Raw genomic sequence first — 57,671 nt, 5'->3', positions numbered from 1 at the left:
AGTAAAACGCGAATAGCGGTGCGCTGAGTAATGACGCGACAATGGAAGCTCCTCGGCCGTAACGGCTGGCGACCATAAATACGCCGAGCAGATAGGTCATCAAGATACTGGCCGGTCCCAACCAATGCCGTAGCGGCCAATCTAGCACGGTGCAGATTAAGGGTGTCACGACGCCCCAGGCATAGCCAAGCAGTCGCTGCTTGCCGGTGAGTGGGGCTGAAGCGTCCGGGTTTATCGGGTTTTCACGGTGTTCACTTTGCACTTTTAGCTCCCCGTGGTATGGCTTGCCGCCAGTTCAGAAAGATCCGGAATTGACCAAAAAATGCACGCCGATGCTGGCGAAATAACCCAGCAAGATGACCGGACACCACTTCATGTGAGTACGGAAGGTGTATAAGCCCTTGGCTTGTCCTAAGAGGCCAATACCGGGCGCGGACCCGATGGCGAGCAAACTGCCGCCGACGCCCAGCGTCAAGGTCAACAGCAGCCATTGGCCTTGGGGAATGTCCGGATGCATGGTCAGCACCGCGAACATCAAGGTTCCATTATCGACGAAGGCAGACGACAAACCGATCATGATATTCGCCAGGGTCGGGCTGAATTGTCCATATAGCACTTCTGAGACCGCGTCCAGATAGCCAATGAAGCCCAGTCCGCCAATGCCCATCATCGCGCCGTAGAAAAACAGCAAGGTATCCCAATCCAGCCGGCCGACTTTCTTGAAAATATCGAAGTGATTTTTTTCGGTACGGGAATTTGGCTCCGCCGCATCGCCGAAGAATAGCGCCAGCTCCAGGTTATGTCGAGTGCTCAATTTATAGGACTTTTCCAGAAAGTAATAAAAAAACTGCAATAACGATAAACCGGCCATCATGCCGGCCGCCGCCGGCAAGCCCAGCGCCATATCGAAGCTGACCGCCAGCGCGATCGTGACGCCAAACAAAATCATGATCCGTTTCGCGCCGCGCGGCAAATGTATCGCTTCACTTTCCACCAAGGGTTTATCTTTTGGCAGGGCGAAATGCATCGCCGCTGCCGGCAGTAAAAAATTCACCAGGCAAGGGATGAACAACTTGAAAAATTGGGTAAAGCCGAGCATGCCGTGCTGCCAGACAAAGAGCGTCGATATGCCGCCTAAGGGGCTGAACGAACCGCCGGCGTTGGTAGCAACGACGATGTTTAAGCAAGCCAGCGAGACGAAACGCGGATTGTCTTTACCCACTGCCACCACCACGGAGCCCATTAGCAAACCGGTCGTCAGGCCATTGACGACACTGGATAGCAGAAATACCAAGCTTCCCGTTATCCAGAACAGTTGCCGATAACTCAAGTTTTTACCGACCAGCCAGACCTTCAGTGCGTGGAAAATGCCCATGTCTTCCATCGCATTCAGATAGGCCATCGAGACCATGATGAACAGCATCAACTCCATATAAGCCAGTAAGTTGCTCTTGAATGCGGCAATAGCCGGCAGGCTGCTGCCTTGTTGTTGATAAGCCAGTGCGATGGCAAACCAGATGATGGAGGCCGCCAACAGCATCGGTTTGGATTTGCTTAATTGGATTGTCTCTTCTAACATCGCAGTAACATAAGCCACCACCATGATGACCAAGGAAAAATAGCCGATCCAGTGATGGGTCAAGTCGATATGCAAGGGTTGCGACGCTTCCGCGGTAGACTCGGCAAAGCCAAGTCCAGGAATTACCAACGACGCCAAGCCAAGAAGGCGCACAACAAAAGGCAACATACTCTCTCCGGTTGAATGATGAAAAGCCCGCGAAATCGCTTTATTCCTCGGCTATTCAAAGGGGCGAGTAAATTGTATTTATAGACGTGTAAAAAAGGTGTAAAGAGCTGCGATTAAATTGTCCCATTAACTCATGGATTTTCGGACAAAAAAAAAGCCCAACCGACCGGTTGGGCTGGGTTTATAGAGACTAAACAGGGTAGGGCTGTCAGCCGCTAACCACTGCCTCACACATCCAAATTCGCCACATCCAGCGCATTCTTCACGATAAAGTCCCGGCGCGGCTCGACCACATCGCCCATCAAGGTGGTGAAGATTTCATCGGCCGCAATCACGTCTTCGATTCTGACTTGCAGTAAGCGGCGGTTGTTCGCATCGAGCGTGGTCTCCCAGAGTTGTTCCGGGTTCATCTCGCCGAGGCCTTTGTAGCGTTGGATGTGCTGGCCTTTTTTGATCTCCCGCATCATCCAGTCGAAGGCTTGCTTGAAGTTCGCGACCGGCTGCTGTTTTTCGCCCATCTGCATGTACGATGCGGCGTTGAACATGCCGGCGGTCAATTGCGCATAGTGCGCGATCCTTTGGTAGTCCTTGCCGTTGAAAAAGCTGGCCGGCAGCACGAATTGCTTGTTGTTGCCGTGCCGGCGTTTGTCGACCGTAATGATGAAATCCTGTTCGTGCCGGTATTCCAATTCGACCGCATAGAGGGTTTTGGCGTCTGCGGCGGAAAGATTGCTTTGCAATCTCATCAGCCAGGCGTGCAAGGCTTCCTTGTCTTGGAGCAGCGGCTCGTTCACTACGTCCATCAGCGTCAATTGTTCCAGGAAGCCGCTGTCGTAGCGTCGGGCCAGGCGGTCGATCGTGCGCGTGACTTCGGTGAATTCCTGCGCCAGTTTTTCGAGGCCCTGGCCCTGAATCGGCGGCACATCTTCGCTGGTGAACAGTTGCGCCTTGTCCAAGGCCTGCTGGATCAGATATTCGTTCAGCGCCGCATCGTCCTTCACATAATGTTCCTGCTTGCCTTTTTTGACCTTGTACAGCGGCGGCTGGGCGATGTAGATGTAGCCCTTTTCGACGATCTCGGGCAGTTGCCGGTAGAAAAAGGTCAGCAGCAGGGTGCGGATGTGCGAGCCGTCGACGTCCGCATCGGTCATGATGATGATGCGGTGGTAGCGCAGCTTGGCCAGATTGTATTCTTCCTTGCCGATGCCGCAGCCGAGCGCGGTGATCAGCGTGCCGACTTCCTCGGAGGAGATCATCTTGTCGAAGCGGGCCTTTTCGACGTTCAAAATCTTGCCTTTCAACGGCAGGATGGCCTGGGTGCGGCGGTCGCGGCCCTGTTTGGCGGAGCCGCCCGCGGAGTCCCCTTCGACGAGGAAGAGTTCGGACAGGGCGGGGTCCTTTTCCTGGCAATCGGCCAGTTTTCCGGGCAGACCCGCGATGTCGAGCGTGGTTTTCCGGCGCGTCATTTCGCGGGCCTTGCGCGCCGCTTCGCGCGCCCGCGCGGCATCGACGATCTTCATCGTGATCGTTTTTGCGATTTGCGGGTGTTCGAGCAGGAACTCCTGCAATTTCTCGTTCATCGCCGATTCGACGATCGGTTTGACTTCGGAGGAGACCAGTTTGTCCTTTGTTTGCGAGGAAAACTTCGGGTCCGGTACCTTGACCGACAATACCGCCGTCAAGCCTTCGCGGGCATCGTCGCCGGTCGTTGCGACCTTTTCCTTCTTTGCGAGTCCGCTGGTTTCGATGTATTGATTGACCGTGCGGGTCAGGGCGCCGCGAAATCCGGCCAGATGGCTGCCGCCGTCGCGCTGCGGGATGTTATTCGTGTAGCAGAATACGTTCTCCTGATACGAATCGTTCCATTGCATCGCCACTTCCACCACGACGCCGTCTTTTTCGGTCACGAAATGAAAGACTTCCGGGAACAGCGGGGTTTTGTTCTTGTTCAGATGCTCGACGAAGGCCGAAATGCCGCCTTCGAATTCGAAAACGTCGCGTTTGTCGGTGCGTTCGTCTTCGAGGATGATGCGCACGCCGGAATTCAGGAACGACAGTTCGCGCAGGCGCTTGGCCAGGATGTCGTAATGAAACTCGACATCGGCAAAGGTCAGGGTGCTCGGCTTGAACTTGATCTTGGTGCCGGTGCCTTCGGCAGGGCCTGCCTCCGCCAACGGGGCGACCGGTTCGCCCATCTTATAGGTTTGTTTATGCAGCTTGCCGTTTTTGCGGACTTCGAGTTCCAGCTCTTCGGACAAGGCATTCACGACCGAGACGCCGACGCCGTGCAGGCCGCCCGAGACTTTATACGCGTTGTCGTCGAATTTGCCGCCCGCGTGCAGCACGGTCATGATCACTTCCGCGGCCGAGCGGCCTTCTTCTTCGTGGATATCGACCGGAATGCCGCGGCCGTCATCCTTGACCGACACGAAGCCGTTGTTGTGAATGATCACATGCACTTCCTTGCAATGGCCCGCCAGCGCCTCGTCGATCGAGTTGTCCACGACCTCGAAAACCATGTGATGCAGGCCGGTGCCGTCATCGGTGTCGCCGATGTACATGCCGGGGCGTTTCCTGACCGCGTCGAGTCCCTTCAGCACCTGAATATTGGTGCTATCGTACTGATCCTTAATGTTTTCCTGACCGTTTTCTTGACTCATTTGTGTACCTGCTTCTGGTTTTTTCGTATGTTTCACATGGAACAATCGACCGGATTGATCCTGCCATGTTCCACATGGAACATTTTATGGTTGTGACTGTTGGACAAATCGCCAAAATCGGTTGGCGAGGTGGCGGTAATGAATGCCTGACACTGCATGCTGCTTAAATAACCCAATACCTTCGCGCGATTCGCCAGATCGAGTTCGGCGGCGAAATCATCGAAGAGGATGCAGGCCGCGTCTTGTTCATTTGAGTTTAATAGTTGAACCTGCGCGAGCTTCAGGCTGATGACCAAGAGTTTCAACTGACCGCGTGAAACAATGTCCCGGGCGGGCAGGCGATCCAAGGTCAACAATAAATCGGCGCGGTGGGGGCCGTTCTGCGTGAAGCCGTAGCGCAAATCTTTTTCGGCGTCTGCGGACAAGACTTGCAGCAAGGATTCGGTGCTGTCCCAGCCTGGCGACAAAGACAGCGTCATCGACGGCAGGCCCAGCAACTGGCCGGCGATGCTTTGAAAAACAGGGGTAAAAGTCTCCAGATAGCGACGCCGGCAATCGGTGACTATTGTACCGTAATACGATAACTCCTGGTTCCATACTTTAAGATGCTCGGGCTGCCGGTTTTTCAACAAGGCATTGCGCTGCGCGAGGGCTTTTTTATAATTGCGCCAGGCCGGCAAAAAGGCCGGATCGTGATGAAAAACGCCCCAGTCCAGAAACTCCCGGCGCGCCTGCGGGGCGCCATCCAGCAGCTCGTAGCTTTTCGGATAGATCAACTGCAACGGCAAGGCATAGGCGAGGCTCGACTTGTTCGGCATGGTCTGCTGATTGATTCTAATCTCGCAAGTCTTGGTGTCGAGCCTGACGCCGACGTATTGGTGCGCGCCGCCCGTGAAGACGGTTTGCGCGGTGACCAGCACATGATCGTGGGAGAAATGGATGACGGGCTTGATCGAGGAAGAGCGGAACGAGCGGGCGCGGCCGAGCAGGAAAATGGCCTCCAGCAGGGCGCTTTTGCCGGAGGCATTGGCGCCGTAGATGAAATTCAGCGTCGGCGCGGGATACAGGGTGGCGTGTTGGATATTTCTGACCGAAGCAATATCCAGTCTTGATACAGTCATTGCGCGCGCATCATAACCGCATCGGCATCACGATGAATTTGTAAGTCTGCTGTTCGGGTTCGTTGATGAAGCAGCTGCTCAGGTTTGACGCGATCGTCAATTCGGCGGTATCCGCATCGAGATTCGACACCGCATCGAGCATGTATTGCGCATTGAACGAGATGCTGAATTCATCGCCGCTGTAAGCAATCGGCAGTTCTTCGTCGGCTTCCTCGTGCTCGGGGTTGTGTGCGTTGATATGGAGCAAGTCGGCGGCAAAGCGGAAGGTCACGCCGCGAAATTTTTCATTGGCCAGAATCGAGGCGCGGGTCAGCGCTTCACGCAGCAGCGGTTTTTGAATCGCCAGCGGGGGCAGGAAGCCTTGCTGGAAAACCTTGCCGAAATCGGGATATTTGGAATCGACCAATTTCGCCGAAAACACGCTGTGATGCACCTCGACCTTGATATGGTTGCTCGAAAAACTGACCTGGAGCTGTGCGTCGCTGTCGTCGAGCAGGCGCGACAATTCCTGTACGCCTTTGCGCGGCACGATGATGCGCGCTTCGAGGCCTGTGGGCGTTTCTAGGGCGTCCTCGTAGATCGCCAGGCGGTGGCCGTCGGAGGCGACCAGTTTGAGCGCATTATTCGAGATATGCAGCAGCAGGCCGTTCAGGTAGTAGCGAACATCCTGGTTGGCCATGCAGAACATCGTTTTTTCGAGCGCTTTTTTGAGCTTGCCCGCGCCGATCTGAAAACTATTCTCCATCTGCGATTCGGCGAATTCGGGATAGTTTTCGGCCGGCAGGCAGGACAGCGAAAAGCGGCTGCGCGGGGAGGCCAGTTTGACCATGTCGTCATGTTGTTCGATGCGGATCTCGGTATTCGGCGGCAACAAGCGGCAAATATCGAGAAATTTACGGGCGGGCAGGGTGATCGCGCCGGGCTGGGCGCCGATCACGGGCAGGCGGGAAACGATCTGGATTTCAAGATCGGTGCCGGTCATGGTCAGCGTGTCCGCGTCGATCACCATCAGCACGTTCGAAAGAATCGGCATCGTTTGCTTTTTTTCGATCACGCTGACGATTTGTTGCAAAGGGGGGAGCAGGGTGTCTCGATTGATACTGAATTTCATAGGCGAAGGCAAATAAAAGGGCAGTGGTAGATGTTACAGACTTTATTATATCTATTAGGAGCGGATATCGAGTATCAACGGTGGCAATCGCGGCTCACATCCTGATTAAGCATTGTCCACAAAAAACACGAAAGGCACGAAAAATTTCATGGCGCAATCCGTTCATCTGCTGCTTTCGGATAGTGGCTAACGTTGAGCGGCAAACTCAGGTGCATTCCCGTCGCTTCCAGGTAATTCAGCGGCGCTCCCGTTGTAGCGAAAAGCGCTTTTATTTCAACAGGGATGGAGGCGTAACAAATTTTGTAACGGCCTTGTTTGCACCCAATTTCCTTATTCATGTTTTCGTGCTTTTTGCGTTTTTCGTGGATATTTAATCGTGCATAACATCCGTTACATCATTTTGGTCGTGTCCCCGGCCCCGACCCGCAAAGATCAATGCGACAGTGACCGCAATAGGTTCGCATAATCCTCCGCGACCTTGACGTCCGATTCTTTCAGTTCGACGATGCGCTTGCAGGCATTGATCACGGTCGTATGGTCGCGGCCGCCGAACGCGTCGCCGATCTCCGGCAGGCTGTGCGAAGTCAGCTCGCGCGCGAGACTCATCGCAATTTGCCGGGGGCGGGTAACCGATTGGCGGCGGTTTTTCGAGGACAAATCCGCGATGCGGATCTTGTAATAGTCAGCGACCGTTTTCTGGATATTGTCGATATTGACCAGTTTGTCCTGCAGCGAAATCAGGTCGTGCAGAGCCTCCTTGGTAAACTCGACCGTGATCTTCTGGCCGGTGAATTGCGCATTCGCAATCACCCGTCGTAGCGCGCCTTCCAGGTCGCGCACATTGGACGGAATCCTTTTCGCGATGAAAAACGCGACTTCCTGCGGCAGTTCGACATGCGCGATGTCCGCCTTTTTCATCAGGATCGCGGCGCGGGTTTCCATGTCGGGCGGCTCGATCGACACCGGCAGGCCCCAGCCGAAACGCGATTTCAGGCGGTCTTCGAGGCCGTCGATTTCTTTCGGATATTTGTCGCAGGTCAATACGACCTGGTGTTTCTTTTCGAGCAGGGTATTGAAAGTATGGAAGAATTCTTCCTGCGAACGCTCCTTGCCGGCAAAAAACTGAATGTCGTCGATCAGCAGCACGTCGAGGCTGCGGTAATATTCTTTAAAACTGTTGATCTGGTTTTGCTGCAAGGCCTTGACCATGTCCTGCACGAATTTTTCCGAATGCAGATAGACGATCGAGGCGGTCGGATTTTTTTTCAGCACCGCATTGCCGATCGCGTGCATCATGTGCGTCTTGCCGAGGCCCGAGCTGCCGTAGATCAACAACGGATTGTAGGCCTTGCCGATATTTTCGGAAACCTGGATCGAGGCCGCGCGTGCGAGCTGATTCGATTTGCCTTCGACAAAATTATCGAAGGTAAACGCCTTGTTCAGAAAATTGGGGTGCTGTTTTTTGGTTTCCGCAGGTTGCAGGGTTTTAACCGCCGCCGGCGCTTCCGGTTTTTTCGAGCCGATTTCAAGAACCAGCGTTATTGAGCCTTCCGCGAACTGATGGATCGTTTCCTCGATCTTTGCGAAATGATGTTCCTTGATCCAGTCGAGTACAAAACGGTTAGGCGCCAACAATCTGATCCGTCCTTCGCTCTCGACGGCCTGCAACGGCCGAATCCAGGTGCTGAAATCTGAGCTGGAAATTTCGTTTTCAAGCTTGGCGAGACAGTTGCTCCAAATCGAACTCATGAGGTTTTTAAAATAATAATGGTAAAACAATAAGACAGGGAGCCTGTCATTTTGCTGACGCAATAAAGGCTAAAGCGTAATAAAATTGACAGGTTAAGCAGATTATTCTATCATCCTAAGGCTTTTTTATCTGTTTTTCTTAATTTATTTCTATCGGGCAAAGCCAATGAAAAGAACATACCAACCTAGTAAGATTAAACGCGCAAGAACTCATGGTTTCCGCGCCAGAATGGCAACCGTCGGTGGCCGCAAGGTCCTCAGCGCGCGCAGAGCGAAAGGCCGCGCCAAATTGACAGTGTAGTCGGCAATCGGGTGACTGAGAACAGTTTAAGTTTTCCTTCAGCGTTGCGTCTGAACAAGCCGGATGATTACAAAAAAGTTTTTGCCAAACCGGTAAAGTCCGGCGACCAATATTTTACCTTATTAGCCATCAGGAATGACCTCGATCATCCTCGGCTGGGCTTGGCAATCGCGAAGAAACAAATTAAAAAGGCCGTGCATCGGAACGCAATCAAACGGGCTGTCAGGGAAAATTTCAGAATGAGGCAGCATAATTTGGGCAGTATGGATATTGTGGTGTTGGCGCGCAGGGAAGCGATCGACGCACCCGAGGAGGCGTTAAGCCATTCCCTGGAAAAGCATTGGTCAAGACTGGTATCCCGATGCGCTTCGTGCTCATAGCGATCATCAAGTTTTACAAATACTTCATAAGTCCCCTGCTTGGAAACCGTTGTCGGTTTTATCCAAGCTGTTCAACTTATGCCATCGAAGCGCTTCGGCTCCACGGTTTCATGGCTGGTTCCTACCTCACCCTGCGCAGACTATTGAAATGCCACCCTTTCCACGAGGGCGGCATTGATGCCGTCCCGGAAAAATTTGGTAATAATAAGAATGGATAATATAAGATTTCTTCTCATCTTTAGCTTTGGCCTGCTGGTCTTCATGCTGTACCAGCAATGGCAGATCGATTACGGCCCGAAGCCGGCCGTGCCTCAGGCGGTAGAAAGCGTCGCGGCGAACCTCAAGGAAGGCTTGCCGACCGTAAGCGGCGAGACGGCTCCAGCGGCCGCCAATGCACCGGCGCAGGCCAGTATGGCCGCTGTCGCGAGCGCGCCTGCTTCCAAGACCGTCAAGATCAAAACCGACGTGCTGGCGCTCGAAATCGACCTTTTAGGTGGCACGATCCAGAACCTGGACCTGCTCGCTTACCCGGTTCAGCAAAGCAATACGATCGTCGATGCCGCGCGCCGTTTGATCGGTTTCGAAGCGGAAACGATCGACAGCAATCCGGTGCGCCTCTTCAATGCCGCCCAGGATAAATACTTTATCGCGCAAAGCGGTCTGATCTCGAGTCAAGGCTCCGTTTCGGCGGCGAACCATCTTACGGTCTTTGCCAGCAGCCAGGACAGCTATACGCTGCAAGACGGCCAGGACAGCCTGACCGTGCCGTTGACCTGGACCGACAGCAACGGCCTGACCGTGACCAAGGCGTTTACCTTTACGCGCGGCAGCTACGAAATCAAACTCGCGCAAAAGATCGACAACGCGTCCGCCCAACCCTGGAGCGGCAGACAGTACAGCCAATTGCTCAGAACGCCGCTCAAGGAAAACAGCGGCAGTGCGCTGGCAGGCGGCATGCGCGCCTATAACGGCGGCGTGGTCTATACCGAAAAAGATAAATATAAAAAGATCGACTTCGACGACATGCGCGAAGAAGTGCTCGACGCCGGTACGAAGGGCGGCTGGGCGGCGTTTATCCAGCATTATTTCGCCTCCGCCTGGATTCCGCCCGCCGAGCAGGACAACCATTTCTATACCAAATGGCTGCAGGAAGACGACCGTTATGTGATCGGCTCGTACTCGCCGGTGGTGACCGTGCCGGCAAACGGCTCGGCAAATCTGACCGCAAGTTTGTTTGCCGGTCCGAAGATTCAGCCGGTCATGGAAAAGGTCGCCAAAGGCCTGGAACTGACCGTGGATTACAGTGTGCTGACATTCATCGGCAAACCGATCTACTCGTTGTTGAACAAGATTCACAGCTTTACCCACAACTGGGGACTTGCGATCATCGGCGTAACCTTCTGCATTAAACTGTTGATGTTCCCGTTGACCCAGGCCAGTTTCCGCTCGATGGCGAAGCTGCGCAAGGTTCAGCCGCGTCTGAAAGAACTGCAAGAGCGTTTCGCGGACGACCGCATGCGCCTGAACCAGGAAATGATGGTGCTGTACAAGAAGGAGCAGGTCAATCCGCTCGGCGGCTGCTTGCCGCTGTTGTTACAGATTCCGGTGTTCATGTGTCTGTACTGGGTGCTCGGTGAAACGGTCGAATTCCGTCAGGCGCCGTTCGTTCTCTGGCTGCAGGATTTGTCGGTGCAGGATCCTTTCTACATCCTGCCGCTGATCATGGGCCTCACGATGAAGATCCAGCAGGGCCTGAATCCGGCTCCGGTCGATCCGGTGCAGGCAAAGGTGATCAAGCTGTTCCCGATCATCTTCACGATCTTCTTCCTTTTCTTCCCGGCGGGTCTGGTGCTGTACTGGGTGGTCAACAATACCTTGTCGATCTGCCAACAAATGTACATCACCAAGCAAATCGAGAAAGCCGGTCTTGCATCATAAGTGCTGATCGATTTTAAAGACACCATCGCAGCGATTGCGACACCGCCGGGCAACGGCGGTGTCGGCATCGTCAGAATTTCCGGCAGTCTCGTCAGCGAGATTGCCGGCCAACTGCTCGCCAAACCCCTGGCGCCGCGACTGGCGCAATACACCCCCTTCCTGGATGCCGACCGGACCCTCATCGATTCCGGCATCGCGCTGTATTTTCCAGGCCCCCATTCCTATACCGGCGAAGACGTGCTCGAACTTCAGGGCCACGGCGGCTCGGTCGTGCTCGACATGGTGCTGCGCCGCGTGCTGTCGCTCGGCGCTCGGGTCGCAAATCCCGGCGAATTCACCGAACGCGCGTTTTTAAACAACAAACTCGATCTGGCGCAGGCCGAAGCGGTCGCCGACCTGATCGAAAGCAGCACCGAACAATCGGCGCGTTCCGCGCAGATGTCGATGCAGGGCGTATTCTCGACGCTGATCAACGACTTGGTCGATGAATTGACGGCGCTGCGCACCTATGTCGAGGCCGCGATCGATTTCGTCGAGGAAGAGATCGATTTTCTGAGCGACGGCGTCGTCGAAAACCGCATCACCGCCTTGCTCGGCCGGATCGAGCAAATCCAGCAAACCGCCAAGCAGGGCCGCCTGCTCCGCGACGGCATGACGGTCGTATTGGCCGGCAAGCCGAACGCCGGAAAATCGAGCCTGTTGAACGCCTTGGCCGGCTTCGAGGCCGCGATCGTGACCGACATCGCCGGCACCACCCGCGACGTGCTGCGCGAAAGGATTCAACTGGACGGCATGCCGCTGCACATCATCGATACCGCGGGGCTCCGGGACAGCGACAATCCGGTAGAGCAGGAAGGCATCCGCCGCGCCCACGCCGAAATCCGCAAGGCCGACCTGATCCTGCTGTTGATCGACGCCCGCGACCCGGATGACGAAGCGATTCGGCAAACCCTGCCGGACAATATTCCGCTCACCGAAGTCTATAACAAGATCGATCTGCTCGGCCGCGCGCCGGAAATGATCGAAACGGCCGCCGGCACGCAAATTTATCTGTCGATCAAAACCGGCGAGGGCATGGATTTCCTGGCTCGCCACCTCAAACAAAGCGTCGGTTTCAACGACCGGGCCGAACACGTCTTCATCGCCCGCCGCCGCCACCTCGAAGCGCTTAGCCTGGGCCACGCCTTCGTCGAAAGCGCGCTCTACCAACTGCAAGCCAACCGCGCCGGCGAACTGGTCGCCGAAGACCTGAGACAGGCGCAAAACGCACTGGCCGAAATCACCGGGCAATTTACGTCCGACGATTTGCTCGGCAAGATTTTCTCCAGTTTCTGCATCGGAAAATAAGCATCCCTTTGCAAGACATTCCAGCTACGCTGTTAGAATGTCCAGCAAATCAACCTGGAAATCAAGTACCGGAGTGAAAGGATGAATCAGCAACAAAAACAACTACTGCTCGATCTGGCGAAGAGCTCGATCCTTCACGGCCTGCAATCCGGCAAGCCGTTGGCGGTCGATCCGTCCGCTTTGCCGCCGGAATTGCTGGAGCCGCGCGCGACCTTCGTGACCCTGCATAAAGATTACGAATTGAGGGGCTGCATCGGCACGCTGAAGGCGGTGCGGCCGCTGGCCGAGGATATTGCCGAAAACTCGTTTGCGGCCGCATTCAGGGATTACCGCTTTCCGCCGTTGACCGCCGACGAGTTCGAGCAGTTGGAAATCCATTTGTCGATCCTGACGCCGCCCGAGCCGATCACGTTCGGTTCGGAAGAGGATTTGCTCAGGCAGCTTCGGCCCGGCGTGGACGGCTTGATCATCGAGGAGGGCGCGCGGCGCGGGACTTTCCTGCCGTCGGTCTGGGAACAGTTGCCCGATGCAGAGCAGTTTCTCCGGCATCTGAAACAAAAGGCCGGGCTGCCGGCCGATTATTGGTCGGATACCGTGCGGGTATATCGGTATCAGGCAGAAAGGATTGGTTGATTTGTAAAAGTCTGAATTCTCAGCCGGACGGGTTTTGTAAACCCGTCCACACGTTTAATCGCAGTTGCGATGTTGCAAAAACCCTCCTGCCTGAGGGGGGGGATAACCTTTGTACAAGACAAAAGTTTTCGAGGCAATGTAACTTATTGATTTATAAAGATAATTAATTATTTTGGAGGTGCAAAATCAATGACTTACAGAGCTTTTGGCCTTCATCATGGGAAGCACCTCAAGCGTTATTCGTCTCCTTAGAATCCGGTTACGGCAAACCAAACATCTCCTTCAGCAGAGTCACCATTTAGAATCATGACGGCCGGTGCTAAACAGGGGGATGGGAAATTTTCAAGCTGAACTTTGATATTAGCATTGCCCTTGCCAATAGGTTTGTGGACAGGAAAGGGATCAGTGATAACATTAGAGAAAGGGGTGTTTGTAGTACTGTCGGGAGCAGTCTGACAACTTACAAGTACCCGAAAATGGTCTTCATCATTGGGACTTCCGTTACCAAAAATGAGTCCTTTAATGTTAATAATAAGCTTGCCGTCTGAAAATAATTTCCCATCGACAGATTTGGCAACCTTCCATGATTGATAATCGCCGAGAACATCACGGACCTTAGGATCGGAATCAAGAGGGCCATTCCCAGGAGGATTAGCATCAGGAGGAGGGGTTGACAAGAATGGGGCATCCACACCAAACATAGATTTAAAATGCAGAATAATTTTTGCCCCCTTATGGTGATCTTCAGCTTTTGCGGAACTCGCTGCTAATGCTGGCATTGCCAATATAGACAGTATTAGGATAAGGCTGTATTTTATAAACATAATAACTTCCTCGCGTATTTGATGGATATTAATTGTTTACGAACTTTTTGCATTTCCCATGTATGAGTTAATAAACAGTGGTCCCCCTTAATCTCTTTCTCTTGTCTCGGTAAAACCCGGTGTACGTCTTATGTTCCATACGGCTACACAGGTATAGATTCCTTAAACTGTTAAAAAGGTTCAATAGAATGCTAGGCTAGACCACATTTTCCTGCTAATAAAGGCGAGATAATGCAATGACTACAACAATTGATCAGATGTTATTTTGATCATTCCGCAGGTAGAAACCATGCGCTGCTGATTTCTCCATGCACCTGATCGAGCGCGATCTGCACTTGATCGATGAAATCATGTAGCGGCGCGCATTTCATTTTTTCGACCTGGGTCGACAGAATTTGGGTCTTGATTTGATACAAAATGCGGACCGCCGGCTCGTGGTTCGGCAAGGTCTTCAGGCTGCGTTCGATGTTGCACAGGTTATGCCGGATCGAGCGCGGAAAATCCTGGCTTTGAAATAAAAAGATCAGCACATCGCCGCGCCGGACTCGGGCCTGCATGCTGCGGCGATACATTTGATACGCGCTGAGGGATTTCAGCAGGCTGACCCATTGAATCGTTTCGAACGGGCGCAGTTCGCTATCCAGGGGCAAGAGGCCGTCCGTGCGCACGTCGATGATGCGCGAGGTCATGTCGGCGCGTTCGATATTGCGGCCGAGCAGCAGGAAGTGATAGCCCTGGTCGTGGTTCATCGTGCCCGCGAGCATCCCGTTCAGCGTTTGCGAATTGTGGATGATGCGTTTCAGATAGTCGTGCCGCCCGCGTTGGGACAGGCCTTCGTTGAGCTGCTCGCCGGCGTCGAGATGGTGCTTGTTGATCAGTTCCCAGGCTTCGCGCGGCAGATAATCGCGGATCGTGCGCGCATTTTCGCGCGCCGCGCGTAAGGAACTCAGGATAGAGCTGGGATTTTTTTCGCAGCCGATCATGAATCTGACGACTTCCTTTTCGCTGTAATCGGGATGCTGCCGTTCGAACAGTTCGCGCGCGCCGGCCATCGCGACCAAAGGCTCCCAAGCCGGCGTGATGCCGCGCGGCAGGTCGAGATGCAGCGCGGCGTTGGCGGCCAGCAGCCGGGCGGTGTTTTCGGCGCGTTCCAGATAACGCGCCAGCCAGTAAATATTTTCAGCGACTCGCGATAACATCTTTTACTCCTTATCGACCGGTACGATCCAGGTATCCTTGCTGCCGCCGCCCTGCGACGAATTGACGACCAATGAGCCTTTACGCAGCGCGACGCGGGTCAGGCCGCCCATCGTGACTTGCTGTTGTTCGGCGCTCAAGATGAACGGGCGCAGATCGACGTGGCGGGGCTCCATCTGCTTCTCGACGATGGTCGGCACTGTCGAAAGCCCGAGCACCGGCTGCGCGATGTAGTTGCGCGGGTCTGCCTTCAGGCGCCTCGCGAATTCTTCGCGTTCTGCCTTGGTCGAGGCGCTGCCGACCAGCATGCCGTAGCCGCCCGATTCGTTGGCCGGCTTGACGACCCGGTTTTCGAGGTTGGCCAGGGTGTCGGCGAGCGCCTCGGGCTCCATGCAGCGCCAGGTCGGCACGTTCGGCAGGATCGGTTTTTCGCCGAGATAAAATTCGATGATGTCCGGCACATACGAATAGACCACCTTGTCGTCGGCGACGCCGGCGCCGGGCGCATTCGCGAGCGCGACCTTGCCGGCCTTCCAGGCGCGCAACAGTCCCGGCACGCCGAGCATCGAGTCGGAGTGAAAGGCTTCCGGGTCGAGAAAAAGGTCGTCGACGCGGCGGTAGATCACGTCGACGCGGGCCGGGCCGCCGACCGTGCGCATGTACACGCAGTCGTCGCTGTCGACATAGAGGTCGCGGCCTTCGACCAGTTCGCAGCCCATCTGCTGGGCGAGGTAGCTGTGCTCGAAATAGGCTGAGTTGTAGATGCCCGGTGTCAGCACGACCATTTCCGGGTATTCGATGTCGCGCGGCGACAGCGCGGCCAGCGTGTCGTAAAGCTGCGAGGGATAGTCGTCGACCGGTAGCGGCGCGTAATCCTCGAACAGTTCGGGAAACACGCGCTTGGTGACCAGGCGGTTTTCGAGCATGTAGGAGACGCCGGACGGCACCCTGAGGTTGTCTTCGAGCACATACACCGTGCCGTCGCGGTCGCGCACCAGGTCGGAGCCGCAGATATGCGCCCAGATCCCGAAACGGGGCGACATGCCGATGCATTGCGGGCGGAAGTTGCTCGAACTGGCCAGGATTTCCTTCGGGATGATGCCGGCCCTGATGACATCCTGATCATGGTATAGATCGTTGATGAAGCGGTTCAGCGCCATGACGCGCTGCTTCAGGCCTTCTTCTATCCTGTCCCATTCGGCCTTCGCGATGATGCGCGGCACGATGTCGAACGGCCAGGTGCGGTCGATCGCGTCCTGGGTTTCGTCCGAATAGACCGTAAAGGTGATGCCCATTTCCTTGAGCGCCAGATCGGCCGCGGCCTGCCGGGACGCCAGATCGTCAGCGTCCATGCCGGCCAGCAATTTAGCCAGTTGTTCGCCGTGCGGGCGCGGTCGGCCCTGAGGGTCGACCAGTTCGTCCCAGACCTTGCCTGTGTCGTAAGTTTTCCAATCGATGTGTTTCATGCGCCATTCCTCGCTGTTGACTGGCGGTCCAGGGTGATTAAGTCCTTAAGTCCAGGGTATAAGGGCATTCGTCGTTGATCTCTTCGCCCGGTACCGCGATCGGCCCCGGCGTATGCCCGTGCGCCCAAAACCGCGCCAGCCGCCGGGCTTCCGCTGCGTTCGCGTTGACCGGAAACGATTCATAATTGCGTCCGGCCGGATGCGAAACATGGTAAGTGCAGCCGCCGAGCGCGCGGCCGTTCCAGGTATCGACCAAATCGAACACCAGCGGCGCCTGGCTCGGAAGCGTCGGATGCAGGCCGGATGCCGGTTTCCAGGCCTTGTAGCGCACACCGGCGACCCATTCGTCGCGGCGTGCGGTGCGGTGCAGCGGCACCCTGCGGCCATTGCAGGTCACCACATGGCGGCCTTCGGTCAAGCCCCTGGCCTTGATTTCGAGGCGTTCGACCGACGAGTCGACAAAACGGGAGGTGCCTTGCGCTGTGACTTCCTCGCCGAGCACATGCCAAGGCTCGATCGCAAAACGCAGCTCCAATTCCGCATCGCCGATTTGCGCCCTGCCATAATGCGGGAACCTGAATTCCAAAAACGGCGCCAGCCAGTCCATCGCAAAGCCGAAGCCCCAGCGCTGCATCGTTTCGGTCACATCCTTCAGGTCGCTGGCGACATAATGCGGCAGCAGAAAGCGGTCGTGCAGGTCGGTGCCCCAGCGTACCGGTTCGAGTTCGTACGGATGATCCCAAAAGCGCGCCACTAATGAACGAAGAAGCAACATCTGTACCAGGCTCATTTGATGGTGCGGCGGCATCTCGAAGGCCCGGAATTCGACCAGGCCGAGACGTCCGGCCGGGCCGGCCGGCGAGTACAGCTTGTCGATGCAGAATTCGGCGCGGTGGGTGTTGCCGGTCATGTCGGTCAACAAGTTGCGCAGTGCTCGATCGACCAGCCAGGGGGCAGGGGAGGAATGTTGCGCAATCTGCTTGAGCGCGATCGACAATTCGTACAGCGCATCGTCGCGCGCCTCGTCGACGCGCGGCGCCTGCGAGGTCGGGCCGACGAATAGTCCCGAAAACAGGTACGACAGGCCGGGATGATGCTGCCAAAAGCGCAGCAGGCTGGATAACAGATGCGGCCGGCGCAAAAATGGCGAGTCGGCGGCGGTATGGCCGCCCAGGGTTACATGATTGCCGCCGCCGGTGCCGGTATGGCGGCCGTCGAGCATGAACTTTTCGGCGCCGAGGCGCGTGAGCCGCGCTTCCTCGTACAGGCTCTCGGTCAGTGCGGACAATTCAGCCCAATCGGCCGATGGCGGCACGTTCACCTCGATCACGCCGGGGTCCGGGGTGATGTTGAAGCGCTTCAGGCGTTCGTCGCGCGGCGGTTCGTAGCCTTCCAGCAGGATCTGGATGTTCAGGTCGGCGGCGGTGTTTTCGATCGCGGCGATCAGGCGCAGCCAGTGTGTCAGGTCGGTCAGCGGCGGCAGAAACACATGCAGTCGGTTGTCGCGCATTTCGACGCAGAGCGCGGTGCGGACCAGCTGGCTCTCCCCCTCTTGATCGCGCGCATCGGCAAAAACTTGCGCGCTGATGCCCTGATCTGGCGCGTTTGCACCAGAGATGTGCGTATAACGGCTCTGTAATTCACTGTGCTCGGCGGGCAGCGGAGACTTTGGTGCGAAAGGGTCGATGGGGATCAATTGCTGGCGCAAGTCTTCCGGTTCCCACTCTAAACTGTCCAGCGGCAGCCGGTAACCCATCGGCGAATCGCCGGGCAACAGGAACATGTGTTCGCGGCGGAAATTCCAGCGCGAGGAGCGCCAGCCGTCTGTACCGTAATCCCAGGCGATCGGCAGTGCGTAGCCCACCACATAATCCGTGCCCAAGCCTTGCTGGAATATCTTCCGGAGGCGCGCGCGCTCGATCGGGTCACGAAGCTGCGAACACAGCGCGTCCACATTGGCTGGCAGGTTGCCTTCCTTCCAGAGATAGTAGATGCCGTCCTCGAAGCCCGGCACCGCAAAGTGACCCGGAACGCCGAGGAAGCCGGCGAGGCGCTTGATAAAACGCCCCGATACATTGCCTTGGCTGTGCAGGCGATCGTGATAGGAAGCGAGCAGGGCAGGATTGCGCCACACCGGCACGCCGTCCGCACGCCAGAACACGCCCAGCGCCCAGCGCGGCAGTTGCTCGCCCGGATACCATTTGCCCTGGCCGTGATGCAGCACGCCGCCCTCGGCCCAGCGGTGATAGAGGCGGCGCAGCAGATCCTCGGCGCGTTCGCGCTTGTGTTCGCCGAGCGCTTCGGTGTTCCATTGCGGCGAGTCCATGTCGTCGATCGAAACGAAGGTCGGTTCGCCGCCCTGGGTCAGGCGCACATCGCCGAGCTTTAGCCGTGCATCGACTTCGCTTCCCAGTTGCTGAATTTGCGTCCATTGTTCGGCGCTGTAGGGCTTGGTTACGTGCGGGTCTTCCTGGATGCGGGTCACCCGGTTTTCGAAATGAAAGGTCACCTCGCATTTGCCGACCGCGCCGGTGATAGGCGCCGCGCTGACTGGATCGGGCGTGCAGGACAAAGGAATATGGCCTTCGCCGGCGAACAGGCCGGAGGTCGGATCGATGCCGATCCAGCCCGCGCCGGGCAGATACACCTCGGTCCAGGCATGCAGATCGGTGAAATCCTGTTCCGGCCCCGAAGGGCCGTCCAGGCTCTTCTGGTCTGCTGTCAACTGCACCAGATAGCCCGACACGAAGCGCGCGGCCAGTCCCAGATGGCGCATGATCTGCACCAAAAGCCAGGCGCTGTCGCGGCAGGAGCCGGTGCCGAGCGCGAGCGTTTTCTCGCAGGCCTGGATGCCGGGTTCCATCCGCAGGGTGTAGCCGATGTCCTGTTGCAGGCGGCTGTTCAGCGCGACGATGAAGTTGACCGTATGGTCCGGCCGCTTCGGTACCGCTTGCAGCCATTTTTTCAACAGAGGCCCAGATTCCTTGAGTTCGAAGTAGGGCGCCAGTTCTTTGGCCAGCTGGTCTTCGTACTTGAATGGAAAGCTGTCGGCGTATTCCTCGATGAAAAAATCGAAGGGATTGACAGTGACGAGTTCGGCGACCAGATCGACTTCGACCGACAGTTTTTGCGTGGTTTCGGGAAACACGTAGCGAGCGACATAATTGCCGAAAGGATCCTGCTGCCAGTTTACGAAATGCTTGGCGGGTTCGACTTTCAACGAATAATGATGCACCGGCGTGCGCGTATGCGGCGCCGGGCGCAGGCGGACCAGATGCGGCGACAGCGTGATCGGGCGGTCGTATTCGTAAACGGTCAGGTGATGGATCGCAATCTTGACAGACATCGGCGTACTCGGCAATAGGGCATGTTGAAAGGCAAGAGCCGGCAGCGGTATCGGCGTGCGTCTTGCCGTTGTACAAAATTACCAAGCAATAATTGCACCAATACAAAGCGGCAGTTCGCGTGCGGATCAGAAATCATCATGACAGGAAAAAGATCGCTTTAAACCAAGCCATCTTCTAAAATGGTGCTGTTTGATTTCAGGATTATCGAGGGGATTGCAATGACGTATTGTGTGGGCTTGTTACTTAACGACGGTTTGGTGTTCGCGTCCGATTCGCGCACGAACGCCGGCGTCGATTATGTGACTTCGTTCAGCAAGCTGCATATCTTTACGCCGGCGCCGGACCGCTTCTTCGTGCTGTTGTCGGCGGGTAATCTGGCGACCACGCAGGGGGTGTTGAACCGTATCGTGCGCGATCTGGAATATCCTTCGGAGAGAGGCAGTTTGTTGAGCGCCCGCTATTTATTCGAAGCGGCCGACTATATCGGCAAAGTCAGCCAGGAAACGCAACGCGAGCACGGACCGGCCTTGCAGTCGTCCGGCGTCAGCGTCGAGACCACGTTGATTCTGGGCGGGCAGATTCAGGGGCAGAATCCGGGTTTGCTGCTGATTTATCCGCAAGGCAACTATTTCGAGGCGACGCCCGAGACGCCGTATTTGCAGATCGGTGAAACCAAATACGGCAAACCGGTTCTGGACCGCGCGGTCGGCGCGTTGACCGGCCTGGAGGAAGGCGCGCGGCTATTGTTGGTGTCGCTCGATGCCACCTCGCGTTCGAATGCCGCGGTCGGTCCGCCGTTCGAGGTGGCGATCTATCGGCGCGACGACATGAAGATCAGCCATCATCTGAAACTAGCCGCTAACGATCCGTATCTGACGCGATTGCAGCAGCGCTGGAACGAAGGGCTTTGCGCCACGCTGCACAGCCTTCCGGCATTCGACTGGGAAGCGCCGGCGGAATTATCGTAGATGATGTTGTCCTGCCTAAGACGCCTGTTCGGCGTCCTTTCGATACCCGGCGTTCACGTTGAAAAGCGGCTTTTTCCGCGGCCCCATTTAGCCAGCCTTTGCGTCTCCCCATAAAAAAAGCCGCACTGTCATAAAACAGTGCGGCTTTTGCTTGTCTATCACCTACTTTAGGTTCGTCGGTTTGGCTGGGGGATAAAACCTAACCTAACGAGCCTGATATAGCCGTTACCAATCAAGTTGGACACGCGTTTCAAGAATATCCAAATCCGCATTATTGAAGGCTAAACTACGTGTATCTGCTACGTCACCGGTATTAATATCCAGCGCATGAATATAGTTGGCCATCACACGGACATGCGAATTAGGATACCAGTTGATGCCAAACTTGGCGGTTTGGGCTTTACCACCATGAATCGGGCCGCTTTCCAGATCGATTGAATCGAAGCCTGTGGCAAGTTCCCAGGCGCCCCAACCGCCTTTCATATCAAAGTTGTGATTAGGCTTTATCCGATCCCAGGCGCCGGTTTTGGCTTTGTAAGCGCGCGACTCACCGGTTAAGAAATAGGTCATATAGGCGTAGTAACCATCCAGGGTGTCACCGTCATAGCCTTTGCCTGAAAGGTTCGTGGCAATATACTCGCCTTGTACAGAAAAGGGTCCGTAAACCAGAGCAGTTTCTGCGCCAAAACGGGTAAAATGATCAACTTGACGCGAATTTGCTGCCCCCAGGGCACCTGAAGTCAACTGTCCCGTATTTAAAATATTGGTACGGTCTACGTTGGTATCAAGGCCGTTGGCGAACGAAATACCACCATTACTAAATGTTTGATCAGCCTTATAATTGTTATTGACACTGATATAGGATCCCGAAGTACCCACATGCCAGAATTTGGTTTTGCTTTCCATCCAGGGCAGACCACTCACCCGCGCGTTGACTTCCCAATTGGTATCGCCACTGCCGTTATTGCGATTGCTGCCTCCGTTTGTATTGATTGAGCTGTTACTCGCTCCGTTGGCCCCAACAGGTTCGGTTTGGAGGGATGTAGCAGCCTGCCAGCGATCGGCTGAATAGTTGGCACCGATACCTACTTTGTAAGTATTGAGGTTGTCGATGAAGGTGTTGGTTATCATGTTACGCTCAATGAACGTAATGTAACGGTTACTGGTGGCTTCTTCTAAACTGAACGGCTCTTTAAAGGCACCGAATTTAACTGAAAACGGCTTGGAAAAATTATAACGGATGAATGCATCGGTAACCCCGGCGCCAGTCGTGCCGTTGCCTCGAGTAAAGTCATACTCAAATTTGTAATCGGTGTTTTTGAAAAAAGTCCCTTCAATGCCCAGACGCGCGCGACGAATACCTACGCCATCATTCAATTCATTAGGCAAAGCCGATCCGGTAGCAGGGGCGACTTGGTTGTTGAGATTGGTCTGCGAATCCACCTGCATGCGTCCGTTAATGCCGGCTGTAAAATTGCCGTCTCTGGTTGCAAAATGTATTCCGTCGTCGAGTTTGACTTTTACCGAGTCAGGCGCTGTAGCTTCTTGGGCATGCTCTTCAAGCGCCTTGATTTGGTTGTCTTTTAATGCCAACTCTTCGCGAATTGCTGCGATTTCGCCAGCGTTGCTCGTTTGCTCGGAGGTTTTCGCGGGTGCATCTTCGACTCTTTCGAACGAGCCCATTTTTTGCCGGTGCGGACCGGGTTCGGCATAAATCTGTTTGGTTTTGATATCGACGTATAGATCGATCGCAAAAGCAGATGAAGACGCTCCGGCGCCAAGGACAGTTGCCATGGCCAAGGTCAGTTTGGAAAAGTTCATGCGTTGCTCACAGTGATGATAGAAACTGCGGCAAGGATAGGGAATTCAGATGACAGAAAAATGACGGAAATGTTACGAAATGATGACAGCGCAACAAATCAGTGGGGTCGAAGCGAATTTACAACAGGCGGTAAGAAATCGGCGAAAAGGAGAGTTGACGCATACGAATTAGCAAGAGTGTTAGATTGTTCAAGTCAGGGTCTGCCTTATCAACAAGTATTGAAAAACATAACTTTATAAGACTAGAGTCGTGTTTCGATACGCATCAGGTGCATCGGTGCAACAACGCTTAAGCTTTTAAACAACAATGCAACGAGTAGCGCATGGCCGATGGTTTCGCTAAGCGGGACAATATCGGGGCCATCAGCCAGTTTTTACTGGATATGGCCCTCTTTCTTTAACTTTTTTACTGCGACTGTGACTGCTGCAGCGACAAACGATTCACCGCGTCGATGTCGTGCTCGGCTTCCTTGATCGCTCGCGACAATTCCGCGCGTTGTTTGTCCAGCACCAGCCATTCGATTTGCCGGTGCAGGTAGGCGTCCTTGTTTTTGGTCACTTCGACGCGCAGTTCCAGTTCCTTGATTTCGGCCTGCAACTGCATTTCCTTCAGGCGGGTTTGATGCTCGATGCGTTCGGCTTCGAGTTGCTCCTCGTATTTTTGTTGTTCGTGCTGCAATATTTCCTGCGCCTTGTATTCGGACTGCAGTTCCCTTTCTTTCAAGATCGCTTCGTGTTCGAGCTTTTTGGCGTGTAATTGCAGTTCCAGCTCTTGCTGGCGCGCCTGCTGCTCGATTTCATATTTCAGCGCGGCGGCCTGCTCGATGCTTTGCAGATGCTTTTCGTGGTTGATCTTTTCTTCATGCAGCTTGGCCTCGATCGCAAACTGATCGGCGTTTTGTTTTTCCTGGGTGGCCAGCAATAGGTGTTGGTTTTCGTTTTCCAGGGCCAGTTTTTGCTGCTGCAAGACATTCAGTTGATGCAGGTGCTCGAGACGCTCTTTTTCGAGCATTTGTTCCTGACGGGTCTTCTCGCGCGCCTGTTTTTCACGAAACTCGAAATTTTTTTCGAGGATGCTCAGATAAACGGCCTCCTGTGTGAAGCGTCCGTCGAGACCCTGGCTGTCTTCTATGTCGGCGAAGGCGGGGGTCAGCGAGCAAATCGCGCGGCACTTGATGTGTTTGACGGCCAGCGCTTCATTGATCGTGCGTTCGATCTGTCTTTCGGTCGCGGTCAATCCGGATTCTATCCAGTTGCCGTTGCGCAGGTTTCTGAGTTCGGCGTCGACGGTGGTCTTGATCAGGCCGTCATAGCCGGTTTTGATATGCGCGTTGATGTTCGAGAGTGTATCCAGGTTGCGTTCGGCATAGGTGAATGTCGCCTGGAAATGGATCGTCAACTGGGCTTCGATCGTGCAAAGCCCCCCGTACAGGCTGGTGGAGACCTTGATCGGCCATTCGGCAACCGGCAGCAGATAGACCTGATGGTAGAAGCGCGGAAAAAATTTCGCTGGATAGGCGAACAGCTTGTAATAAGGACCGAGCTTGGACAGGACGACGCGGCTCTCGCCGTCGAAGCCGGGGTCCCAGATTTCGTCTTCAAACTCGTCAGGGAATGTTTGCGGGGCGAGGCCGGCCAGCCAGGCGTCGAGCAGGGCTTGTTTATTCGTCATCGGACACCTCCAGCGCGACTTGTTGGCTCGCCGCCGGTAAGGCCTGTTGCGACTTCAGCGCGCGCAGTTGGGCGCTCATCCGCTCGGCGATCAAGGGATACAGATTCGGCGCAAACTCGACCGATTTGGAATCGATCTTGCGCAAGAAGCCGCGGCTCAACAAGAAGCCGACCGCAAACATCCGCGACCAGTCCGAATAACGCCGGGCTTTTTCGATTTCGGATTTTTCGATCACCATCTCGAGTTCGTCGTTTTCGTTGATTCTAAACTCGGTAAACTGGCGCAGGCATTCGAACACCAGTTCCTGTTCGCGCTCGCTCAAGGGGCCCGGCGCGGTGAATTCCAGGCGGTAGGACAAAAACACGGTAAAAAAATCCGCCATCGATGCGCACAGGAAAGCAAACAGTGAAAAGTCCTGCCACATCGCAAACGACGGCGTGATGCCCTGGACCACTTCGGAGTAAGTCATCAGAACCGGCATGTTCGGCGCAATTACACCGTTATTGGTCGCCATCTGGTTGAATTTGATCGAGACCTCCTGCAAACTGGAAACGATTTTCCGATAACGGTCTTCCGTATCGGGCGCCTTGATGTTCCACTCGGTCAGGCCGTTTTGCAGCACGCGGATATCCTGATTCAGTTTCTCGAAGTTTTGCACGACCTGCGCGGCTTCCTTTTTTTTGGTCTCGAAAACTTCTTTTTGATAACGGAAAAACGGCCCCTGGCCGACCATGTTTTTCTGCGTTTGCGGCGCATCCGGATGGGTGCCGAAATAGGCCTGGGTGACATTCGACGAAGCCTTGTCGAGTTCTTCCTGCTGCTGTTTCAAAACTCGGGTTTTGGTATCGGCGACGTTCTTCAGATAGACGTTCACATCGGAGCGGATTTTGTTCAGCCGGTCGATTTGAATCGTTTCTTTCTGCGAAATTTCATAGAACTTGAAATAAGAGAAGGTGATCGAGGCCGAAACCGCGACCAGCAAGGACACGAGCACGCTGAAGAAGCGAAATTTATTCGCTTTCCAGTGGATGCCGGCGATTTCCAGCGAGCTGATCACGATGATCGACTGGATCGCAACCGTGATGATCAGCGCAATCCAGGAGACGATGAAATGCGACAAGCCGTAAAAGGTGGTAAAACCTGTCGCCATACTCAGCATCAGCACAATCGGAATGGTCCATACTCTCAGGCCGGCAATAAACAGAGTCTGAATGCTGTTGATGATGCCGCCGATGCCGCCGGCATTGTGTGGTTTGTTTAGTCTATTGATGTTCATGGTTGCCAGATTGGGGATGAGTCGCGCGAAAAATCCCTCGGAATGGAGAAGGCGCCGATGCTTGAAATGAAACGCAGTCTATTTGATTTATAAGGAAAATGCAATTGGCGGCGCAGGGCAGACGCCAAGGTTTCGGGTAAGAAAACTCAGTTTTTCCGTTTACCGCCGCGGCCTTTCGGGAGGACTTTTCAGTGCTCTTCCGGCGTGTGCGGGCATTCCCGGCGGGTCAGTGAATTATAAATTTTGACGTACAGGATCGAGGCGGACAGCAGCAGGGTGACCGCATTCGCCGCGATGATCGCCAGATTGTGCAGAAAAAGGCCATAGATCAGCCAAAGCGACACGCCGAGCGTAAAGATGCCGTACATCGACAGCGAGAGCGCGGCGGTATCGCGGGTCCGGATCGTCAGAATTGCCTGCGGCAGGAACGAAGCGGTCGTCAATAGCGCGGCTGCATAGCCGATCACATCAGGCAGAGCGGGCATGCCGAGTACTCCAGTATTGCTCAGGAGACCTGCCGGGTTTTCTTATCCGGCTGGTCTTTATGACGTTAAACGGCTTTGCCATGCCGCGCCGGCACATCGCGGCGGGTGGCGCCGGTGTAAAGCTGTCTCGGCCGGCCGATTTTTTGCTCGGGATCGGCAATCATTTCGTCCCAATGCGAAATCCAGCCGACCGTGCGGCCCATCGCAAAGATCGCGGTAAACATCTTGCTCGGAATGCCGAGTGCATGCAGCACGATGCCGGAATAAAAATCGACGTTCGGGTACAGTTTTTTCTGGATGAAATACTCGTCTTCGAGCGCGATGCGTTCCAGTTCGATCGCCAGCTTGAACAAAGGATCGTCCTGCAATCCCAGTTCGTTCAGGACTTCATGGCAGGTCTCGCGCATCAGTTTGGCGCGCGGATCGTGATTTTTATAGACGCGGTGGCCGAATCCCATCAGCCGGAACGGATCGTTTTTGTCTTTCGCCTTGTTGATATAAAGGCCGATACGGGAAATATCCTTGATTTCCTGCAGCATGTTAAGCACTGCTTCGTTCGCGCCGCCGTGCGCCGCGCCCCACAGACAGGCGATGCCGGCGGTGATGCAGGCGAACGGGTTCGCGCCGCTGGAGCCGGCCAGGCGGACCGTCGAGGTCGAGGCGTTTTGTTCGTGGTCGGCATGCAGGATCAGAATCCGGTCGAGCGCCCTGACCAATACCGGATTCGGCACGAATTCATCGCACGGGGTCGACAGCATCATGCGCATGAAGTTTTCGACATAACTGAGTTTGTTTTGCGGATACATAAACGGCGAGCCGGTACTGTATTTGTGGCACATCGCCACGATCGTCGGCACCTTCGCCAAAAGCCGGATTGCGCTTATTTCACGGTCGCTTTTCGAGCGAATATCCAAGGCGTCGTGATAAAACGCGGACAACGCGCCGACGACGCCGACCATGATCGCCATCGGGTGCGCATCGCGGCGGAAACCCTTGAAAAAGTTGGTCAACTGATCATGCACCATCGTGTGCATCGTGATATTGCGCTCGAACTGCTGCAATTGATCGTAGTCCGGCAGTTCGCCTTCCAGCAACAGATAGCACACTTCCAGGAAGGTGCATTGCGTGGCCAATTGCTCGATCGGGTAGCCGCGGTACAGCAGGATGCCCGCTTCGCCGTCGATGTAGGTAATCGCGGAACGGCAACTGGCGGTCGAGGTAAAGCCAGGATCGTAGGTGAACATGCCGCCCTGTTTGTACAGGGACTGGACGTCCAGCACGTCGGGTCCCATGGTGCCGGACAACACCGGCAATGTACACAGTGGCTCGGATTCGGGAGTGGATAGGACGATAGCGCTGGGCTTGTTCATGATGGTCAATCTCGGTTGTGGCGCCGATGCGGCGTGTCTTACTTAGTGTCGTTTTCGAAAGCAATTAATCGGGATTGGCGTTAACAATCGCCTGTCTCGCCAGTTCGGTGACTTTCGCCCAGTCTTTCGCATTCAGCGCATCCTGGGGGGCGAGCCATGAACCGCCGACGCAGGCGACATTGGGTAATTTGAGGTAGGCCTGATAATTTTCGGGCGAGATGCCGCCGGTCGGGCAAAAGGTCGCCTGCGGAAAAGGGCCCGCAATCGATTTCAGCATCGGAATGCCGCCCGCGGCTTCGGCCGGGAAAAACTTGAAATGATCCAGGCCGTATTCCATGCCGAGCATCAGTTCGGACAGGGTCGCAATGCCGGGAATCAGCGCGATGTTGCCTTTCACCGCCGCATTCAGCAACGAGGCGGTGATGCCGGGGCTGATCGCGAACACCGCGCCGGCGTCCGCCGCGGCTTGTAATTGCTGAGGGTTCGCTATCGTGCCGGCGCCGACGATCGCGCCTTCGACTTCCCGGCTGATCCTGTTGATCGCCTCCAGCGCGACCGGTGTGCGCAAGGTAATTTCCAGCACGCGGATGCCGCCCGCGACCAAGGCTGTCGCCAATGGCACCGCGTCGTCAAGATTTTTGATGACCATGACCGGTATCACGGGGCCGGCGGTCAAAACTTCGTTAGGCTGAATTTTCCAGTGCTGATTTGCCATGTGTTCGTATGAGATTGGGGTGATAATGTCGGTCTTCCATGACATTAAAGTGTTTAAGGATCGCCCGGAACAAGGCTCCAGGCTATTGATTTTCGGCGATAAAAGCGGTCATTTCCTCATTTGGCGGAGACGGGCTCGGCGCCAGCAAGGGTGAAACTCTCCACCAAAATCATGATTTTAATATCTATAACATTGTATCGAGCGGTGGGCAAATGTCAAAAAAGGAAAAACAAGTCTATGAATCCAACGCAATAGTATCGATTAGCTATTGAATCCAAGCCGCTTACGCTTTTTTGCCCCATCCGATTTCTTCCTCGCTTCGGCTGGCGCGGCAACGAAAATCAGTAATACGCCCGCCGCCATCGTTGCCGCGAGCAGCGGCAGCGCCAGCTTGAAATCGCCGGTCGCGGTCTTCAGCCAGGCCACGATAGAGGGGCCCGCAAAGCCGCCCAGATTGCCGATCGCATTGATCAGCGCCAGGCCCGAGGCCTTGGCCGGACCTTCTTTCAACAGCGTGTGCGGCAGGGTCCAGAACGGCGCGAGGATGCTCCAGATGCCGGCCGCCGCGATCGTGATCGCGCCTATCGCCAGGACCGGCGATTCGAGATAAGGACTCAGCGCGAACGCCGCGGCGGCCACCCAGGCGCAGATTACGATGTGCCAGCGCCGCTCGCGGGTCTTGTCCGAGTGCGCGCCGACGATCACCATCACGATCACGGTCGCGAGGTAGGGCAGGCCGGTCAGCAGCGCGGTGTGTACATTGTCGAGTCCTGACCAGGTTTTGATCATTTGCGGCAGCCACAGGCTGATGCTGTAATAATTGATCACCACCGCAAAATAGATCAGCGCCAGCAGCCAGACCTTCGGGTGGCGCAGCGCCTGGCCCAGATCGGCGGCGTGATGGTGCGAGTCGGCCTGCTGTTCGGCGGCCAGCGTGCGTTCGAGCCAGGCCTTCTCTTCCGCATTGAGCCAGGTTGCCTTGGCGGGACGATCGGTCAGCCAGAAATACAGTATGAAACCGAACAGCACCGAGGGCGCGCCCTCGGCCAGAAACAGCCATTGCCAGCCCTGCAACCCGAAGGCGCCGTCCATGCCGAGCAAGAGTCCTGCCAGCGGCGCGCCGAGCACGCCGGAGGCCGCGGTCGCGGTGATCAACAAGGCGCCGTACTTGGCCCTGACCGGCGCCGGAAACCAATAGCTGAAATACAGGATCATGCCCGGAAACGAGCCCGCTTCGGCGAGGCCGAGCAGAAAGCGCAGCACATAAAAGCCTTGCGGCGTTTCGATGGTGACCATCGCGCAGCAAATCAGTCCCCAGGTGATCATGATCCGGGTCAGCCACAGTTTCGCGCCGACTTTTTCGAGGATCAGATTGCTCGGTATCTCGAACAGCATGTAGCCGACAAAAAAGATGCCCGCGCCGAAGCCGTAAACCGTATCGCTAAACTGCAGCGCATCCTTCATCTGCAATTGGGCGAAACCCACGCACAGGCGGTCGAGATAGGCCAGGATATAGATGATGTAGAGCGGCGGCAACAGGCGCCAGGCCAGTTTGCTGTACAGATGAGTTTCGTTGATAGGCATGATCACAAGGGGGTTGGCGGCTGTGGCCGGAAGCTTCGAGATTATAAACGTAATAAACGCGCGGCAGCGCCGAATCGTGACGCCGATTTTTACGCCTTTGGCCGCGTATAGGGTAAAATCTGAGACTGATCTCTTTTTCCTGCCGAAACGCCGCTATGTACAAACAGTATTTTCATTTTGCGGAATTACCGTTTTCGATAGCCCCCGATCCGCATTTCATGTATATGAGCCGCCGCCATCAGGAAGGCTTGGCGCATCTGCTTTACGGCATTACCGTCGGCGGCGGCTTTGTTGCGTTGACCGGCGAAGTCGGCACCGGCAAGACGACCTTGTGCCACTGTCTGTTGAAAGAGTTGCCGGACACTATCGACATCGCCCTGATCCTGAATCCGAAGTTGAATGCGATCGAACTGTTGGCGACGATCTGCGACGAGCTGGGCATCGCCTATGACAAACAACAACAGACGCTGAAACAGTTGGTCGATGCGTTGAATCATTATTTGCTCGCCAAACATGCCGCCGGGCGGCGCACCGTGCTGCTGCTCGACGAAGCGCAAAACTTGAGCCTGGAAGTGCTCGAACAGATTCGCCTGTTAACCAATCTGGAAACCAGCAAAACCAAATTGCTGCAAATCATCCTGGTCGGCCAGCCCGAATTGAAGCAGATGCTCAAACGCCAGGATCTCAGGCAGCTCAATCAAAGGATTACCGCGCGCTATCATTTGCTGCCGTTGTCGTTTGTCGAAACCCGCGCCTATATCCGCCACCGCCTGCGGGTTTGCGGCGGCGATCCCGATCTATTCAAGGACCGGGCGATCCGCAAGATTTATAAACTGTCGGCCGGCATTCCCAGAATCATCAACATACTGTGCGACCGCGCCCTGCTTGGCGCCTACGCCGGCAACGCCCCGCAGGTGACGCCCGCCATGGTCAACACCGCCGCGCAGGAAACACTCGCGCCGGCCGAGACAAAACTGCCGAGACTGGGTTTGGCGCTGGGCTTGCTGCTCGGCGGTATCGCGCTTGGCGCTTATTATTACGCCCCGGATCGTTTCGCGGCGGTCAAGAGCCGGCTTATTGAACCTCGCCAGGTCGAAACCGTCGTAGCAAAGCCCGCGCCGGTCGTGACAGAAACCGTAGCGGCCGCGCCGAAGATCGAACCACTGCAGCAACCCAAGCCGCTTCAATTTGCCGAATGGATGGCCGATCCGCGTTCTACGCTGCAATTGGGCTTCGCGAATGCATTCAAAGCGCTCGGAAAAACGCCGCCTTCGGTCGCGACGGCCGATTGCGAAACGGTCAAGACTGCCGGAGTTTTATGCCAGCTCGGCAAGGCCAGCTGGAAGGAAGTGCTGGCGATGAAGCGGCCGGCCATTCTGGAATTTGTGCTCCTGAACGAAGAAAAGCGCTATGCGCTGTTGACCGGCATCAAGCAAGGAAACCCCGTGTTGATCGCAAGCGAGCAGCATGATTTTGCGCTGGCCGATGTGTTGAATCATTGGAACGGCTATTATTTATTGTTATGGGAGCCGCCGGGGGCGGATTCGCGAACAATTTTTCCGGGGCAATGGTCAGATAGAGTCGTCTGGCTTCGTCAGCAAATGGCCGCTTTCGATGGCTTGAATCCGCCTGTGCCCGTGCCGCAAACATTCGATCAGGACCTGAAGGCGCGCGTGATCAAATTCCAACACCAGCATCACCTGGCCGAAGATGGTGCGGTGGGCGCCCAAACTCTGTTTTATCTCGATAATTTGACCGAGGCGTCGAACAGGCCTCATCTCCATCTAACCGATTAACGCCATGTCTTATATTCTCAATGCTTTACGCAAGTCGGAGCAGGAACGGCAAGCCCAGCAGCCGGAAACCGTCACCGAACAAGTGCTGATGCCGCCGCCGCAAAAAAGCCGGAAAACCGCCGTGCTGATCGGCGGGCTGCTGGCCGTCAATCTGCTGGCCGTGCCTTTGATGGTCTGGTATCTGAAAAATGCCGATGAGGCGCCGGCCAAACCGCAGGCCGGCGTGCAGCCGGTGCAGGCAAAAGCCGCGCCAAAGCCGCCGCTGCCGGCTGCCGTTGAAGTACGCGATGATGCGGCTGATGTCGAACAAGACGAAGAGGAAATGATGGAGTCGGTGGCCGAGCCGGATAGACCGGCGGCTGCGGCAAACACAAAAACGCCTTCGATCGAAGAATTGGCCGCGGCAAAACAGGCCGAGGCACAGAAAGCGGCAAAGCCGGCTCAAGAAGATAAAAAGGCGCCCGCCGTTCAGACCGCTCAAGCGCGCCCTGCTGCCGCAATCAGCCCACAGGAACAACTCAGGCAGAAAATCCAATCCAGACGTGCCCAACGTCTGCTGCTGGCGGAAAACGCGGACAGTCTTGATGCACAGGAAGATGCCGAACCGGAAGCCAAGACCAAGGCGGCAATGGCAAACAAGGCAGATGACGCGCCGGCAGCCAAGCAGGGAATTCCTCTATTCAAGGAACTGCCCTATGATTTCCGCAGCTCCGCGCCGAAGATGACGATCAATGTCTTTATGTACGACAACAAGCCCGAGGATCGCTTCGTCGTGTTGAACATGACCAAGTACAAGGCCGGCCAAACGACCAAGGATTCGGTCGAAATCAAGGAAATTCGCGCCGACGGCGTGGTCGCGAGTTACGGAGGCAAGGTTTTTCGCATCGAGCGGCCTTGAAAACACAAACAGTTTGAGCCTTTCACAACGCATACTTTCCTCTTAGGGTTTCCACGTCTTGCGTGGAAGCTCTGCCAAGGACGCTCCGGGTCATGAGACGCGGAGCGCTCATCGTTTTACACCAGGCCTTTTATTCCGGCAGGTATGACGGAATCGGCCAAAGTCCCGCATGCCGATACACCAAAATCCAACCCCTTTCCGCAAAGACTGATCGAGCCATAGGAGGTTTTATGGCGGGATAGCCATTCTTTAAATTTGATAACAAATGATAATCATTTGTAATTACAAAATTGTTTGCACTATAATCCCAGAAAAATTTTATTTTTGGGGGGTAGTGATGATGATCGATCGAAAAATTTTGTTGAGGGGAAGTGCTTTAGCCGTGCTGGCGGCGTTGAATACGCCGGCCGAGGCGCTGCAAAAACCGCAAACGATGGAAGAAATGTGGAAAATCATCGAGGCGCAGCAAAAGCAGATCGATGAAATGAAGACCTTGATGGCGGATGCGACCAAGAAGCAGGAGTCTCCGGCACCGCAAGGTAACGTCAAAACGCTGGAGCGTAAGACCGATATTTTGAGTCAGGAAGTCGAAAAACTGCGGACCAATCTGGTGATTCCGGAAGAACCCAAGTACAAGAGCGCCTATGGTCTGGGCCCGGCCGCCTCGAAGGTCTATCAGGTCGGTAAGGGCTTGTCGATCGGCGGTTACGGCGAAGCGATCTATCAGGCCAATGTCGGCGAGAAAGGCGATAACAAAGACAACGCCGATCTCGAACGGATGGTGCTTTATGCCGGTTACAAGTTTACCGACCGCATCCTTTTCAATAGTGAACTGGAATTCGAACACGCCACGACCGGTGAAGGTGATGAAGAGAAGGGCGAAGTCTCGGTCGAATTTGCCGCGTTGGACTTCTTTTTACACAAAATGGCCAATGTTCGCGCCGGCTTAGTGCTGATGCCAATGGGTTTCATCAACCAGATTCACGAACCTCCTTTCTTCTTCGGTAACCACCGTCCAGAAGTCGAGCAAAGGATTATCCCTTCAACTTGGCGGGAAGTGGGATTGGGATTGTTCGGTCAACTCACAGACGACCTGGCTTATACAGCCTACGCCGTCAATGGCTTGGATGCGTCCGGCTTCAGTTCTGACGGTATTCGTGAAGGCCGCGGCGGCGGCAGCCAGGCTAAAGCCGAAAACTTCGGGTTTGTCGGCCGTTTCGACTACACGCCGAAGGCTGTGCCGGGCGTCATGGTCGGCGGCTCCGCCTATTTTGGCAAGTCCGGGCAGAATCAGACCTTTGCAGGTCAACACCCGGATGTCTTTACGCAATTGTATGAAGGCCATTTGCAATGGAAATACCGCGGGTTTGAATTCCGTACATTGGGATCGTGGGGGCATGTCGGTGATGCCGATCTGTTGAGCCTGGATTCCCGATTGAACCAAACTCCAGAAAATGCACAAATCATCGGCGCCGAGAGTTTCGGCTGGTATGCGGAAGCCGGCTATGACGTTTTGCCTTGGTTGTTCAAGGATACAACACAATATCTCGCGCCATTCGTCCGTTATGAACGTCTGGATACGATCGCCAAAGCGCCGAACGGCTTTCCGGATGACCCGACCAAAGACTGGCAAATTTACCAGGCGGGCATACAGTACAAACCGATTCCGAATGTCGTGATCAAGGCCGATTACCGGAATCGTGTCGCCAAACAAGGACCGCTTTCTGACGACTTCAATTTGGGCTTCGGCTTCATTTTCTAGGCCTGAGCCATTCGCCTTGTTGCAGTATGATATGATATGAAATCATTGTCGCTCCGCGAGAATTTGCATGTATTGGCCCGATAATCCGCAAGTCTTCGCATAAGGCGCCGAAATCACGGTTTTGTGGTTCGGCGGTCTTGGGGCGTTGCTTATACCAACCGCCAGCATTCGATTTTCCTGTCGCACGGATTTTCGGATATTGGCGGTTTGTTTTCTTGATGTTGGAGAGTCTAAATGAAAGCAATCAGGCAAAGGGGAGGATTTCTTCTCTTTTTATTTCTGGTGACTGCGGTAACGCAGAGCTTCGCGACAATTTTCTACAGTAAAAACGAAGCGCTTGAACTGGCATTTGGCAAAGACAAGCAAGTCGAATTGTTATCGCTTTTCCCTGACGAGAGTCAGACGGCTAAAATTCAGGAGTTGGCAAAAGTCAAACTCGAATCGGGCCTGTTCACGTTCTATGTCGGCAAGGAGCAGGACAAAATCTTGGGCTATGCCGCGATCGAAACGATTACGGTCAGAACCAAGCCGGAAACGCTGATGATCGTGCTGACACCTGAAGGCGAGTTGCGCAATGTCTATACGCTCGCTTTTCACGAGCCGCCCGAATACATGCCACCGGAGCGCTGGTTCGAGCGACTGTACAAACGTCCACTCACGGACATGGATTTCAGCAAGGGCGTGGACGGCATCAGCGGCGCGACGTTGAGCACGCGTGCCGGCCTCAGCAGCGTCCGCAAGGTGATGGCGATGTATCAGGTCATGATCAAGGATCAAAAGCAATAGCCATGCGTTATTTCGTGACCGGCGAACAACACCGGAAATCCCTTCTCAATGCGCTGGTGCTGATGTTTCTGGGCTATATCGTGCTGCTGTGGCTCAGCAACGGCCTGATGTATTTTCACCGGATGGATCTGACTCCCGAATCGGTCAAACTCTACTACTTGGGTTCCGAAGAGCAATTCAAGCCGCCGCGCAGTTATGAGGGCATGCTCGAAGTCTCGCATTTCCATCTGTTTTCGATGGGCATGCTGGTCGTGACCTTGACCCATCTGATGCTGATGACCGATTTTTCGACGCGGCTCAAAATCTGGGTCAGCGGTCTGACTTATGTTTCTGCCATCGCCGATGAAGCGGGCGGCTGGCTGGTCCGCTTCGTGCATCCGCACTTCGCCTATTTCAAGATCGGGGCCTTTTTGCTGCTGGAGTCTTCGCTGGCCGTTTTGTTGGTCGTGGTGATCTTTGCGATGATCCGCGCGCGTGTCAGGATGCACCAAAGCCATCCCGGTTAACTGTCTGTTAACCGCATTTGCTATCGGCTATGATAAACTTTAGCTGAACCTAACACTCACGGAAAACACATTGATGAAAGCAAATATCGGATTGATCGGCCTCGCGGTGATGGGCCAAAACCTGGTGTTGAACATGAACGACCACGGCTTCAAGGTCGCGGTTTATAACCGCACCACCAGCACGGTCGATGAATTTCTGGCAGGCCCCGCGAAGGGCACACAGGTGGTCGGTACGCATTCGCTCGAAGCACTCGTCGACAGCCTCGAAACGCCGCGCATCGTGATGTTAATGGTCAAGGCCGGCGACGTGGTCGATCAATATATCGAAAAACTGCTGCCGCTGTTGGCGCCGGGCGACATCATCGTCGACGGCGGCAATTCGTTGTTTACCGACACCAACCGCCGCACCCAATATCTTGCGGACTTAGGTCTCAATTTCATCGGCGCCGGGGTTTCCGGCGGCGAGGAAGGCGCGCGCAACGGACCTTCGATTATGCCCGGCGGCAACAAGGCGGCCTGGGCGGCGGTCAAGCCGATTTTCCAGGCGATCAGCGCGAAGGTCGGCGGCGAACCCTGCTGCGAATGGGTCGGCGACAACGGCGCGGGTCACTATGTCAAGATGGTGCACAACGGCATCGAATACGGCGACATGCAGCTGATCTGCGAAGCCTATCAATTGCTGTCCGAAGGCCTGGGTCTTTCTGCCGACGAATTGCACGAAATTTTCGCCGAATGGAACCGCGGCGAACTGAGCTCATACCTGATCGAAATCACCGCGAACATCCTGGCTTATAAGGACGCAGACGGCCAGCCGCTGCTCGAAAAAATCCTCGATACCGCCGGCCAAAAAGGCACCGGCAAATGGACCGGCATCAATGCGCTGGATCTCGGCATTCCGTTGACGCTGATCGGCGAGTCGGTCTTCGCACGCTGCCTGTCCGCGCAAAAGGACGAACGCGTCAAGGCCGCGAAGGTTCTGCCGAAACAGCAGGGCGCATTCAGCGGCGACAGGAAGGCGATGATCGATGCGGTCCGCGACGCCTTGTATGCGGCCAAGATCATTTCCTATGCGCAAGGTTTCCGGTTGATGCGGGAAGCGGCAAAAGAATACAAACTGGCGCTGAATTATGGCGAAATCGCGCTGATGTGGCGCGGCGGCTGCATCATCCGCAGTCAGTTCTTGAACGACATCAAACAGGCCTACAACAAAAATCCGGATCTCGAAAACCTGTTGCTCGACGATTTCTTCACCGCCGAAATGAAGAAGGCCGAAGCCGGCTGGCGCAAGGCGGTCATTCTGGGTATCGAGCTCGGAATCCCGACCCCGGCGTTCTCGTCTGCCTTGGCTTACTTCGACGGCTACCGGACCGAAAGACTGCCGGCCAATCTGTTGCAGGCGCAGCGCGACTATTTCGGCGCACATACCTATGAGCGGATCGACCAGCCGCGCGGCCAGTTCTTCCATACCGACTGGACCGGACAAGGCGGCAAGGTCGCTTCGTCTACTTACAACGCATAAAACCGCAAGCGTTCCCGCGCTCCTGCGCGGGAACGCAAGTTGCGCCGCTTCGGCGGTGCGTGACGTAGCCCGGATGCAGCGTAGCGGAATCCGGGAGTGGAGGAACACCGGCCTCCCCGGATTCCACTGCGTTTCATCCGGGCTACACACCATAATCTTTGCGCCCTTAACCTTATCGACTTTCCCATGAACGCCGAACCCTGTACCTACGTAATCTTTGGCGCCACCGGCAACCTCTCCCGAATCAAGCTGATGCCGGCGCTCTATCATCTCGATGTTGCGAAACAATTGCCCGAAGGCACCCGCATTGTCGCGGTCGGCCGCCGGCCCTGGGACCAGCAGAAATGGCTGGCCGAAGTCAGGGAAATGATCCAGAGCAAGGTCAAGGCCGATTTCGACGAGGCGGTCTTCCAGAGTTTCAGTCAGCGCCTTTACTATCATCAGGCGGACATCCAGAAGCCCGAAGACTACAAGGCATTGGCCGAACTTTTGAACGGCAAACAAGCATTTTCGCGGAACATCGCGTTTTATCTGTCGATCAGCCCGTCCGATTTCGGCACCGTGCTCGAACAATTGAGTCATAACCATTTGTTTGACGAAGAACTGGGCTGGCGGCGTGTGATCATCGAAAAACCGTTCGGCTATGATCTGGACAGCGCGCAGGCCCTGCAAAAACGCATCAGCCATTATCTGACCGAGGAGCAGATTTATCGGATCGATCACTATCTCGGCAAGGGCATGGTGCAAAACGTGCTGGTGTTCCGCTTCGCGAACGTGATGCTGGAACCCTTGTGGAACCGCAACTACATCGATCATATCCAGATCACCCATTCGGAAGAAATCGGCATCGACAGCCGCGGCGACTACTATAACGGCGCCGGCGCTCTGCGCGACATGCTGCAAAGCCATCTGCTGCAACTTTTGACCCTGGTCGCGATGGAGCCGCCGGTGTCGATGGAGGCCGAGGCGCTGCGCGATGAAAAGGTCAAGGTATTGAAATCGATCCGCCCGATTCCGAAAGAAGCGGTGCACGCGCATGCCCACCGCGGCCAGTACGCGGCCGGCACGGCCAAAGGCGAGAAGGTCAAAGGCTACTTGCAGGAAGACAGCATCCCGGCGGACAGCGTGACCGAAACCTATGCCTCGATGAAGCTTTACATTGACAACTGGCGCTGGCGCGGCGTGCCGTTCTATATGCGCACCGGCAAACGCATGGCGAAGGCGCAGTCGACCATCTCGATCTGCTTCCGTCATCCGCCGCTGCAATTTTTCCGCGGCACCAACGTGAACTGCATGAGCCCTAACTGGGTGCTGCTCGGCATTCAGCCCGACGAATGCATCAAGATCGAAATGACCGTGAAGGAGCCGGGCCTCGAAATGGACACCCGCTCGACCACGCTGGATGCGAGTTTCCGCAATCATGACGAAAAGGCGATCGACGCTTATGAAGACCTGCTGCTCGATGTGCTGAAGGGCGACCGTTCGCTGTTCCTGCGCTTCGACGAGGTCGAGCACGCCTGGCGCATCGTCGATCCGATCCTGCAAACCTGGGCGGTCGAGCGCGACTATATCGCGACCTATGCTGCCGGTTCGTGGGGACCGGAAGACAGCCGCCTGTTCGATAAAGACAGCCAATTCTGGCGCAGTTCATTAACCCCGGAGTGTAAATAAATGCAAAAAAACGCCAACTGGCGGACGTTCGCGACCGCCGATCAGGTGGCCGAAGCCGCTTGTGCACAAATCTTGACTGCGGCCGAAGCGGCCATCGCCGAGCGCGGCCGCTTCAAACTGGTATTGGCGGGAGGCACCACGCCGGAAAAAGTCTATCGTTTGCTCAGCAAGGCGGAAACCGACTGGTCGAAATGGTATATCTATTATGGCGATGAACGCTGCCTGCCGGCCGATCATGCGGACCGCAACAGCATGATAGCGACGCAGACATTGCTCGCGCAGGTGCCGATTCCGTCTGCACAAATCTTCACGCTTCCGGCCGAACTCGGTCCTGAAGAGGGCGCCCTGCAATACCGCCAAACGGTCGCCGATGCGCTGCCTTTCGACATGGTGCTGCTCGGCATGGGCGAAGACGGGCATACCGCCAGCCTGTTCCCCGGACATGTGCACAACCCCGATGAGCTGACGCATCCGGTTTACAATTCGCCGAAGCCGCCGCCCGAGCGCGTTTCGGTCAGCGCCAAGGCATTGAGCGACACCCGCCGATTGATTTTTTTGATCACCGGTAAAAACAAACAAGAGCCGGTCAAACAGTGGCGCGAAGGTGCGGATTTGCCGGTCGCCACGATCGAACCGGCAACGCCGGTTGAGATTTACATCGACAGCGAAGCCCTGCCATCCTGATGTTTTTCGAACGTCGGCGCATTTCGGTTGCGCCGACGCTTTTTCCGTTCGCCCCCCTGTAATAGAATAAGCGCCCGAAGGACGCGTTGATCCGATCAAAGCCTCCTCGGCTTAACAGCTTTTTCAATAATTATTATAAGAAGGTTCATTATGTGTTGGAGTGGTGAAGCGTCAGGCGTCCTGGCGGCCGCAGGACTTAGTACCGCGGCTTATGTCGCTTACAAGGGGGAATCGAAGGAGTTGTGGATTCCGTTGACTTATTTTGCGTTGATGGAATTGTTGCAGGCCGGGACCTATGTCTATATCGATCTGTGCGGCAATCCGAAAAATCAGATTCTGACGATGTTTGGCTATATTCACGTCGCGTTCCAGCCGTTTTTCGTGAACATGGTCGCGATGTACTTCATCCCGGAAAGCGTCAAACTGAAAATCCGCACGACCGTCTATACGATTTGCGCGATCGGCTCGCTGACGATGCTGGTCAAGATGTATCCGTTCGATTGGGCCGGGCATTGCGTGATCGGCACCGAAGGCTTTTGCGGTACCGGCGTCTGTTCGGTCTCCGGCGATTGGCACATCGCTTGGCAAATGCCGTTGAACGGCCTGCTGTCCGGTCCGCAGGAATGGCTGTTCGGTTTCGATTGGGGTTTACATGCGCTGACCTATATCCTGGTCTCGTTCTGCCTGCCGACCTTGTACGGATCCTGGCGCTTCGTCGGCTTCCATTACCTGATCGGGCCGTGGATTTCGGACGTCACCACCTCCGATCCGAACGAATACGCCGCGGTTTGGTGCCTGTTTTCGATCGCGCTCTGCGTTTCGGTGATCAAGACCCCGATCCGCAAACACTTGCACGTGAAGACCTGGTTTTTTTATAACCGCTGCACGCCGTTGGAATTGCGCCCAGTAGAGCAGACTTCGTAGTGGACAGCGCCGAGAGTCCCCAAGGCGTTTCTTGGGGCTCTCGTGCGGTTGTGACAGTTCTTTTAAATTCCTCTCCCGAAGGTTTGCCGGGCTTGGCGAACCAGTCGATCGTTCCGGTCTCTTTCCGCGTTGTTTCGGGTGCGATGAATATCCTCTCCGGGCATATCTATTTTATCCAATCAGTCCTATTTTGTGCCTATAAGGTCGATGCGTCGTTGTTCGGCCTGTAGCAGCCTGCGAGAATCAACGCTATCGGTTAGTAGAAAAACTCCGTGGTAATCGCTCTAAAATAGGCATTCTTACCAATTGCTTCATGCGGTATTTTCTGTTCACAATAGGGTCGCATTTTTTCAAACGCAAACTCTGTACGAGGGTAGAGTTTTGTGCAGAAAAGTCTTAATGTTAGAATCAGGTATCCCGGCACAAATTGAATTCAGGTGAAATCGTATGATCAAGGGTCTTGTAAAATCGATGCTCGTTGCTCTGCCGCTGTCGTTTGCAAATCAGTTATTTGGATCGCCCGCCGGTACGCTGGATAAAAGTTTTGGCGGCGATGGTTTGGTGACGACTGCCGCCGGTACTTCGCTCTCCGTCGCTGAAGATGTGATCCTGGTACAGGGGGACAAAAAACTGCTCGCCGTCGGCCGCAGTAATGATGGGGCCGGCGCCTTTGATCGATTTGCTCTCGTGCGTTATGATTTAAGTAATGGCGCTCTCGATACGACATTTGGTAGCAATGGTATCGTCAACACGACTGTTGGTAGTGGAAACGCGGCCGCGTTCGCGGGCATCCAACAGACAGACAGTCAATTGGTCGTAGTAGGGCAGGCGTTAAATTCGAATGCACAACCGACCAACGATTTTGCGGTGGTGCGTTATAACCCCAACGGTTCCTTGGACACCGGTTTCGGCGATGAGGGGAAAGTGCTGACGCCGCCTCATTCGACGGAGGCCGCAGATGTGTTTGAGGATGGCGCTCATGCGGTCGTCGAAACGCTGGAACATAAGTTGGTCGTGGCGGGGTTCAGCGGCACGGCAACCGACAGCGATTTTGCGCTGGTGCGTTATGACTCGGACGGCTCTCTCGATCTCAGCTTTAGCCCCATAGGCGAGAAGGGCAAAGTGACGACCGATTTTGGCAATAGCAGGAACGATGTTGTTTTTTCGATGCTTCAGCAGGCTGACGGCAAGCTCTTTGTGGCTGGTTTCAGCAATAATGGCACTAGCGATGATTTTGCGGTCGCGCGCTATGAGGCCGACGGCACGCTCGATACGACCTTCAATTCGAATGGGAAGCAACGCAACTCGGTCGGTAGCGGCGATGATCGCGGCCTTTCGGTGATTCGACAAACGGACGGTAAATACGTGGTTGCCGGCTACAGCACGACGAACGGTGATGAGGATATTGCGCTGGTTCGTTATCTCCCCGATGGACACTTGGATTCCAGTTTTAGCGGTGACGGTAAAGTCATCACATCGATGGGTACAAGAAATGCCCGGGCTTATCAGGTCATGCAATTGCCCGACGGCAAATTGCTGGTGGCCGGTTATACGCAAGTTGGAGTCAATGACTTTGATTTTGTGCAGGTGCGCTACAATCAAGACGGCAGCCTGGATACCACTTTCAGCGGAGACGGCAAACTCAGCACAAGCTTCGGTGCCGGTTCAGACCAGGCTTTTGCGGCCGTGCAGCAACCGGAGGATGGGCGTATCGTGTTGGCGGGAGTAGCCGAAATCAGGGACAATTTAGTCAGCCAGCAGCGATTTGCGCTTGCGCGTTATCTTCCCGGCGACCTAGACGACGATGGAGTTCTCGATTATCTGGATAATTGCCCGTCCGTAAAAAATCCTCCAGTAGTAACTCCCCCATCAAACGATTTGCTGCAACCCGATCAAGACCACGACATGATTGGTGATGCCTGCGATGACGACAGGGACGGCGATGGCGTGCCCAATGACAAGGATGCTTTTCCGGATGATAAAACGGAATCGAATGACAATGACGGCGATGGCATAGGCGATAATGCCGATCCGGATGACGATAATGACTGCGTTCTGGATGCAGTCGATAATTTCCCGCTCGTTGCAAACTTGTTGAATCGTTTCGACGGCGAAAATAAAAGCGATTTTCTTGGCTATAGCGTCGCCGCCGGCGATATCAACACGGATGGCAAGGACGATGTGATTGTCGGGGCTCCTCGCTTTGATAAAAAAGAGGGCAAGAAAACCTTGAGAAATGCCGGCTTGGTCCATGTTTATTCGGGCGAATTGACAAAACAGCCGACTATTTTGCGGACGTTTATAGGGGAGGGTGCCGGCGACCAGTTTGGCAGCGCGGTAGCCGGCGGGGGCGATGTCAACGGTGACAGTATTCCCGACATCCTCGTGGGCGCGCCAAAAGCCGATGTGGTTGGCGGCGACGGAAAGAAGCGCAAGGATGCCGGGATTGCCGTGGTTTTTTCGGGAGCGCCTAATGGCTCAGAGCTATTTCGCATCGAAGGCGAGGCGGCCCGCGATAATCTGGGCATGGCAGTCGCTTTTGTGAAGGATATCGATGCCGACGGCAGGGATGAGGTCATCGTGGGCGCGCCGAAAGCGGATGGAGTCGACAGCAACGACAAGAAAATAAAAGATGCGGGTTCGGCGTCTGTTTATTCTTACAAGGAAGGGGAGCGTGTCCGCGTGCATACGTTCGAGGGCGAAAGCAAGGGCGATCTATTTGGCTCCAGCGTCGCTGCGAATGATGTCGATAAGGACGGCAAGGCGGACGCGATCATCGGGGCTTACCGAGCCGAGGCAAGCAACAGCAGCGGCAAAAAACTGAAGGATGTGGGTCGTGTCTATGTTTATGCGTTGAGCGGCGATTTTCCGGAGATCTTTCACCAAAATGGCGAGCAGGCCGGCAGCCGGCTCGGCTTCGCGGTGGCCGGGGCGGACGTGAATGGCGACGGCTTTGCGGATGTTTTGGCCGGCGCGCCGCAGGAAGATTATATTCAGGAGGCTACACCGGCAACCGCGAAAAAAACGTTCAAGGATGCCGGAATAGTGCGTGTCTATTCCGGACAAAACCAGTCCAAGTTGTATAGTGCGCACAATGAAGTGCCGCAAAAGGGAGCGCTGTTTGGCAGCGCGATCAGCGATGCCGGCGTTATCCCCGGCGAAACCGCACACAATTTCATCGTCGGCGCCTATAAATACGATGCCACCAGCAAAGGTAAAAAACTGGCGAATGCGGGGAGAGCCTCTTGGCATCGGGGCAGCGATGGCGTCGAACAGTTTGGGTTCGACGGTCATAACAAGAATAATTATTACGGTTTTGCGGTCAGCGGAAGCGGCGACCATAACGGCGATGGTTTTACCGACATGATCGTAGGCGGTTATCAGGATGATCCGCTTGCCGGCAACAAAAAAATCACTAATGCCGGTATTGTGGAACTCTTGACCGCGGAAGACCCGAGTTCTTCCTGTCAGCCACCACGGCAGTGAGTTTTAACAATTCGCCTGAAACCTGTTCGCCAGGAAAAGAATGGGACTGCGTTGGGTATTTCCGGCGATCAGCCCCATCGCGCCTACGCTGTGTGGTGCGTGGCGCAGAGCGCGGGATCTGCGAGAGAAAATTTAATTAGCGAAATCCTTGTGCATTAGCCAAAGCGGACTCCAAGTCAGTCATAAACGCTTCAATGATTTGCCGGTTCACATGCGGCATTACGACCACATGCGCGTAATCCTGCTGTTGATGGTTTATCTCTAAATGCATCGTGGCCAGAGAATATTTTTTGACGACCCGGTCGCCGGGATTTTTGAAATAAATCGTATTCGACAGAGCGTTCGCGCGTACCGCATCCAGCTGAGGAAAGCGGGATTGCAGCTGTTGCAGAAAATAATCCGAATTTTGCAGCATCGAGCGAGCGTCTGCGGTCAGTTTTACCATCGCTTCCGGCGATGAAAAGAAATAAAATTCCGCCGGTTTGACACTATCCCGTGAACAGGTGATCGTGCCCGGTACATGGTGGATGTATTCGGGATTATGAATTCGGGTGAACAGCGCATTGAACTCGTCGAAATGGCTTTGCGTGGTGATGAACAGGCCAGCGGGCGCGGGAAAGCCGAAAAATTTGTGACAGGAAACCGCGATCGAATCGTAGCGCGGCGCCGGCTTGCCCGGCAAACGGTAGGCGACTTCATCGGCATGGGGAGTAAAGGGCAGATAGCCGCCGAACAGCGCCGCGTCCAGATGCAGATAGCTCGGATGGCCTTGCAAGACATCCTGAATACGGTCGATCGAATCGACCGCACCTTTGAAGGTGGTGCCGATCGTCGCGATCACCAAAGCTGGCTGCGATCGGTTGGCCGTGAGCTTTTGCGCGAGATCGTTCGGGTCCATTCCGCCATCCGGCAGCGTGTCGACAAACACCGTTTCAAGCCCGAGCAAGTCGCGCAAAATTTGCACCGAATAATGCGCTTCCTTCGTGAAATAGGCTTTCGGAAGCCGGCCGGTGCGTCCCTTCAGAATCGTCCGTCCCATGTACATGCCGTGCATGTTGCTGTCGGTGCCGCTATGCGAAAGGAAGCCCCAGGTGTCATCGCTTGGAAACGCATAGCGCTTGCCGAAGCGTAGGATCACTTCGCGTTCAAAGTCGTGCGTGTTGTAAGGGATCGGGCTTTCCTTGAACGGATTGCCGACATTGTTGAACGCAAACACGCCGATGCCCGCCTCGTTGAGCTGTTTGCGCCAGGCGAAAAAAGCCTCGGGCGGCGTGTTCATGTTGATCGGGTAGCCCAGCAGGTTGTTTTTCAGCTTCGCGAGCTGCATCCTGTCGGCCAGTGGCAACCGCTTGATCGCGGCGACATCATCCTCGGCCGGCAATAAATTCAGATTCGCCGGCCTACAGCCGGCAGCCATGGCGAGCATGCCTGCGCCGCCATAGCCTAAAAAACGTCGTCTGGAGAGCATCATATTATCGTTTTTGAAATTTATTCAATGATGTTTTTCTGGGCCGAGAAGTCGCCCTTTCGGCACCCGCATTTGGCAAAGGTGCATACCTATACTAAATATAGGGATTACATTATGTAAGCGTCGTGGTTTTTCGACAACCGCCGAAGCTTGCCAAGCAGCAATTTTGCTTAACGCATCGGTACGCTGAGGCGTTTTGCGCCCCAGCCACCGGGTTTTTCGGCAAAGACGCCCGCGCATTTTGTGCCGCAAAACTTGCATTTGCCGGCGGCGTCTAGATTCCAGTCCGACAACTCATACCAGTCCCGCCCAATCAATAATTTGCCGCAGCCGTGACAGTAGGTGCTTTCGGCCAGTTTGTCGTGCACATTGCCGACATAGGCATAGCGAACGCCATTGTTGGTCGCGATCTGCCGGGCTTTCAGCAGCGAATGGCGCGGCGTGGGCGCTTTGTCGAGCATCTTCCAGTCAGGATGAAAGGCGGTGAAATGCATCGGCACGTCCGGCCCGAGATTTTCGACGACCCATTGCGTCATTGCTTCGAGTTCCGGCACCGAATCGTTTTCGTCCGGGATGAGCAAGGTCGTCAACTCCAGCCAGACCGAGGTTTCGTGCTTGATGTACTTCAGCGTGTCGAGCACCGGTTGCAGATGGCCGCCGGTAATCTGGTGATAAAAGCGCTCGCTGAACGCCTTCAGGTCGATATTGGCCGCATCCATCCATTGATAAAATTCGGCGCGCGGTTCCGGCGTCACATAGCCGGCCGAAACCGCGACCGATTTCAAGCCGAGACTGCGGCAGGCCTGGGCGGTATCGATCGCATATTCGTGGAAGATGACCGGGTCGTTATAGGTATAGGCGACGCTGGCGCAGCCCTGGTCGAGCGCAGTCTGCGCGATTGCCTCGGGCGAGGCTTTGCTCATCAGGGTATCCATTTCGCGCGATTTGCTGATGTCCCAGTTCTGGCAAAATTTGCAGGCCAGATTGCAGCCGGCGGTGCCGAACGAAAACACCGGCGTGCCGGGTAAAAAATGATTCAGCGGCTTTTTTTCGATCGGATCGATCGCAAAGCCGCTGGAACGTCCGTAGCTGGTCATCACGACCTGATGGTCCAGATTCTGCCGGACAAAACATAGGCCGCGCTGGCCATCATGCAGTTTGCAAAAGCGCGGGCAGGCGTCGCACTGCACCCGACCGTCCTCAAGCATATGCCAGTACCGGGTACGGACGGTATCGGGGGAAACAAATTCGGTCATCGCCATTCTCCAGGAACCATTAAATATTCAATTGGTCATTTAGGAATTAGAATAATAATATCAACCTGCAGGATTGCTGACGGGTTGAACATGCGATTTGGCTTGATTTTGGTGAAAGGCAACATTATGAATAGACAACCCGCTGTAGCAGGAAGCTTTTATCCTGCCGAACCCCAGCAACTGCATCTGCTGATCGATCAATATCTCAATGATGCCGAAACCGCGCCGAAAGTTCCCAAGGCGATGATCGTGCCGCATGCGGGCTACATTTATTCGGGGCCGGTGGCGGCTACCGCCTATGCGCGGCTGATCAAGGCGCATGATCAGATTACCCGGGTGGTGCTGATAGGACCTTCGCACCGGGTCGGTTTTACCGGCTTGGCGGTAACCAATGCGCAAAACTTCATCACACCGCTCGGCAGTATTACCGTCGATCAGAAATCGGTCCACAAGATCGCGAAATTGCCTTTTGTCGATTACATGGAACAGGCGCATGCGCAGGAACATAGCCTGGAAGTGCATCTGCCGTTTTTGCAGGAAACGCTGGATGATTTCGTGATCGTGCCGATCGTGACCGGCGAGGCGTCTGCCGAGCAGGTCAGCCAGGTATTGGAGCTGCTGTGGGGTGGCGAGGAAACCTTGATCGTGATCAGTTCCGACCTGAGCCATTATCACGATTATGCGACCTGCCAGCAACTCGACAAGGCGACCAGTTCGGCGATTGAAAAGCTGCAATACGAAAGCCTGGGCTTCGATTCGGCCTGCGGCCGGGTCGGCGTCAGCGGCCTGTTGAAGCTGGCGCGGGAAAAGTCGCTGGTCGTCAAGACCATCGACCTGAGGAATTCCGGCGATACGGCGGGGGATAAAAAAAGGGTCGTCGGCTACGGGGCTTATATTGTCGAAATCTAAGGCCAAGAGGATAGGCGTGGGCTTTTTTAACTGGCTTCGGCTAAGTGTTGAAAAATCATCTTATTAATCGAGCAAACCAATATTTGCCCTTCTGACGGCGAAATCTATCTGGCCAAGGCATTTTATGCGCCGCCGGAGGCCGATCGGCTGTTTACGGATTTTAATCGGACACTGGCTTGGCAGGAAGAAGCGGTTTTCATCTTCGGCAAATGGTGCAAGGTGCCGCGTCTGATGTGCTGGTACGGCGATGCTGATGCCGTTTACCGCTATTCGGGCGTGGAACACGTGCCATTGCCGTGGACGGCCGAATTGCCCGCGGTCAAGGCTCGGGTCGAAACAATGAGCGGCTGCCCATTCAACAGCGTGCTGGCCAATTTGTACCGCGACGGCCGGGATTCGATGGGTTATCATGCGGACAATGAAAAGGAGCTCGGCCTGAATCCGGTGATTGCCTCCTTGAGCCTCGGTGATACGCGCCTGTTCAGGCTGCATCATAAAAAGCGCCGCGAAAATCTGGACATTGTGCTGGAGCACGGCGATTTGCTGATCATGGCGGGCGCGTTGCAGCATCACTGGGTGCATGCCTTGCCGAAAACCCGGCAAGCGAAAAATCCCCGGATCAATCTGACTTTTCGCAGGATTCTGCCGGCGACTCCCCCGACTTCAAATCACTCAAAACCTTCCTGATTGCTGCCGTAACCCGCCCAGGCAAGCCGTTGCTGTGACCGGTGGACAAAGGCTCGATTGACGATGTCTTGCAGGAAGGCTTGCGCCCTAAAATTAATCAACACGGAAACCTATGATTGACAGCGACGATCTGCAACAGCTTCACGAAGACATGCGCGCATGGCGGCAACACATTCATCAACATCCCGAAACCGCCTATGAAGAAGTCGAAACGGCGCGTTTTGTCGCCGAAAAATTACAGTCATTCGGCTTGACGGTGCAGCAGGGGCTCGGCAAAACCGGCGTAATCGCTGCCTTGTCGGCCGGCGACAGCCCCCGGAAAATTGCGTTGCGCGCCGATATGGACGCCTTGTTCATCGAAGAAAAAAATACGTTTGCGTATAAATCCGCACATCACGGCAAAATGCACGCCTGCGGCCATGACGGCCATACCGCGATGCTGCTCGGCGCAGCCAAGCTGTTGGCCGAAAAACCGCATTTCAACGGTACGGTCGTGTTCATCTTTCAACCGGCCGAGGAAGGCCGCGCCGGCGCGAAGCAAATGATCGACGACGGCTTGTTCGAGCAATTTCCGGTCGATGCGGTCTTCGGCATGCACAATTTTCCGGACATTCCGCTTGGCCATTTCGCGGTCAAGTCGGGGCCGATGATGGCGTCTTTCGACTGTTTCGAGATTCGCGTGAAAGGCCGGGCGACCCATGCCGCGATGCCGCATCTGGGAACCGACGCGATCGTCGCGGCCGGGCAAATCATCAATGCGCTGCAGACGATCGTCAGCCGGACGATCGATCCGGCCGATTCGGCGGTGGTCAGCATCACTCAGGTTCATGCCGGCAATACCTGGAATGCGATTCCGGAAGAAGCGGTCATTCGCGGCACCTTCCGCTGCTTCAAACCCGGCGTGCAGCAGGCGATCGGCGAGAAAATCCGCCAAATCGTCGACGGCGTCTGCGCCGGGCTCGGCGTGGCCGCGGAAATCGCCTTCAATCCTGAAAATCCGGGTTACCCGGTCACCTTCAATAGCGAGGCGGCAACAGCCCTCGCAACCGAGGCCGCGATTGCGGTGGCGGGAGCGCAAGGCGTTAATCTTCAGCCCACGCCGTGCACGGGTTCGGAGGATTTTGCGTTCATGCTGCAGCAAAAGCCGGGCTGTTATCTCTGGATCGGCAACGGCGCATCGCATAACAGCTGTTTGCTGCATAATCCGCACTATGACTTCAACGATCGGATCTTGCCGGTTGGCGCGGCGTACTGGGTCACGCTGGTCGAAACGGTGTTGCGGGACGACATCGGGTTCTGAGCGTTGGTCATCAAACTTACATATTTGCCGGCTAATATAAGCCCAACTTTGTAATTTCAGGCTTACAATCCTCCGGTCGACGGAGTTTATGGAACTTTCGCTGCTCACGCTAAATTTGCATACGTATCAGCAACATCCGCGTGATTGCCCGTTTGATGCGATGCATCGGCATGAGCGGGAGGTGCAGATCATCGCGGAGGCCATTGCGCATCTGAAAATCGATTTGATCTGTTTTCAGGAGGTCGGCGAGTACATGCACGATCCGATCACGCATCCCTACGGCGAGTCGCCTTCGAACATGGCGTTTCGGATTTGTAGCAAATTGCGCCACTGGGGGCTTTGGTATCACATTCATCAAGACTGGAGCCACATCGGTTTTTACCGCTGGCGGGAAGGCACCGCGATCATGAGTCGCTATCCGATGCGGCATAATTATTCGGCCTATGTGTCTTTGAATCAGCGCAAGGACAATTACATGTCGCGCAATGTAACCCTGTCCTGCATCGATGTGCCATGGTTCGGCTTGCTGCATATCGCGAATGTGCATTTGAGCTGGGCGCATCACGGTTTTTATGAAGAGTACGCCAATTTGCGGCGCTTGATCGATTCGCGCCGGCATTTCGGCGTCAAGGGCGAGTTGATCGCCGGTGATTTCAACGCGCCTGCCGGCGGCCATGCCTATCATCATATCGTCGGCAATGCCGAGTATGTGGATCAGTTTCATGAACTGCATCCAGGTCGCTTTTACGAGCCGAGCTATCGCGGTCAAATCGACGGCTGGAAACATCATCCGCCTTGTCGAGTCGACTATATCTTCAAGCGTAATGGTCATCCGCTGCGGATCGAGTCGATGGATATGATTTTCAATGATCATTTCTATCCGGCCGTTTCGGATCATTTCGGCTATTTGGCAAGGTATTGGCTGTATTGATGGCGGTGCTGATGCGGCAGCGTCGAAAGCAGTACAAGGGCTGAATGGCTACCGAGAGATTATCCGAGGCATTCGACGCAGGCGAACTGTGTCATTTGACACACGCCTCTTGGCTGGATTCGATCTGGGTCGCTGTTTTGCGAAAGGAATACCAGGGAAGTTGCAAGGAATTATATGTGGTACTTGGCCGAAGATCGCACTAAAACGGCTGGTTTTGGCGCCAATCTGAAGCAAATGATTTAGCCGCCTAATCGTTTGCAGGTAATCCCGCCTAGCCGGGGGGCACAAGGTTTAGCTATGGCATGGAAAGTGCTTAAGATAATTGACCCCCACGATGGATGGGGTTGCTGGACAATCGCCGGCAAAGCAGCGATCGTGCTGTACCTGTTGAAATTGAATTGTGACGAGGAGACGTCTTCTTAATTGTGCCGAAAACCTGAATAACCCTTTGCTTTAGTAATATTTGTTTCTTTTATATCAGCCAATAGTATGAAATCATCTGCCGAGTTCTTGGCGGATACCCTGCTGACGCTCGGGTAACTGAATGTCGTCAGCGCGCCCCTCGGAGCCTCGGCTGGCGCAAAGAAATCCTGTAAACGCCATCGAAGGTATTGACGGTCCTGACCCCTTGGATTATGACTATACCTTCGATGCGATTACGGCGATCTTCTTGTGGCCGTCCGCGGTTTTCCTGTCACTACCCACGGCAGCTATGCATCGCTCAAGGAGTGAACGGTTTTGGCTTCGCCATAGCGAATTATCCCGTCTGAGCTATACGAAATGGCCGCATGATGCGGCCATTTTCATTTTGCAGGAGGGGGCGATTTTAGTGCCGAGATCAGTCGTTGTCCTATTTGCGTTCAAACAGCATGTGCGCCATCTTTTTGGCTTTGGTTTTCAGATAATCGAGATTGTCATTGTGGGCCGCGGCAACAATCGGAATCCGACCTGCAACATCGACGCCGAGCTTTTGCAGGCCTTCGATTTTTTTTGGATTGTTCGTGATCAGCTCGATCGATTTGACCTGGAGCGACTCCAGAATCAGCGCGGCAATGTCGTATTCGCGTTCGTCGGCGAGATGGCCCAGGTGAATGTTCGCATCGACCGTGTCCATGCCCGTATCCTGCAAATTGTAGGCTTGCAGTTTCTTCAACAGGCCGATGCCGCGTCCTTCCTGACGCAGATAGATCAGAATGCCGGCGCCTCTTTCGGCTATCATTTGCATCGCCATGTCGAGTTGTTCGCCGCAGTCGCAGCGTCTCGAGCCGAGCACGTCGCCGGTAAAGCACTCGGAATGGATGCGCACCGGGACATGCTCGACGCCGTCAACCTTACCCCTGACCAGAGCGACATGCTCCTTGTCGTCGAGCGTGTTGCTGTAATAATGCAGGATGAATTCGCCGTGCCGGGTGGGTATCGGCGTTTGAACTAAATCGTCTACTTTTGGTTTCACATCAGTTATCAATTCAAAAACTCCTTATATTCTACTCAAATCCGGCGTTCAAGATACATTTTCCGGTCATTTAACCGCTACGATCAATTTGATGATGCCGCTGCTGCGTTCATCGACGCGCACATGGCTAAAGCCGCAGGCCTGCACATTTTTGACCGTATTGCGGTTGATATTCGCACCGACCAGCGAGACGACCAAGGGGTTCAACAGATTCATCATGCCGGCCAAAACCGGATTCGAACTGATCACATGCTCCAGCAAGATGACTCGTCCGCCCGGCTTGCAGACCCGGTGCAATTCCTTCAGGCCTTTCATCGGCGCAGGCACCGAGCAAAACACAAAGGAGCAGACGACCGTATCGAAACTGTTGCTGGCATAATGCAGCGACTGCACATCCATCAGTTCCAGATCCACATTGACCTGTTTCCTGGTCTTTTTACGCCGCGCCTGTTCGAGCATTTTCGGGCTGAAATCGATCGCGGTGATGCTGGCGCCGGCAGGATAATAGTCGAAGTTCTTGCCGGTGCCGACGCCGACTTCCAGGATGTGTTGACCTTCGACGGATGCCCAGAGTTTTTTCCGCCAGCTCCTGAAAAACAGGCCTTCCATCATCGCCTCGATGCCGTCGAAATAGGGCGCGAGCCGGTCGTAACGCTGTTGTATCTTGGCGCTGTCGATTTTCATGAGCTGAACCGATCGGTTAAAAAGTGCCTTGAGGGGCGGGGTTATTTGCCTTTGGCGATGGGCCGGTTTTTATTGCGGATCCATTCGCTCCACGAGCCGGCATAAAGTTTCGAGCCCTTAAGCCCCGCATGTTCCATCGCCAGTAAATTATGACAGGCGGTCACGCCGGAGCCGCACATATGCACGATCTGTTCCGGCGGCCTATCGCCGATCAGGGCCTCAAATTGCCGGCGCAGTTGCTCGGCGAGCAGGAATTCGCCGCTGCTGGCGAGATTGGCCTGAAAAGGCCGGTTGACCGCGCCCCTTACGTGCCCCGCAACCGGGTCGATCGGCTCCACTTCGCCGCGGTAACGCTCGGGCGTGCGCGCGTCGATCAGGCTAATCGATCTGTCAGCGAGACGGTTTTGGACTTGGCCTGCGGTCAGCCAGAACGATTCTTGCAGATAGGGCCGGAAGGTCGTCGGAATAATCGCCGGCAGCGCGGTCGTGATCGGATAACCTTTTTTTTGCCAAAGCTTGATGCCGCCATCCAGCACCGCCACCTTGTCATGGCCGAGAGTGCGCAGCAGCCACCACAGGCGTCCCGCGAAAGCGCCGCCCGCATCGTCATAAACGATGACCTGGCTCTGATTGCCGACGCCCCAAGTGCCGAGCTTTTGGCTCAAGGCGCGAAAATCGGGAAGGGGGTGCCGGCCTTTCTGGCTGGTAATCGCGGAGGACAAGTCCTTGTCGAGATGGGCATAGCGCGCATTCGGCAGATGCCCGCGCCGATAATTTTTGGCGCCGAGCTCGGTGTCGGCCAGAGAAAACCGGCAGTCAATGATGATCCAGTCCGGATTGTCGAGCTGCGCCCGCAGTGCATCGGCGGTGATGAGTGTGCTGTAAGACATGATGATTTATACCTTCAAGATGATTTTACCGATATGCTGACCGGATTCGAGGCGTTCGTGCGCCTTGCCGGCATCGTTAAGTGTAAAAACGCTATCGATTACCGGCCTGATTTTACCCGATGCTAACAAAGGCCAGACCTTTTCGCGCAATTTCCAGGCGATCTGCTGTTTGAAAAGATCGTCCCTGGCGCGCAATGTCGAGCCGGTCAGCGTCAGACGCTTGAGCATGATCTGCCAAAGATCAACCTCCGCCTTGGCGCCATGCTGTATCGCGATTTGCACCAGCCGGCCGTCGTTCGCTAGGCACTTCAGGTTTTTGGGCAAATAATCGCCACCGATCATGTCCAGAATCACATCGACGCCTTGCTTATCGGTCAAATGTCTGACCTGATCGGCAAAATCCTGGCTCTGATAGTTGATCGCGGCATCGGCGCCGAGCTGCCGGCAAAACTCGCATTTGGCATCGGAGCCTGCCGTTACGAAAACCCTGGCGCCGAAGGCCTTGGCCAGTTGTATTGCGGTCGTGCCGATGCCGCTGCCGCCGCCGTGGATCAGCAGTGTTTCGCCGGCCGACAAATGGGCGCGATCGAAAACATTGCTCCAGACCGTAAAAAACGTCTCGGGCAGCGCGGCTGCCTGGATAAAATCGAAGTCGTCAGGAATCGGCAGGCAAAGCGCGGCCGAGGCTGCGCAAAACTCGGCGTAACCGCCGCCGGTCACCAGCGCGCAAACCGGTTCTCCGATGCTCAAATGATGCACATTATCACCCAAGGCGGCGACCGTGCCGGCGATTTCGAGGCCGGGAATATCCGACGCGCCGGGCGGCGGCGGATAAACGCCGCGGCGCTGCATCGCATCGGGGCGGTTGACGCCGGCGGCCGCAACCCGGATCAGCACCTGCTGCGCCGATAGGGGCGGTATGGGCCTTTCCGCGAGACCGAGTACCTCGGGGCCGCCGGGCTGTGTGATTTCTATCGCGCGCATCGAATGAGGCAGGGGCATGTGAGCGGTCGTTTAAAAGGTGGCAGCGGGTATCCGGTGATGTTAACAATTTTTGAGAATCAGGAAGTATTATATACTCACGCAATTTCAAAGAAATGAACAAGAAGGATTTAAACCAATGATTCGTGCAGGAATAGTGGGCGGCACCGGCTACACCGGCGTAGAGCTTTTGCGGATTTTAGCCTTGCATCAGGAAGCCGATGTCGCGGTGGTCACCTCGCGCGCGGACGCCGGCGTGCGGGTGGATGCAGTCTATCCCAGCCTCCGCGGCTATGTCGATGCGGTTTTCACCGCGCCCGATGTCGAGGCGTTGGCTGCCTGTGACGTGGTATTTTTTGCGACGCCGAACGGCACGGCGATGCTGATGGCCGAGCCATTACTGGCGCGCGGCGTCAAGGTGATCGACCTGTCCGCCGATTTTCGTTTGCAGGATGCTAAGGAGTGGAGCCAGTGGTACGGCATGGAACACGCCTGTCCCGAGCTGATTGGCGAAGCGGTTTACGGCTTGCCCGAAGTCAACCGCAAAGCGATTAAATCCGCGCGGCTGATTGCCTGTCCGGGTTGCTATCCGACCTCGGTGCAGCTCGGCTTCTTGCCGCTGCTGGAACAAGGCTTGATCGATGCGGATCATCTGATTGCCGACGTGAAGTCGGGCGTCAGCGGCGCCGGGCGCAAGGCGGAACTGGCGACATTGATGAGCGAATGCGGCGAAAGTTTCAAGGCTTACGCTGTGCCGGGGCATCGGCATTTGCCCGAGATTCGGCAGGGTTTGCGGGCCGCGACCGGCAAGCCGGTCGGCCTGACTTTCGTGCCGCATTTGACGCCGATGATTCGCGGCATTCATGCGACCTTATACGGCCGTTTGCAGGCGGACGCGCAGGATTTGCAGGCGCTTTATGAACAAAGATACCGGGACGAGGTCTTTGTCGATGTGTTGCCGAAAGACGCGCATGCCGATACCCGCAGCGTGCGCGGCAGCAATCGCTGCCAGATCGCGATTCACCAGCCGCAGGGCGGGAAAACGGTGGTGATCCTGTCTGTGATCGATAATCTGGTCAAAGGCGCCTCGGGACAGGCCGTACAGAATATGAATCTGATGTTTGGCCTGGAAGAGGATTTGGGGCTCAGGACGGTGGCCTTATATCCGTGAGGGTCAAAGGATAGGGCTGGCAGGTCAGTACCGGCTTACGGCTGAAGATCGGAAATCTTGACTCTTCTACTAGGTATAGTCATAATTCCTATCATCCCTCAATTTTTTTAGTGTATTTAAAAGCTTATGGCAAATCCAATTAATTTCACCGACAGCGCGGCCGCGAAGGTCAGCGAACTGATTGCGGAAGAAGGCAACGACAATCTCAAGTTGAGAGTCTATGTGACCGGCGGCGGCTGCTCAGGTTTTCAATATGGCTTCACGTTCGACGAAGACGTCAATGAAGACGATACCCGCATCGTCAATGGCGGCGTGACGGTGCTGATCGATTCGATGAGTATCCAATACCTGCAAGGCGCCGAGGTGGATTACAAAGAGGATGTGAACGGCGCGCAGTTTGTGATTCGCAATCCGAATGCGTCGACGACTTGCGGCTGCGGATCGTCATTTTCTGTATAATAACAGATCCGTATAACAAAAAAGGGCGGTTTTAACCGCCCTTTTTTATGCTGCCGATTAAATGAACTAAGCTTTATTGGTTTTTAGCCAGCAAATTGCGAGATTTGGTTTGATAGAGTTTCGCCAGCAGCGGTTTGGTCTGGTCTTTAAATTCGGCCATGTGTTGACTGTCCAGGCGCAACGGACGTTTGAACTCCAGTGATTCCGGGTTTTGATGCACCCCGTCAATTCGAAACTCGTAATGCAGATGCGGGCCGGTTGCAAGCCCTGTCTGGCCGACGTAGCCGATCACTTCGCCCTGCATCACATGATCGCCGTCGTTCAAGTTGCGTTTAAATCCGGAAAGATGAGCGTATAAGGTTTCATAGCGATCGCCGTGTTTGAGGATCAGCACCTGACCGTATCCGCCTTTCCGGCCTTTGAACGTGATTTCGCCGTCGCCGGCGGCTTTGACCGGGGTGCCGGTGCGAGCGGCGTAATCGACGCCTTTATGCGCGCGAATACGGTTAAGAACCGGATGTCGGCGGTGGGTATCGAAGTGCGAGCTAACCCGGGCGTAATCGACCGGCGTGCTCAAAAAGGCCTTGTGCAGGCTGTTGCCTTCGGGTGTGTAATAATTGACATTGCCGTCGGCATCTTCAAAGCGGATAGCGGTCAGAAACTTGCCTCCGCTGACAAATTCGGCCGCATAAATGCGTCCGGCTTTGGCGTTGCTCGCGTCGGGGGAATTTTTGTAGAGTACGGTGAACTGATCGCCAGGGTTTAAGTTCGATGCAAAATCGATGTCCCAGGCGAAAATACGGGTCAATTCCTCGATCGTTTCGTCGGACAGTCCCGCCTTGTGGCCTGCGTCGGCAAGGTTCGTTTCGATTACGCCGTAGGCCCCGGACATGCCCGATGATTCGCTTGTCGCGCGCGATTCCAGGTAGCTGGAACGGCGAGTGCTCGAAGACGTCATGTTTGGGGGTATCCGAACGGCTTCGTAACGCGGCCCGTCCTGAAGATCTGTTTGGCGAATGTGCAACCGGCTGGTCGCTAAAGGATATAACGTAGTCGAAATGCGGGATGAATCGGTCTCTGCCGAGTCGATAGCGGGGCTATAATCCTGATCGCGCTCAATATTAGAAGCAGACGCTATGTGCTGATGGTGCTTCGCCTTCGTCGGCCGGTGTTTGTAGTGTGTGGCGGATAAGGAGGATCGGCCGGAAGAAGCGCGATGGCTCGTCGCCTTACGCGGATGCGCTTTGGTGCGCTTGGATGCGTCGGCCGCATATTTCTTAATGGCCAAATGCGAGGTTCTGGCATCGACAGTGGTCGTCGTAAGCGCCAGGCCCACGCTGATCAGCAAAGGAGCGTAAAATTGAATTTTCACGATGAAGAAGATAAGTTATTGAAGTTAAAGCAATAAAGTACTAATTAACTCTATCCTTGCGTCATTGTACGGTTTTTTTTGATATTTGCCAATTATAGGCGGGTATTTTTTTTCTTTATAATACCTATTCCACAATATTAAATATAGATTATCTACCTAGTTTCAATGGAGAAATAAGTTGCAAGCGGAAATAGTGGCGGATTTATTAAGAGGGGCGCAAGATGTGCTGCTCGAACAGGACCTGGTTAAAAAACTTGAGGAAAAACGGCCGCTTAGAATCAAGGCGGGATTCGATCCGACCGCGCCCGATTTGCACCTGGGGCATACGGTTTTGATCAATAAGTTGAAGCAGTTCCAGGATCATGG

Annotated in this window: 49 protein-coding genes (2 of these 49 running past the window's edge); 24 read left to right on the top strand and 25 right to left on the bottom strand. The window is 55.2% G+C overall.

Annotated features, from left to right (window positions below; translation table 11 throughout):
* The 7 genes from METLA_RS0113710 to dnaA form a co-directional block, all read right to left on the bottom strand.
* On the bottom strand, positions 1–262 hold the start of the coding sequence (locus tag METLA_RS0113710) for a DUF4118 domain-containing protein (protein ID WP_245598797.1). 1,298 nt of this gene lie to the left of the window's left edge; 262 of the gene's 1,560 nt are visible here — the first part of the coding sequence; its start codon is at positions 260–262; its stop codon lies off the left edge, out of view.
* 33 nt (positions 263–295) lie between these two features.
* On the bottom strand, positions 296–1,747 hold the full coding sequence (gene nhaD, locus METLA_RS0113705; RefSeq protein WP_024299085.1) for a sodium:proton antiporter NhaD: 1,452 nt from the start codon (positions 1,745–1,747) through the stop codon (positions 296–298).
* Between the two features lie 227 nt (positions 1,748–1,974).
* Positions 1,975–4,407: a DNA topoisomerase (ATP-hydrolyzing) subunit B gene (gene gyrB / locus METLA_RS0113700; protein WP_024299084.1), complete on the bottom strand. Its 2,433-nt coding sequence runs from the start codon at positions 4,405–4,407 to the stop codon at positions 1,975–1,977.
* Positions 4,408–4,439: 32 nt separating this feature from the next.
* Positions 4,440–5,528 carry a DNA replication/repair protein RecF gene (gene recF / locus METLA_RS0113695; protein ID WP_024299083.1) on the bottom strand — a complete coding sequence of 363 codons (1,089 nt, stop codon included), beginning with the start codon at positions 5,526–5,528 and terminating at the stop codon, positions 4,440–4,442.
* A gap of 10 nt (positions 5,529–5,538) precedes the next feature.
* Positions 5,539–6,639, bottom strand: coding sequence for a DNA polymerase III subunit beta (dnaN, locus tag METLA_RS0113690; RefSeq protein ID WP_024299082.1), 1,101 nt, complete (start codon positions 6,637–6,639; stop codon positions 5,539–5,541).
* 146 nt (positions 6,640–6,785) lie between these two features.
* Positions 6,786–6,977, bottom strand: coding sequence for a hypothetical protein (locus METLA_RS22645; protein WP_152539441.1), 192 nt, complete (start codon positions 6,975–6,977; stop codon positions 6,786–6,788).
* 94 nt (positions 6,978–7,071) lie between these two features.
* The gene (gene dnaA / locus METLA_RS0113685) at positions 7,072–8,388 is read right to left on the bottom strand and encodes a chromosomal replication initiator protein DnaA (RefSeq protein WP_024299081.1); all 1,317 of its coding nucleotides are present in this window, start codon (positions 8,386–8,388) and stop codon (positions 7,072–7,074) included.
* Positions 8,389–8,554: 166 nt separating this feature from the next.
* On the opposite strand from dnaA, the gene rpmH reads away from it, so the two are divergent.
* The 6 genes from rpmH to amrA all read left to right on the top strand — a co-directional run bounded on the left by rpmH (position 8,555) and on the right by amrA (position 12,987).
* A complete protein-coding gene (rpmH, locus tag METLA_RS22075; RefSeq protein WP_020564662.1) occupies positions 8,555–8,689 on the top strand; it encodes a 50S ribosomal protein L34 in 135 nt (44 codons plus the stop codon).
* Positions 8,690–8,700: 11 nt separating this feature from the next.
* Positions 8,701–9,069, top strand: a complete 369-nt coding sequence (gene rnpA / locus METLA_RS0113680) for a ribonuclease P protein component (RefSeq protein ID WP_024299080.1) — start codon at positions 8,701–8,703, stop codon at positions 9,067–9,069.
* Complete coding sequence (gene yidD / locus METLA_RS0113675; RefSeq protein WP_024299079.1) at positions 9,051–9,287, top strand: membrane protein insertion efficiency factor YidD; 237 nt, start codon at positions 9,051–9,053, stop codon at positions 9,285–9,287. Before rnpA ends, yidD begins: the two co-directional genes overlap by 19 nt.
* On the top strand, positions 9,280–11,007 hold the full coding sequence (yidC, locus tag METLA_RS0113670) for a membrane protein insertase YidC (RefSeq protein WP_024299078.1): 1,728 nt from the start codon (positions 9,280–9,282) through the stop codon (positions 11,005–11,007). Before yidD ends, yidC begins: the two co-directional genes overlap by 8 nt.
* Positions 11,008–12,354: a tRNA uridine-5-carboxymethylaminomethyl(34) synthesis GTPase MnmE gene (gene mnmE, locus METLA_RS0113665; protein ID WP_024299077.1), complete on the top strand. Its 1,347-nt coding sequence runs from the start codon at positions 11,008–11,010 to the stop codon at positions 12,352–12,354.
* An 81-nt stretch (positions 12,355–12,435) separates the two neighbouring features.
* Positions 12,436–12,987, top strand: a complete 552-nt coding sequence (gene amrA / locus METLA_RS0113660) for an AmmeMemoRadiSam system protein A (protein WP_024299076.1) — start codon at positions 12,436–12,438, stop codon at positions 12,985–12,987.
* Positions 12,988–13,235: 248 nt separating this feature from the next.
* On the opposite strand, the gene METLA_RS0113655 is transcribed toward amrA, so the two are convergent.
* The 4 genes from METLA_RS0113655 to METLA_RS0113640 form a co-directional block, all read right to left on the bottom strand.
* Entirely contained in the window at positions 13,236–13,811 is a 576-nt protein-coding gene (locus METLA_RS0113655) for a hypothetical protein (RefSeq protein ID WP_024299075.1), read from the bottom strand.
* Positions 13,812–14,080: 269 nt separating this feature from the next.
* Positions 14,081–15,010 (bottom strand): alpha-E domain-containing protein, encoded by a 930-nt coding sequence (locus tag METLA_RS0113650; RefSeq protein ID WP_024299074.1) that lies wholly within the window; start codon positions 15,008–15,010, stop codon positions 14,081–14,083.
* A 3-nt stretch (positions 15,011–15,013) separates the two neighbouring features.
* The gene (locus METLA_RS0113645; protein WP_024299073.1) at positions 15,014–16,474 is read right to left on the bottom strand and encodes a circularly permuted type 2 ATP-grasp protein; all 1,461 of its coding nucleotides are present in this window, start codon (positions 16,472–16,474) and stop codon (positions 15,014–15,016) included.
* Positions 16,475–16,511: 37 nt separating this feature from the next.
* Positions 16,512–19,820 carry a transglutaminase family protein gene (locus METLA_RS0113640; RefSeq protein WP_024299072.1) on the bottom strand — a complete coding sequence of 1,103 codons (3,309 nt, stop codon included), beginning with the start codon at positions 19,818–19,820 and terminating at the stop codon, positions 16,512–16,514.
* Positions 19,821–20,039: 219 nt separating this feature from the next.
* Here METLA_RS0113640 and METLA_RS0113635 point away from each other — a divergent pair, with 219 nt between their 5' ends.
* Positions 20,040–20,789, top strand: a complete 750-nt coding sequence (locus tag METLA_RS0113635; protein WP_024299071.1) for a proteasome-type protease — start codon at positions 20,040–20,042, stop codon at positions 20,787–20,789.
* A 225-nt stretch (positions 20,790–21,014) separates the two neighbouring features.
* Here METLA_RS0113635 and METLA_RS0113630 read toward each other — a convergent pair whose 3' ends face one another.
* The 7 genes from METLA_RS0113630 to METLA_RS0113600 all read right to left on the bottom strand — a co-directional run bounded on the left by METLA_RS0113630 (position 21,015) and on the right by METLA_RS0113600 (position 29,712).
* Positions 21,015–22,610, bottom strand: a complete 1,596-nt coding sequence (locus METLA_RS0113630; RefSeq protein ID WP_024299070.1) for an OprO/OprP family phosphate-selective porin — start codon at positions 22,608–22,610, stop codon at positions 21,015–21,017.
* Positions 22,611–23,016: 406 nt separating this feature from the next.
* Positions 23,017–24,282 (bottom strand): coiled-coil domain-containing protein, encoded by a 1,266-nt coding sequence (locus tag METLA_RS0113625; protein WP_024299069.1) that lies wholly within the window; start codon positions 24,280–24,282, stop codon positions 23,017–23,019.
* Complete coding sequence (locus METLA_RS0113620) at positions 24,272–25,558, bottom strand: hypothetical protein (RefSeq protein WP_024299068.1); 1,287 nt, start codon at positions 25,556–25,558, stop codon at positions 24,272–24,274. The genes METLA_RS0113625 and METLA_RS0113620 overlap by 11 nt, the downstream gene beginning before the upstream one ends.
* 188 nt (positions 25,559–25,746) lie before the next feature.
* A complete protein-coding gene (locus METLA_RS0113615) occupies positions 25,747–26,043 on the bottom strand; it encodes a SemiSWEET family sugar transporter (RefSeq protein ID WP_024299067.1) in 297 nt (98 codons plus the stop codon).
* 65 nt (positions 26,044–26,108) lie between these two features.
* Positions 26,109–27,413 (bottom strand): citrate synthase, encoded by a 1,305-nt coding sequence (gene gltA / locus METLA_RS0113610; protein WP_024299066.1) that lies wholly within the window; start codon positions 27,411–27,413, stop codon positions 26,109–26,111.
* Positions 27,414–27,477: 64 nt separating this feature from the next.
* Entirely contained in the window at positions 27,478–28,128 is a 651-nt protein-coding gene (locus tag METLA_RS0113605) for a bifunctional 4-hydroxy-2-oxoglutarate aldolase/2-dehydro-3-deoxy-phosphogluconate aldolase (protein WP_024299065.1), read from the bottom strand.
* Between the two features lie 261 nt (positions 28,129–28,389).
* Entirely contained in the window at positions 28,390–29,712 is a 1,323-nt protein-coding gene (locus METLA_RS0113600) for an MFS transporter (protein WP_051459780.1), read from the bottom strand.
* A 155-nt stretch (positions 29,713–29,867) separates the two neighbouring features.
* On the opposite strand from METLA_RS0113600, the gene METLA_RS0113595 reads away from it, so the two are divergent.
* From METLA_RS0113595 to METLA_RS0113550, 10 genes are all read left to right on the top strand, one after another.
* Positions 29,868–31,508 carry an ExeA family protein gene (locus METLA_RS0113595; RefSeq protein WP_024299063.1) on the top strand — a complete coding sequence of 547 codons (1,641 nt, stop codon included), beginning with the start codon at positions 29,868–29,870 and terminating at the stop codon, positions 31,506–31,508.
* Positions 31,509–31,512: 4 nt separating this feature from the next.
* Positions 31,513–32,406 carry a general secretion pathway protein GspB gene (locus tag METLA_RS0113590; RefSeq protein WP_024299062.1) on the top strand — a complete coding sequence of 298 codons (894 nt, stop codon included), beginning with the start codon at positions 31,513–31,515 and terminating at the stop codon, positions 32,404–32,406.
* Between the two features lie 340 nt (positions 32,407–32,746).
* Positions 32,747–34,168 carry a hypothetical protein gene (locus METLA_RS0113585; RefSeq protein WP_024299061.1) on the top strand — a complete coding sequence of 474 codons (1,422 nt, stop codon included), beginning with the start codon at positions 32,747–32,749 and terminating at the stop codon, positions 34,166–34,168.
* A 234-nt stretch (positions 34,169–34,402) separates the two neighbouring features.
* Positions 34,403–34,954, top strand: a complete 552-nt coding sequence (locus METLA_RS0113580; protein WP_024299060.1) for an FMN-binding protein — start codon at positions 34,403–34,405, stop codon at positions 34,952–34,954.
* A 2-nt stretch (positions 34,955–34,956) separates the two neighbouring features.
* Complete coding sequence (locus METLA_RS0113575; RefSeq protein WP_024299059.1) at positions 34,957–35,460, top strand: hypothetical protein; 504 nt, start codon at positions 34,957–34,959, stop codon at positions 35,458–35,460.
* Positions 35,461–35,533: 73 nt separating this feature from the next.
* Entirely contained in the window at positions 35,534–36,979 is a 1,446-nt protein-coding gene (gene gnd / locus METLA_RS0113570; RefSeq protein WP_024299058.1) for a decarboxylating NADP(+)-dependent phosphogluconate dehydrogenase, read from the top strand.
* A 186-nt stretch (positions 36,980–37,165) separates the two neighbouring features.
* Positions 37,166–38,650 (top strand): glucose-6-phosphate dehydrogenase, encoded by a 1,485-nt coding sequence (zwf, locus tag METLA_RS0113565; protein WP_024299057.1) that lies wholly within the window; start codon positions 37,166–37,168, stop codon positions 38,648–38,650.
* Entirely contained in the window at positions 38,651–39,334 is a 684-nt protein-coding gene (gene pgl / locus METLA_RS0113560; RefSeq protein WP_024299056.1) for a 6-phosphogluconolactonase, read from the top strand.
* A 150-nt stretch (positions 39,335–39,484) separates the two neighbouring features.
* Positions 39,485–40,258, top strand: a complete 774-nt coding sequence (locus tag METLA_RS0113555; RefSeq protein WP_024299055.1) for a DUF5765 domain-containing protein — start codon at positions 39,485–39,487, stop codon at positions 40,256–40,258.
* Between the two features lie 447 nt (positions 40,259–40,705).
* Entirely contained in the window at positions 40,706–43,744 is a 3,039-nt protein-coding gene (locus METLA_RS0113550) for a thrombospondin type 3 repeat-containing protein (RefSeq protein WP_024299054.1), read from the top strand.
* Between the two features lie 136 nt (positions 43,745–43,880).
* Here the strand turns inward: METLA_RS0113550 and METLA_RS0113545 are convergent, their stop codons facing one another.
* Positions 43,881–45,212 (bottom strand): pyridoxal-dependent decarboxylase, encoded by a 1,332-nt coding sequence (locus tag METLA_RS0113545; protein WP_036282414.1) that lies wholly within the window; start codon positions 45,210–45,212, stop codon positions 43,881–43,883.
* 170 nt (positions 45,213–45,382) lie between these two features.
* Positions 45,383–46,468, bottom strand: a complete 1,086-nt coding sequence (gene amrS, locus METLA_RS0113540) for an AmmeMemoRadiSam system radical SAM enzyme (protein ID WP_024299052.1) — start codon at positions 46,466–46,468, stop codon at positions 45,383–45,385.
* Between the two features lie 126 nt (positions 46,469–46,594).
* Here amrS and amrB point away from each other — a divergent pair, with 126 nt between their 5' ends.
* The 4 genes from amrB (at position 46,595) to METLA_RS0113520 (ending at position 50,295) form a co-directional block, all read left to right on the top strand.
* Positions 46,595–47,377: an AmmeMemoRadiSam system protein B gene (gene amrB, locus METLA_RS0113535; protein WP_024299051.1), complete on the top strand. Its 783-nt coding sequence runs from the start codon at positions 46,595–46,597 to the stop codon at positions 47,375–47,377.
* Positions 47,378–47,431: 54 nt separating this feature from the next.
* Positions 47,432–48,064, top strand: a complete 633-nt coding sequence (locus METLA_RS0113530) for an alpha-ketoglutarate-dependent dioxygenase AlkB family protein (RefSeq protein WP_024299050.1) — start codon at positions 47,432–47,434, stop codon at positions 48,062–48,064.
* A 112-nt stretch (positions 48,065–48,176) separates the two neighbouring features.
* On the top strand, positions 48,177–49,364 hold the full coding sequence (locus METLA_RS0113525; RefSeq protein WP_024299049.1) for a M20 aminoacylase family protein: 1,188 nt from the start codon (positions 48,177–48,179) through the stop codon (positions 49,362–49,364).
* Positions 49,365–49,452: 88 nt separating this feature from the next.
* Positions 49,453–50,295 (top strand): endonuclease/exonuclease/phosphatase family protein, encoded by an 843-nt coding sequence (locus METLA_RS0113520; protein ID WP_024299048.1) that lies wholly within the window; start codon positions 49,453–49,455, stop codon positions 50,293–50,295.
* Positions 50,296–51,145: 850 nt separating this feature from the next.
* Here the strand turns inward: METLA_RS0113520 and ribA are convergent.
* The 4 genes from ribA to METLA_RS0113500 form a co-directional block, all read right to left on the bottom strand.
* Positions 51,146–51,748: a GTP cyclohydrolase II gene (gene ribA, locus METLA_RS0113515; RefSeq protein ID WP_084480143.1), complete on the bottom strand. Its 603-nt coding sequence runs from the start codon at positions 51,746–51,748 to the stop codon at positions 51,146–51,148.
* Positions 51,749–51,814: 66 nt separating this feature from the next.
* Positions 51,815–52,432: a methyltransferase domain-containing protein gene (locus METLA_RS0113510; RefSeq protein WP_024299047.1), complete on the bottom strand. Its 618-nt coding sequence runs from the start codon at positions 52,430–52,432 to the stop codon at positions 51,815–51,817.
* Positions 52,433–52,473: 41 nt separating this feature from the next.
* A complete protein-coding gene (locus tag METLA_RS0113505; protein ID WP_024299046.1) occupies positions 52,474–53,322 on the bottom strand; it encodes a sulfurtransferase in 849 nt (282 codons plus the stop codon).
* 6 nt (positions 53,323–53,328) lie between these two features.
* Positions 53,329–54,324, bottom strand: coding sequence for an NAD(P)H-quinone oxidoreductase (locus METLA_RS0113500; RefSeq protein WP_245598796.1), 996 nt, complete (start codon positions 54,322–54,324; stop codon positions 53,329–53,331).
* Positions 54,325–54,442: 118 nt separating this feature from the next.
* On the opposite strand from METLA_RS0113500, the gene argC reads away from it, so the two are divergent.
* On the top strand, positions 54,443–55,474 hold the full coding sequence (gene argC / locus METLA_RS0113495; RefSeq protein ID WP_024299044.1) for an N-acetyl-gamma-glutamyl-phosphate reductase: 1,032 nt from the start codon (positions 54,443–54,445) through the stop codon (positions 55,472–55,474).
* A 126-nt stretch (positions 55,475–55,600) separates the two neighbouring features.
* Positions 55,601–55,933: an iron-sulfur cluster insertion protein ErpA gene (erpA, locus tag METLA_RS0113490; protein WP_024299043.1), complete on the top strand. Its 333-nt coding sequence runs from the start codon at positions 55,601–55,603 to the stop codon at positions 55,931–55,933.
* Between the two features lie 73 nt (positions 55,934–56,006).
* Here the strand turns inward: erpA and METLA_RS0113485 are convergent, their stop codons facing one another.
* Positions 56,007–57,305: a M23 family metallopeptidase gene (locus tag METLA_RS0113485; RefSeq protein ID WP_024299042.1), complete on the bottom strand. Its 1,299-nt coding sequence runs from the start codon at positions 57,303–57,305 to the stop codon at positions 56,007–56,009.
* A 178-nt stretch (positions 57,306–57,483) separates the two neighbouring features.
* Here METLA_RS0113485 and tyrS point away from each other — a divergent pair, with 178 nt between their 5' ends.
* On the top strand, positions 57,484–57,671 hold the start of the coding sequence (tyrS, locus tag METLA_RS0113480; protein ID WP_024299041.1) for a tyrosine--tRNA ligase. The gene runs 1,009 nt beyond the window's last position; only the first 188 of its 1,197 coding nucleotides appear in the window; it begins with the start codon at positions 57,484–57,486; its stop codon lies off the right edge, out of view.

Source organism: Methylomicrobium lacus LW14 (assembly GCF_000527095.1).
GTDB classification, from domain to species: Bacteria; Pseudomonadota; Gammaproteobacteria; order Methylococcales; family Methylomonadaceae; genus Methylomicrobium; species Methylomicrobium lacus.
This window is presented reverse-complemented; position numbering and strand designations above follow the sequence as displayed.

Bases quoted from the DNA above. Each gene is read 5' to 3' on its own strand.
- nhaD (WP_024299085.1), bottom strand. From the start codon at position 1,747: ATGTTGCCTTTTGTTGTGCGCCTTCTTGGCTTGGCGTCGTTGGTAATT.
- gyrB (WP_024299084.1), bottom strand. From the start codon at position 4,407: ATGAGTCAAGAAAACGGTCAGGAAAACATTAAGGATCAGTACGATAGC.
- recF (WP_024299083.1), bottom strand. From the start codon at position 5,528: ATGACTGTATCAAGACTGGATATTGCTTCGGTCAGAAATATCCAACAC.
- dnaN (WP_024299082.1), bottom strand. From the start codon at position 6,639: ATGAAATTCAGTATCAATCGAGACACCCTGCTCCCCCCTTTGCAACAA.
- METLA_RS22645 (WP_152539441.1), bottom strand. From the start codon at position 6,977: ATGAATAAGGAAATTGGGTGCAAACAAGGCCGTTACAAAATTTGTTAC.
- dnaA (WP_024299081.1), bottom strand. From the start codon at position 8,388: ATGAGTTCGATTTGGAGCAACTGTCTCGCCAAGCTTGAAAACGAAATT.
- rpmH (WP_020564662.1), top strand. From the start codon at position 8,555: ATGAAAAGAACATACCAACCTAGTAAGATTAAACGCGCAAGAACTCAT.
- yidD (WP_024299079.1), top strand. From the start codon at position 9,051: ATGCGCTTCGTGCTCATAGCGATCATCAAGTTTTACAAATACTTCATA.
- yidC (WP_024299078.1), top strand. From the start codon at position 9,280: ATGGATAATATAAGATTTCTTCTCATCTTTAGCTTTGGCCTGCTGGTC.
- amrA (WP_024299076.1), top strand. From the start codon at position 12,436: ATGAATCAGCAACAAAAACAACTACTGCTCGATCTGGCGAAGAGCTCG.
- METLA_RS0113655 (WP_024299075.1), bottom strand. From the start codon at position 13,811: ATGTTTATAAAATACAGCCTTATCCTAATACTGTCTATATTGGCAATG.
- METLA_RS0113650 (WP_024299074.1), bottom strand. From the start codon at position 15,010: ATGTTATCGCGAGTCGCTGAAAATATTTACTGGCTGGCGCGTTATCTG.
- METLA_RS0113645 (WP_024299073.1), bottom strand. From the start codon at position 16,474: ATGAAACACATCGATTGGAAAACTTACGACACAGGCAAGGTCTGGGAC.
- METLA_RS0113640 (WP_024299072.1), bottom strand. From the start codon at position 19,820: ATGTCTGTCAAGATTGCGATCCATCACCTGACCGTTTACGAATACGAC.
- METLA_RS0113635 (WP_024299071.1), top strand. From the start codon at position 20,040: ATGACGTATTGTGTGGGCTTGTTACTTAACGACGGTTTGGTGTTCGCG.
- METLA_RS0113630 (WP_024299070.1), bottom strand. From the start codon at position 22,610: ATGAACTTTTCCAAACTGACCTTGGCCATGGCAACTGTCCTTGGCGCC.
- METLA_RS0113625 (WP_024299069.1), bottom strand. From the start codon at position 24,282: ATGACGAATAAACAAGCCCTGCTCGACGCCTGGCTGGCCGGCCTCGCC.
- METLA_RS0113620 (WP_024299068.1), bottom strand. From the start codon at position 25,558: ATGAACATCAATAGACTAAACAAACCACACAATGCCGGCGGCATCGGC.
- METLA_RS0113615 (WP_024299067.1), bottom strand. From the start codon at position 26,043: ATGCCCGCTCTGCCTGATGTGATCGGCTATGCAGCCGCGCTATTGACG.
- gltA (WP_024299066.1), bottom strand. From the start codon at position 27,413: ATGAACAAGCCCAGCGCTATCGTCCTATCCACTCCCGAATCCGAGCCA.
- METLA_RS0113605 (WP_024299065.1), bottom strand. From the start codon at position 28,128: ATGGCAAATCAGCACTGGAAAATTCAGCCTAACGAAGTTTTGACCGCC.
- METLA_RS0113600 (WP_051459780.1), bottom strand. From the start codon at position 29,712: ATGCCTATCAACGAAACTCATCTGTACAGCAAACTGGCCTGGCGCCTG.
- METLA_RS0113595 (WP_024299063.1), top strand. From the start codon at position 29,868: ATGTACAAACAGTATTTTCATTTTGCGGAATTACCGTTTTCGATAGCC.
- METLA_RS0113590 (WP_024299062.1), top strand. From the start codon at position 31,513: ATGTCTTATATTCTCAATGCTTTACGCAAGTCGGAGCAGGAACGGCAA.
- METLA_RS0113585 (WP_024299061.1), top strand. From the start codon at position 32,747: ATGATCGATCGAAAAATTTTGTTGAGGGGAAGTGCTTTAGCCGTGCTG.
- METLA_RS0113580 (WP_024299060.1), top strand. From the start codon at position 34,403: ATGAAAGCAATCAGGCAAAGGGGAGGATTTCTTCTCTTTTTATTTCTG.
- METLA_RS0113575 (WP_024299059.1), top strand. From the start codon at position 34,957: ATGCGTTATTTCGTGACCGGCGAACAACACCGGAAATCCCTTCTCAAT.
- gnd (WP_024299058.1), top strand. From the start codon at position 35,534: ATGAAAGCAAATATCGGATTGATCGGCCTCGCGGTGATGGGCCAAAAC.
- zwf (WP_024299057.1), top strand. From the start codon at position 37,166: ATGAACGCCGAACCCTGTACCTACGTAATCTTTGGCGCCACCGGCAAC.
- pgl (WP_024299056.1), top strand. From the start codon at position 38,651: ATGCAAAAAAACGCCAACTGGCGGACGTTCGCGACCGCCGATCAGGTG.
- METLA_RS0113555 (WP_024299055.1), top strand. From the start codon at position 39,485: ATGTGTTGGAGTGGTGAAGCGTCAGGCGTCCTGGCGGCCGCAGGACTT.
- METLA_RS0113550 (WP_024299054.1), top strand. From the start codon at position 40,706: ATGATCAAGGGTCTTGTAAAATCGATGCTCGTTGCTCTGCCGCTGTCG.
- METLA_RS0113545 (WP_036282414.1), bottom strand. From the start codon at position 45,212: ATGCTCTCCAGACGACGTTTTTTAGGCTATGGCGGCGCAGGCATGCTC.
- amrS (WP_024299052.1), bottom strand. From the start codon at position 46,468: ATGACCGAATTTGTTTCCCCCGATACCGTCCGTACCCGGTACTGGCAT.
- amrB (WP_024299051.1), top strand. From the start codon at position 46,595: ATGAATAGACAACCCGCTGTAGCAGGAAGCTTTTATCCTGCCGAACCC.
- METLA_RS0113525 (WP_024299049.1), top strand. From the start codon at position 48,177: ATGATTGACAGCGACGATCTGCAACAGCTTCACGAAGACATGCGCGCA.
- METLA_RS0113520 (WP_024299048.1), top strand. From the start codon at position 49,453: ATGGAACTTTCGCTGCTCACGCTAAATTTGCATACGTATCAGCAACAT.
- METLA_RS0113510 (WP_024299047.1), bottom strand. From the start codon at position 52,432: ATGAAAATCGACAGCGCCAAGATACAACAGCGTTACGACCGGCTCGCG.
- METLA_RS0113505 (WP_024299046.1), bottom strand. From the start codon at position 53,322: ATGTCTTACAGCACACTCATCACCGCCGATGCACTGCGGGCGCAGCTC.
- METLA_RS0113500 (WP_245598796.1), bottom strand. From the start codon at position 54,324: ATGCCCCTGCCTCATTCGATGCGCGCGATAGAAATCACACAGCCCGGC.
- argC (WP_024299044.1), top strand. From the start codon at position 54,443: ATGATTCGTGCAGGAATAGTGGGCGGCACCGGCTACACCGGCGTAGAG.
- erpA (WP_024299043.1), top strand. From the start codon at position 55,601: ATGGCAAATCCAATTAATTTCACCGACAGCGCGGCCGCGAAGGTCAGC.